General features: G+C 57.3%; 56 protein-coding genes (2 of these 56 only partly in view). 29 read left to right on the top strand and 27 right to left on the bottom strand.

Translation table 11 applies throughout. The features are described from left to right. The 4 genes from SB13_RS09815 to SB13_RS09800 all read left to right on the top strand — a co-directional run. Positions 1-729: the 3' portion of an ABC transporter permease gene (locus SB13_RS09815; protein WP_026740184.1), read on the top strand. 141 nt of this gene lie to the left of the window's left edge; 729 of the gene's 870 nt are visible here — the last part of the coding sequence; the start codon falls outside the window, past its left edge; it ends in the stop codon at positions 727-729. After that, the gene (locus SB13_RS09810) at positions 716-1,561 is read left to right on the top strand and encodes an ABC transporter ATP-binding protein (RefSeq protein ID WP_026740183.1); all 846 of its coding nucleotides are present in this window, start codon (positions 716-718) and stop codon (positions 1,559-1,561) included. Before SB13_RS09815 ends, SB13_RS09810 begins: the two co-directional genes overlap by 14 nt. Beyond that, positions 1,558-2,238, top strand: a complete 681-nt coding sequence (locus SB13_RS09805) for an ABC transporter ATP-binding protein (RefSeq protein ID WP_026740182.1) — start codon at positions 1,558-1,560, stop codon at positions 2,236-2,238. The genes SB13_RS09810 and SB13_RS09805 overlap by 4 nt, the downstream gene beginning before the upstream one ends. Before the next feature lie 106 nt (positions 2,239-2,344). Beyond that, positions 2,345-3,919 (top strand): ABC transporter substrate-binding protein, encoded by a 1,575-nt coding sequence (locus SB13_RS09800; RefSeq protein ID WP_026740181.1) that lies wholly within the window; start codon positions 2,345-2,347, stop codon positions 3,917-3,919. A gap of 152 nt (positions 3,920-4,071) precedes the next feature. On the opposite strand, the gene SB13_RS09795 is transcribed toward SB13_RS09800, so the two are convergent. Both SB13_RS09795 and SB13_RS09790 read right to left on the bottom strand, forming a co-directional pair. Then, a complete protein-coding gene (locus SB13_RS09795; protein WP_026740180.1) occupies positions 4,072-5,133 on the bottom strand; it encodes a DUF481 domain-containing protein in 1,062 nt (353 codons plus the stop codon). 221 nt (positions 5,134-5,354) lie between these two features. Next, complete coding sequence (locus SB13_RS09790) at positions 5,355-6,626, bottom strand: acyltransferase family protein (RefSeq protein WP_026740179.1); 1,272 nt, start codon at positions 6,624-6,626, stop codon at positions 5,355-5,357. 451 nt (positions 6,627-7,077) lie between these two features. Here SB13_RS09790 and SB13_RS09785 point away from each other — a divergent pair, with 451 nt between their 5' ends. Then, positions 7,078-7,326, top strand: a complete 249-nt coding sequence (locus tag SB13_RS09785) for a GlsB/YeaQ/YmgE family stress response membrane protein (RefSeq protein WP_026740178.1) — start codon at positions 7,078-7,080, stop codon at positions 7,324-7,326. A gap of 418 nt (positions 7,327-7,744) precedes the next feature. Further along, positions 7,745-8,893: an L-threonine dehydrogenase gene (gene yiaY / locus SB13_RS09780; protein WP_026740177.1), complete on the top strand. Its 1,149-nt coding sequence runs from the start codon at positions 7,745-7,747 to the stop codon at positions 8,891-8,893. A gap of 223 nt (positions 8,894-9,116) precedes the next feature. On the opposite strand, the gene SB13_RS09775 is transcribed toward yiaY, so the two are convergent. Beyond that, positions 9,117-10,211, bottom strand: coding sequence for an ABC transporter ATP-binding protein (locus SB13_RS09775; RefSeq protein ID WP_026740176.1), 1,095 nt, complete (start codon positions 10,209-10,211; stop codon positions 9,117-9,119). Positions 10,212-10,519: 308 nt separating this feature from the next. Further along, on the bottom strand, positions 10,520-12,013 hold the full coding sequence (pdxR, locus tag SB13_RS09770; RefSeq protein ID WP_026740175.1) for a MocR-like pyridoxine biosynthesis transcription factor PdxR: 1,494 nt from the start codon (positions 12,011-12,013) through the stop codon (positions 10,520-10,522). Between the two features lie 126 nt (positions 12,014-12,139). Here pdxR and SB13_RS09765 point away from each other — a divergent pair, with 126 nt between their 5' ends. From SB13_RS09765 to SB13_RS09745, 5 genes are all read left to right on the top strand, one after another. Next, complete coding sequence (locus tag SB13_RS09765) at positions 12,140-13,405, top strand: 4-aminobutyrate--2-oxoglutarate transaminase (protein ID WP_026740174.1); 1,266 nt, start codon at positions 12,140-12,142, stop codon at positions 13,403-13,405. Between the two features lie 10 nt (positions 13,406-13,415). Next, on the top strand, positions 13,416-14,876 hold the full coding sequence (locus tag SB13_RS09760) for an NAD-dependent succinate-semialdehyde dehydrogenase (RefSeq protein ID WP_026740173.1): 1,461 nt from the start codon (positions 13,416-13,418) through the stop codon (positions 14,874-14,876). A 311-nt stretch (positions 14,877-15,187) separates the two neighbouring features. Next, positions 15,188-16,219 carry an ABC transporter substrate-binding protein gene (locus SB13_RS09755; protein ID WP_026740172.1) on the top strand — a complete coding sequence of 344 codons (1,032 nt, stop codon included), beginning with the start codon at positions 15,188-15,190 and terminating at the stop codon, positions 16,217-16,219. A gap of 35 nt (positions 16,220-16,254) precedes the next feature. Then, positions 16,255-17,523 carry an ABC transporter permease gene (locus SB13_RS09750; RefSeq protein WP_026740171.1) on the top strand — a complete coding sequence of 423 codons (1,269 nt, stop codon included), beginning with the start codon at positions 16,255-16,257 and terminating at the stop codon, positions 17,521-17,523. Positions 17,524-17,538: 15 nt separating this feature from the next. Further along, positions 17,539-18,360, top strand: coding sequence for an ABC transporter permease (locus SB13_RS09745; protein WP_026740170.1), 822 nt, complete (start codon positions 17,539-17,541; stop codon positions 18,358-18,360). 65 nt (positions 18,361-18,425) lie between these two features. Here the strand turns inward: SB13_RS09745 and yidD are convergent, their stop codons facing one another. The 14 genes from yidD to sctW form a co-directional block, all read right to left on the bottom strand. Continuing rightward, complete coding sequence (yidD, locus tag SB13_RS18170; RefSeq protein ID WP_072000235.1) at positions 18,426-18,656, bottom strand: membrane protein insertion efficiency factor YidD; 231 nt, start codon at positions 18,654-18,656, stop codon at positions 18,426-18,428. Continuing rightward, positions 18,653-18,889, bottom strand: a complete 237-nt coding sequence (locus SB13_RS09740) for a hypothetical protein (protein ID WP_026740169.1) — start codon at positions 18,887-18,889, stop codon at positions 18,653-18,655. Before SB13_RS09740 ends, yidD begins: the two co-directional genes overlap by 4 nt. Before the next feature lie 223 nt (positions 18,890-19,112). Then, entirely contained in the window at positions 19,113-20,345 is a 1,233-nt protein-coding gene (gene sbmA, locus SB13_RS09735) for a peptide antibiotic transporter SbmA (RefSeq protein ID WP_026740168.1), read from the bottom strand. Between the two features lie 244 nt (positions 20,346-20,589). Further along, a complete protein-coding gene (gene sctU / locus SB13_RS09730; protein ID WP_026740167.1) occupies positions 20,590-21,687 on the bottom strand; it encodes a type III secretion system export apparatus subunit SctU in 1,098 nt (365 codons plus the stop codon). Positions 21,688-21,708: 21 nt separating this feature from the next. Further along, a complete protein-coding gene (sctT, locus tag SB13_RS09725; protein WP_026740166.1) occupies positions 21,709-22,512 on the bottom strand; it encodes a type III secretion system export apparatus subunit SctT in 804 nt (267 codons plus the stop codon). 7 nt (positions 22,513-22,519) lie between these two features. Beyond that, positions 22,520-22,780, bottom strand: a complete 261-nt coding sequence (gene sctS / locus SB13_RS09720; protein ID WP_026740165.1) for a type III secretion system export apparatus subunit SctS — start codon at positions 22,778-22,780, stop codon at positions 22,520-22,522. 7 nt (positions 22,781-22,787) lie between these two features. After that, on the bottom strand, positions 22,788-23,441 hold the full coding sequence (gene sctR, locus SB13_RS09715) for a type III secretion system export apparatus subunit SctR (RefSeq protein ID WP_026740164.1): 654 nt from the start codon (positions 23,439-23,441) through the stop codon (positions 22,788-22,790). Beyond that, positions 23,438-24,511 carry a FliM/FliN family flagellar motor switch protein gene (locus SB13_RS09710; RefSeq protein ID WP_036150280.1) on the bottom strand — a complete coding sequence of 358 codons (1,074 nt, stop codon included), beginning with the start codon at positions 24,509-24,511 and terminating at the stop codon, positions 23,438-23,440. The genes sctR and SB13_RS09710 overlap by 4 nt, the downstream gene beginning before the upstream one ends. Next, positions 24,508-25,035, bottom strand: a complete 528-nt coding sequence (locus tag SB13_RS17035) for a type III secretion system HrpP C-terminal domain-containing protein (RefSeq protein WP_051616452.1) — start codon at positions 25,033-25,035, stop codon at positions 24,508-24,510. The genes SB13_RS09710 and SB13_RS17035 overlap by 4 nt, the downstream gene beginning before the upstream one ends. Next, the gene (locus SB13_RS09700) at positions 25,035-25,448 is read right to left on the bottom strand and encodes a hypothetical protein (RefSeq protein ID WP_036150278.1); all 414 of its coding nucleotides are present in this window, start codon (positions 25,446-25,448) and stop codon (positions 25,035-25,037) included. The genes SB13_RS17035 and SB13_RS09700 overlap by 1 nt, the downstream gene beginning before the upstream one ends. A gap of 30 nt (positions 25,449-25,478) precedes the next feature. Then, the gene (gene sctN / locus SB13_RS09695; protein ID WP_036151639.1) at positions 25,479-26,855 is read right to left on the bottom strand and encodes a type III secretion system ATPase SctN; all 1,377 of its coding nucleotides are present in this window, start codon (positions 26,853-26,855) and stop codon (positions 25,479-25,481) included. 5 nt (positions 26,856-26,860) lie between these two features. Next, positions 26,861-27,787 carry an FHA domain-containing protein gene (locus tag SB13_RS09690; RefSeq protein WP_026740161.1) on the bottom strand — a complete coding sequence of 309 codons (927 nt, stop codon included), beginning with the start codon at positions 27,785-27,787 and terminating at the stop codon, positions 26,861-26,863. A 15-nt stretch (positions 27,788-27,802) separates the two neighbouring features. Continuing rightward, the gene (gene sctV, locus SB13_RS09685; protein ID WP_026740160.1) at positions 27,803-29,905 is read right to left on the bottom strand and encodes a type III secretion system export apparatus subunit SctV; all 2,103 of its coding nucleotides are present in this window, start codon (positions 29,903-29,905) and stop codon (positions 27,803-27,805) included. Between the two features lie 3 nt (positions 29,906-29,908). Next, positions 29,909-31,057, bottom strand: a complete 1,149-nt coding sequence (sctW, locus tag SB13_RS09680) for a type III secretion system gatekeeper subunit SctW (RefSeq protein ID WP_051616451.1) — start codon at positions 31,055-31,057, stop codon at positions 29,909-29,911. A gap of 304 nt (positions 31,058-31,361) precedes the next feature. Between sctW and SB13_RS09675 the strand changes: the two genes are divergently transcribed. The 15 genes from SB13_RS09675 (at position 31,362) to SB13_RS09605 (ending at position 42,961) form a co-directional block, all read left to right on the top strand. After that, positions 31,362-31,907, top strand: a complete 546-nt coding sequence (locus tag SB13_RS09675) for an RNA polymerase sigma factor (protein ID WP_026740159.1) — start codon at positions 31,362-31,364, stop codon at positions 31,905-31,907. Positions 31,908-32,060: 153 nt separating this feature from the next. Further along, positions 32,061-33,524 carry a PAS domain-containing sensor histidine kinase gene (locus tag SB13_RS09670; protein WP_026740158.1) on the top strand — a complete coding sequence of 488 codons (1,464 nt, stop codon included), beginning with the start codon at positions 32,061-32,063 and terminating at the stop codon, positions 33,522-33,524. Between the two features lie 56 nt (positions 33,525-33,580). Further along, the gene (locus tag SB13_RS09665; protein ID WP_026740157.1) at positions 33,581-34,219 is read left to right on the top strand and encodes a response regulator; all 639 of its coding nucleotides are present in this window, start codon (positions 33,581-33,583) and stop codon (positions 34,217-34,219) included. Positions 34,220-34,503: 284 nt separating this feature from the next. After that, positions 34,504-35,466 carry a sigma 54-interacting transcriptional regulator gene (locus tag SB13_RS09660; RefSeq protein ID WP_026740156.1) on the top strand — a complete coding sequence of 321 codons (963 nt, stop codon included), beginning with the start codon at positions 34,504-34,506 and terminating at the stop codon, positions 35,464-35,466. Positions 35,467-35,540: 74 nt separating this feature from the next. Then, positions 35,541-35,819: a type III secretion system major pilin HrpA gene (locus SB13_RS09655; protein WP_463605554.1), complete on the top strand. Its 279-nt coding sequence runs from the start codon at positions 35,541-35,543 to the stop codon at positions 35,817-35,819. 83 nt (positions 35,820-35,902) lie between these two features. Beyond that, the gene (locus SB13_RS09650) at positions 35,903-36,271 is read left to right on the top strand and encodes an EscI/YscI/HrpB family type III secretion system inner rod protein (RefSeq protein WP_026740154.1); all 369 of its coding nucleotides are present in this window, start codon (positions 35,903-35,905) and stop codon (positions 36,269-36,271) included. A gap of 10 nt (positions 36,272-36,281) precedes the next feature. Beyond that, positions 36,282-37,058 carry a type III secretion system inner membrane ring lipoprotein SctJ gene (sctJ, locus tag SB13_RS09645; RefSeq protein ID WP_026740153.1) on the top strand — a complete coding sequence of 259 codons (777 nt, stop codon included), beginning with the start codon at positions 36,282-36,284 and terminating at the stop codon, positions 37,056-37,058. A 3-nt stretch (positions 37,059-37,061) separates the two neighbouring features. Continuing rightward, complete coding sequence (locus SB13_RS09640) at positions 37,062-37,694, top strand: hypothetical protein (protein ID WP_051616449.1); 633 nt, start codon at positions 37,062-37,064, stop codon at positions 37,692-37,694. 25 nt (positions 37,695-37,719) lie between these two features. Next, positions 37,720-38,316 (top strand): type III secretion system stator protein SctL, encoded by a 597-nt coding sequence (sctL, locus tag SB13_RS09635; RefSeq protein ID WP_026740152.1) that lies wholly within the window; start codon positions 37,720-37,722, stop codon positions 38,314-38,316. Between the two features lie 242 nt (positions 38,317-38,558). Continuing rightward, positions 38,559-38,786, top strand: coding sequence for a type III secretion protein HrpF (locus tag SB13_RS09630; protein WP_026740151.1), 228 nt, complete (start codon positions 38,559-38,561; stop codon positions 38,784-38,786). Beyond that, positions 38,773-39,207 carry a type III secretion system chaperone gene (locus tag SB13_RS09625; RefSeq protein ID WP_026740150.1) on the top strand — a complete coding sequence of 145 codons (435 nt, stop codon included), beginning with the start codon at positions 38,773-38,775 and terminating at the stop codon, positions 39,205-39,207. The genes SB13_RS09630 and SB13_RS09625 overlap by 14 nt, the downstream gene beginning before the upstream one ends. After that, the gene (sctC, locus tag SB13_RS09620; protein ID WP_036150275.1) at positions 39,200-41,251 is read left to right on the top strand and encodes a type III secretion system outer membrane ring subunit SctC; all 2,052 of its coding nucleotides are present in this window, start codon (positions 39,200-39,202) and stop codon (positions 41,249-41,251) included. The genes SB13_RS09625 and sctC overlap by 8 nt, the downstream gene beginning before the upstream one ends. Positions 41,252-41,269: 18 nt before the next feature. Next, a complete protein-coding gene (gene hrpT / locus SB13_RS09615) occupies positions 41,270-41,455 on the top strand; it encodes an HrpT family type III secretion system protein (protein ID WP_026740148.1) in 186 nt (61 codons plus the stop codon). Next, a complete protein-coding gene (locus SB13_RS09610) occupies positions 41,452-41,823 on the top strand; it encodes a hypothetical protein (RefSeq protein WP_051616447.1) in 372 nt (123 codons plus the stop codon). The genes hrpT and SB13_RS09610 overlap by 4 nt, the downstream gene beginning before the upstream one ends. A gap of 160 nt (positions 41,824-41,983) precedes the next feature. After that, positions 41,984-42,961: a type III secretion protein HrpN gene (locus SB13_RS09605; protein ID WP_081821847.1), complete on the top strand. Its 978-nt coding sequence runs from the start codon at positions 41,984-41,986 to the stop codon at positions 42,959-42,961. 396 nt (positions 42,962-43,357) lie between these two features. Here SB13_RS09605 and SB13_RS09600 read toward each other — a convergent pair whose 3' ends face one another. Further along, positions 43,358-43,537, bottom strand: a complete 180-nt coding sequence (locus SB13_RS09600) for a hypothetical protein (protein WP_026740146.1) — start codon at positions 43,535-43,537, stop codon at positions 43,358-43,360. A 437-nt stretch (positions 43,538-43,974) separates the two neighbouring features. Here SB13_RS09600 and cysB point away from each other — a divergent pair, with 437 nt between their 5' ends. Next, positions 43,975-44,949 (top strand): HTH-type transcriptional regulator CysB, encoded by a 975-nt coding sequence (cysB, locus tag SB13_RS09595; RefSeq protein ID WP_026740145.1) that lies wholly within the window; start codon positions 43,975-43,977, stop codon positions 44,947-44,949. Between the two features lie 55 nt (positions 44,950-45,004). Here cysB and nth read toward each other — a convergent pair whose 3' ends face one another. From nth to SB13_RS09570, 5 genes are all read right to left on the bottom strand, one after another. Then, entirely contained in the window at positions 45,005-45,640 is a 636-nt protein-coding gene (nth, locus tag SB13_RS09590; RefSeq protein ID WP_026740144.1) for an endonuclease III, read from the bottom strand. 122 nt (positions 45,641-45,762) lie between these two features. Next, positions 45,763-46,776 carry an RnfABCDGE type electron transport complex subunit D gene (locus tag SB13_RS09585; RefSeq protein ID WP_026740143.1) on the bottom strand — a complete coding sequence of 338 codons (1,014 nt, stop codon included), beginning with the start codon at positions 46,774-46,776 and terminating at the stop codon, positions 45,763-45,765. Next, complete coding sequence (gene rsxC / locus SB13_RS09580) at positions 46,777-48,675, bottom strand: electron transport complex subunit RsxC (protein ID WP_463605555.1); 1,899 nt, start codon at positions 48,673-48,675, stop codon at positions 46,777-46,779. A 37-nt stretch (positions 48,676-48,712) separates the two neighbouring features. Beyond that, positions 48,713-49,294: an electron transport complex subunit RsxB gene (gene rsxB, locus SB13_RS09575; protein ID WP_026740141.1), complete on the bottom strand. Its 582-nt coding sequence runs from the start codon at positions 49,292-49,294 to the stop codon at positions 48,713-48,715. 353 nt (positions 49,295-49,647) lie between these two features. Continuing rightward, a complete protein-coding gene (locus SB13_RS09570; protein WP_026740140.1) occupies positions 49,648-51,060 on the bottom strand; it encodes a GH1 family beta-glucosidase in 1,413 nt (470 codons plus the stop codon). 309 nt (positions 51,061-51,369) lie between these two features. Here SB13_RS09570 and SB13_RS09565 point away from each other — a divergent pair, with 309 nt between their 5' ends. Then, positions 51,370-52,419: an oxidoreductase gene (locus tag SB13_RS09565; protein ID WP_026740139.1), complete on the top strand. Its 1,050-nt coding sequence runs from the start codon at positions 51,370-51,372 to the stop codon at positions 52,417-52,419. Positions 52,420-52,511: 92 nt separating this feature from the next. After that, positions 52,512-53,501, top strand: coding sequence for a bile acid:sodium symporter family protein (locus tag SB13_RS09560; protein WP_026740138.1), 990 nt, complete (start codon positions 52,512-52,514; stop codon positions 53,499-53,501). 69 nt (positions 53,502-53,570) lie between these two features. Here the strand turns inward: SB13_RS09560 and SB13_RS17030 are convergent, their stop codons facing one another. From SB13_RS17030 to SB13_RS09545, 3 genes are all read right to left on the bottom strand, one after another. Next, positions 53,571-55,091: an ElaD/SseL family deubiquitinase gene (locus SB13_RS17030; RefSeq protein WP_051616445.1), complete on the bottom strand. Its 1,521-nt coding sequence runs from the start codon at positions 55,089-55,091 to the stop codon at positions 53,571-53,573. Between the two features lie 360 nt (positions 55,092-55,451). After that, on the bottom strand, positions 55,452-56,465 hold the full coding sequence (add, locus tag SB13_RS09550; RefSeq protein ID WP_026740137.1) for an adenosine deaminase: 1,014 nt from the start codon (positions 56,463-56,465) through the stop codon (positions 55,452-55,454). 223 nt (positions 56,466-56,688) lie between these two features. After that, positions 56,689-56,920, bottom strand: partial view of a YdgA family protein gene (locus SB13_RS09545; protein WP_026740136.1) — the end only. 1,304 nt of this gene lie beyond the right edge of the window; the window shows 232 of its 1,536 coding nt (coding positions 1,305-1,536); the start codon falls outside the window, past its right edge — the gene reads right to left on this strand; the stop codon is at positions 56,689-56,691.

Genomic DNA, 56,920 nt, shown 5'->3' with positions numbered 1-56,920 from the left:
CCGTTTGACCCTAATGCGCAGTCCATCACTCAGCGCCTGCTGCCGCCTTCGCCCGAACACTGGCTGGGCACGGATGGTTTTGGCCGGGATCTGCTATCACGGGTGCTGTATGGCGCACGGCCGACGTTACTGCTGGTCTCGCTGATCCTGGTTCTGACCGTGCCGGTCGGGCTGCTGGTGGGGATCGGCGCGGGCTATCTCGGCGGCTGGATCGAGAAAGTGCTAATGCGGCTGACCGATATCGTCCTGTCTCTGCCGGGGTTGGTGATCGCGCTGGCGATGGTGGCGGTGCTTGGACCGGGACTGATTAATGGGGCGCTGGCGTTGGCGCTGACCAGCTGGCCGCAGTTTGCCCGTCAGGCCCGCGCTGAGACGCTGGCGCTTCGGCGCAGCGACTATTTGGCCGCCGCACGCATGCAGGGCATAACCGGCCTGAGGCTGATGAGCGGGCATATCTTGCCGCTCTGCTTGCCGGGCGCGGTGGTGCGCGCCGCGCTGAGCCTGGGCGGAATTATCCTTGCCGCCGCCGGACTGGGCTTCCTGGGGATGGGCGTTCAGCCGCCGACCGCCGAATGGGGCTCCATGGTCGCGGAAGGCAGCAAGGTCATTTTTGACCAATGGTGGGTGGCGGCTGCGCCGGGCGGCGCAATTTTGTTCGCCAGCCTGACATTTAATCTGCTGGGCGACGGCCTGCGCGATAAATTGGACCCGCGACATGAAAAACAGTAATCCTCCGTTGCTGGACGTCAACCAGCTGTCCATTGGATTGGCGGACGACCCGGATACGCTGCTGGTGCATCCCTTATCGTTTCGTCTGGGCCGGGAGCGCGTCGCGCTGGTCGGCGAATCTGGCTCGGGCAAATCCCTCACGGCCAAAGCGCTGATGGGGTTGCTGCCGTCCGCATGCCGAATTCGCAGCGGCGATGTCGTGATGAACGGCCAGTCGCTGGCTTCGTTAAGCGAAAGCCAATGGCGTCAATGGCGCGGCGACCGGGTGTCCATGGTATTGCAAGATCCGAAACATGCGCTGAATCCGATGCGTCAGGTCGGCTGGCAGGTGGAAGAGCCGCTGAAACTGCATACCTCGCTCCCAGCGCGCGAACGACGCGAAAAGGTGTTGGATATGCTCGACGCCGTCGGTTTGGCGGAACCGAAACGGTTGTATAAACAGTACCCACATCAGCTTTCCGGCGGAATGGGGCAGCGCGTCATGCTGGCTATTGCGCTGATCACTGAACCAGAGCTACTGATCGCCGATGAGCCGACGTCCGCCCTCGACCACGAGCGACGCGATCAGGTGCTGTCGCTGATCGACCGACTGGTTGACGAACGCAATATGGGACTGTTGTTGATCAGCCATGATTTACCTCAGGTGGCGCGTCACTGCGAACGCGTGCTGGTGATGTACAAAGGGCGATTGATGGATGCCTTGCAGGCGGAGGATTTACCGCAGGCCACCCACCCGTATACCCGAACATTGTGGAACTGTCAGCCGGGTAAACACACTCGGGGGCAGGTGCTGCCCGTCTTGGATCGCGCGTTGCTGGAGTCGTTGTCATGAGTCGTGATGCTGTGGTTCTGCGTCATTTAAGCGTGTCTCACCCGCAAGGGGGACTCGTTAATCAGGTCGTTCACGAGGTCGATCTGACCATTTCGCGCGGCGAATGTTTTGGGCTGGTCGGCCCGTCCGGTTGCGGCAAATCGTCGTTGCTGTGGGCGCTGGCGGGCTTGAATCTGCACTGGCAGGGCGAGATGACATTGCTGGGTCAGCCCGTGAAACCGCATCATGCTTTTACGGGAGAACTGCGCCGTCGGGTACAGATGGTCTTTCAGGATCCGTTTGCTTCTCTGCATCCGCGCCATCGCCTGAGGCGTACGCTGTCGGAGCCGTTAAAACTGCTCAGCGAAACGGATATCGACGGGCGGATTGAACGCGCTTTTCAGCGCGTCGATTTGCCGCTGACGCTGCTGGAACGCTATCCGCATCAGCTTTCCGGCGGCCAGCGTCAGCGGGTGGCGATCATCCGGGCATTGCTGCTTGAGCCGGAGCTGTTGCTGTTGGATGAGCCCACGTCAGCGCTGGATATGTCGGTGCAGGCCGAAATTCTCAACCTGCTGAACGAACTGAAATCGGCAGGCGATCTGACCCTGGTACTGGTCAGCCACGACGGCAACGTGATTGACCATCTGTGCGACCGGGCGGCGGCCATGTCGCAAGGGCGTCTGCTGAAGGTCTGACGTGATTATCGTGAACGGTTATATCAAAGCAGTTTATGCCATTAGCGCTATAACCGGTCTTTTCTCTAGACTCTATCCAACATCGAACTCGTGTCATGGAGACAATATGAAAAAGTGGCTTCCCGTTATCCTGGCGACGGTTTTGCTAGCCAGTCCGTCGCTGCGAGCGGCGACACCGCCGAATACGCTCGTGGTGGCGATTTCCCTCAACGGAATTATCAGCCTGGATCCTGCGGAGAGTTTTGAAACGGTCAGCACCAGTTCGCTGGATGCGCTGTATCAGGCGCTGGTGAAAAGCGATCGCGTTAACCCGACTCAGCTCAACCCCGACTTAGCAACATCATGGCAGGTCGGCGCGGACGGACGCAGTCTGATCTTCACGCTGGATCCGAAAGCCACCTTTGCCTCCGGCAACCCGGTATTGGCAGACGACGTGATTTACTCGTTCACTCGGGCGGTGAAGATGAACAAAACGCCGGCGTTTATTTTAAACGAGCTGGGCTGGCAGCCGGAAAACGTGGATGCGCAGTTCAAAAAGCTGGATGACCATCAGTTGGAGGTCCGCTGGCCAGCGGATATCGGCAGCGATCTGGCGCTCCGGCTGCTGTCTTCCGGGGTGGCGTCTGTCGTCGACAGCAAAGTGGTGTCCAGCCATAGCGTCAACGATGATTTTGGCAGCGGCTGGTTGAAAAATCACTCCGCAGGGAGCGGCGCCTATCAGCTCCGCAACTATATTCCGCAGCAGGCGCTGGTGCTGACAGCCAACACGCACGGGGTGAAACAGCCGAAGCTCAATCAGGTCATTTTGAAGGATGTGGCCGATCCGGGCGCGCGTCGGCTGCTGTTGATTCAGGGCGATGCCGATGTGGCGTATGATCTGGGCGCGGATCAGTTCAGCGCACTGGCGAATCAGCCGGGCGTCAGGATCAGCACTTCGCCGGGCGGCAAAATCTACTATCTCGGCTTCAACACGCAGGATAAACAGGCGCCGACGCTGGGTAACCCTGCTTTTTGGCAGGCGGCACGCTGGTTGGTAGATTATGAAGGGATCTCGAAAAATCTGCTTAATGGCCAGTTTATCGTGCATCAAAACTTCCTGCCGGAAGGGTTTGATGGCGCGGCGAAAGAGCAACCCTTCAAGCTGGACGTCGATAAAGCGAAGAAAATTCTCAGCGATGCCGGTATCAAACCGGGCACTCGCTTTGCGCTCACCGTGATCAATCAGCCGCCGTACACGGACATTGCACAGGCGCTGCAGGCCAGTTTTGCTAAAGCCGACATCCATATCGACGTGCAGCCGGTGGTGGAAAGCGAACTGTGGACGAAAATGCGTTCGCGTCACTTCCAGTCGATATTTGTTTACTGGGGCCCGGACTACATTGACCCGAATACGAATGCCAGCACCTTTGCCTATAACGTGCCAAACGGCCCGAAAACGCTGGCCTGGCGCGNGGGTTGGGATATTCCGGAGCTCAGCCGGCAGACGCAGGCGGCCGCCGCCGAGCGCGATCGTGAGAAACGGCAAGCGTTGTACCAAACGTTACAACAGGAGATTCGTGAGCGTTCTCCGTTCGTCGTGACGCTTCAGGGCTTGCGTCTCGTGGCGGTGCGCGACAATCTGAAGGACGTCAAACAAAGTCTGGCCAACTCCATGTTGTATTACGACGATATCTCCAAGTAGAGCGGCCACGCTTCCCGGCGTCTCGTTTCGCCGGGACAGTGTGGTTACTGCGGTGAGCGAGCCGCAAAACAAAAAACCACCGACCGCGAGGCCGATGGTTTTTTTATGCCCGTATCAGAAGGGCATCTACCGATGAAGTCGTGCGCAAGGCATTACCAGCCGACGCCCAGTCCCAGCGAGTACAGGGTGTCGTTGACATTGCCCTGAACGCTTTGCGTACGGTTGCGCGCCACCTGCATGCTGACGGAAGACCAGTTGGTGAGCTTATAGCGCAGGCCCGCGCCGGCTTTGAAATACAGTCTGGTCGTTTCGTCGAAGGAACGTCCGACTTCGCCTGTGGTGAAGAGCTGCGTTTTCTTACCGGAGAAGTAACGGCTGTAGTCCCATTTCAGAGCACCAGCAAAGAAGTCGTCCTGACCGCCTTCCTGATAGACGAACTGCTGGCTGCTCACCAGCGCGGTCACGGAGAAGGCGCCTAAATCGTTATCCCAGAACTGATAACCCGGACCGGTACCGATCGCGCGGCTGATTTTGATTTCTTCCACCCAGTCGCGTTTGTATTGGTAGCGGCCCTGCCAGAACCAGTTTTCGTCGATGAATTTATCCAGCGCATATTCACCCCCGACGTTCTTGGTGCTGTCTACGTCGTCTTCCTCGGCCATATGGTAGCCGGCGTCCAGATTATGACGCCATGTGCCGTGCAGAAGTTTGGTGCTCAACACCACATCGTGATTGTTGGTGGTTGTCGAGCTCTTCTTGTGGGACAGGCTGGCGTCGATGTTGCCCTTCCAGGAGAGATCCTGCACCAGCGGCTTAGGGACGACCATAGAGTTGATGTCGCTCAGCGCCAGCGTGCCTTCGTTCGAGGTCCCAGCCTGATCGCCGCCGTCGCTCAGCGGCTTCTGTACCACAATCCCGCGGGTTTCCGCCGGTTTGATGGCTGGGTAGAGCACACCCTCTTCATACCGGTGGCCCTGGATGACCATCGCATGGTCGGTCTGGAAGGTTTTAACCTTATCCCAGGAAACGGACAGCGTATCGGCATAGTCCGTTTTGATGAACAGCTTGCCGCTGTCCAGCAGGGTAATTTGTCCAGTGACTTTGTCACCATTGGTGAGCCAAAGGGTATCGGCGGCGTAGCTGGTGGAAACACCCGCGACACTCAGGCCGACGTACAGGCCGAGAGTGGATAGTGCAAATTTGGAATGTGTCATGTTGTGAGATAAACAAATGGTGACTGATGTTGAAAGACGTCCTTGAGACGTTCGGCCGTTAGAACACCGGTTGATGCCGGCGCCGCAAACATTAACAGGAAACGAGTCGTGTCTCTAGGCATAAGTGAGTATCAATTAGAATGTAAATCGTTATAACCGAGGTCATTAATGATTTACCGGTATAACCCTGTGGGAAGCCCAAGCTTCCCACGGCGAAACGATTAAGCTGCGCTGCTCGACTCCGTGAGTCGGCGGTTCAGAAAGCGGTCTGTCAGTGCGTTACGTATCCGCACCACAACCTGTTCCTGAAATATGACGCACAGCGCCACCGTCGTTAATAGGAAAATGCCGTAACCGGTCATTGAAAGCTGTACTTGACCCGCCGTAATAACGCACTGAGACCAGTTGCTGAAGCAGGTTATGGGATTGGCCCGGACCAGCTGTTCAAGCGTGCGGTAAAGATTAAATAATGGCACATGCAGCGCAAAGATGGACAACGACGCGGCGCCCAGTCGCGGGGACCATTTTCTGATTAACTCGCTGCTGGGATCGCGGGCTTGCGCCGACAAACAGACTAGCAGGACCTGCGAAGGCAGTAAAAGTCCGTTGTGCAGCAGGAAGTACCAGTGCGCTCTGCCGCGGGTAAACAGAACGGTGGCGATGATGAAACAGACCACAATAAATGCCACCAGCCCTCTGCGCTGACGCGCTGTTAACGCGGGGACGACGCCGTCTTTGTACTGTCGAAAAATCGCATAACCCAGAATCCCCGCCAGAAACTCGGGCAGCCGGAATAGGGGGCCGCGTTGCAGCAGACCGGTATACGGCATGCCGTACAGTTTGTGCCAGACCACCCATACCGCGGGCAACAGATAGAGTACGAAGATGAACGCCAGCCAACGGCGCGGATAGCGGCTATTCATCAGCCGGGGCGCCAGCAGCGGAAACAGCAGATAGAAGAAGAATAGGGTGGATAGCGACCACAACGGCGCGTTAAAGGTCAGAAAATAAGGGTTCCACGCCTGTAGCAATAACAGCTGTAACAGGCTGTTGAACGTGAGCTGCACGTTATCCATATAGTGACGCAGCGTGGCCGGATCGACTCCGGGCTGATTACTGTCGTATATCACGAACCGCGCGCTGGCTACCTGACCTTCCGGTGGAATTGCCAGCCACTGCATTAACATGACCACCAGGATTGAGCTGACAAGGCCGATGATGTGAATGGGGTAGAGATTGAACAGACGCTTGGCCATAAATCGTCGGGCCGGTTCACGTAGCTGACCGTCCCGGATATACACGTGGGCGAGTAAGAAGCCGGACAACACGAAGAAAGTGCTGGTCGCAAAGAACCCCATACTGGTCAATTCATCCAGAAACGGGATGTTGAATCGCTGAGGATAGACGTGCAGCGTGTGGTAAATCATAACGTAACATCCCAGCAGAAAACGGAGCCATTCAAGTCCGATAAACCGCTCTTTACTGACTTTCATCTCTATCCTCCGTATGCCTGGCTGCCAGGGTTTAAACAGTACAATTGACTCAGTTTAGGAAAAGAATGCGGAAATATATCTAGGAATCGGGCGATAAATGCTTTGGATACAACGCTAAGCATCCCTCACACAGTCGTTGAGACGGTACAGCTAAAGGGGCTTTCGCAGGTGAATGGCACCTGACTGCGAGGCGCTATTAACTAATAAAAAGGCATTCCGGTCTAGTCGTTTTTTTTGTGATGAAATGTGACTTTTCCGCCTGTTACGGCGACGTGAAGTCCTTTAAAAACAGAGGGCGGTCAACAAACCAGCAGTCAGATGTATTGGGCGGTACAACGTGAAATTTTGACTATACTTAACCTCGGTTTCGAATTGCGATGGTTAATTAACCATTAAGCTGCGATCCATTTTAATGGGCAAACAGGTCAGTCACTAACTAGATGAGGTAGGTATGGGCATTCTTTCATGGATTATCTTCGGTTTGATCGCGGGTATCCTCGCCAAGTGGATCATGCCGGGGAATGATGGCGGCGGTTTCTTCATGACGGTACTGCTGGGCGTTATTGGTGCGGTTGTCGGCGGGTATATCAGTACCTTCTTCGGCTATGGCCGCGTAGACGGTTTCAACTTTGGCAGCTTCATCGTAGCCGTTATCGGTTCTCTGGTGGTGCTTTGGATCTATCGTAAAATCCGCAGTTAGCCTGTAGCGATCGTTGTCCGCATCTGATGGGGTGCGGACATGAATAAAGCCCCTGTCCGTCTTTTCCCCTCCTTTTATTTCTTCTTGTTATCGCTGTCGTCATCCTCATTTACTTTTGTTACTTAAATTTATTATTTATTTTTATTAGAATAATCGTTTCAGCCGATCGGTCCTGACTCTCCCGCGCCGGCCAACGGATCTGGGCGGCATTCTTCCTTTTTTGATATCCTTCGGGACTCGAAAATATTTAGCATTTGCTTAACAAAGGCACTTCGATAATTGATGCTTGTCATAATATCCCTGTCAATCGCGATAGAACCAGTCAGATTAAGTTGCTTTAAATCAATTTAACCCGCATGCCTCGGTGATAGGATTGCCGCCAGTTAACATTTAAAATCAATGGATATGGTGAAAAAAGATGAGTAGCGCATTTTATATTCCGGCAGTAAACCTGATGGGTGAAGGCTCTTTACAGGAAGCGGCTAAGCAGATTCAGGCACAGGGCTTCAAACGCGCGCTGATTGTGACCGATAGCGTACTGAACAAAATCGGCGTGGTCGCCACGGTGCAGGCTTTGTTAAATGAACATCAGGTTTTCAGTGCTGTATATGATGGCGTGCAGCCTAACCCCACGGTCAAAAACGTGGATGAAGGACTGAGCTTGCTGAAGTCCAACGACTGCGACTGCATCGTTTCTCTGGGCGGTGGTTCTTCACATGACTGTGCGAAGGGGATTGCGTTGCTGGCAACCAACGGCGGCCAGATTGCTGATTACGAAGGGGTAGATAAATCACATCGCCCGCAGCTGGCGCTGTTCGGCATCAACACCACGGCGGGTACCGCTTCCGAAATGACGCGCTTCTGCATCATCACTGATGAAGTGCGCCACGTGAAAATGGCTATCGTCGATCAAAACGTCACTCCGCTCATGTCCATCAACGACCCTGCATTGATGGTCGGTATGCCGGCGTCTCTGACGGCGGCAACCGGTATGGATGCGTTAACGCATGCGATCGAAGCCTACGTTTCAACCGCCGCAGATCCGATCACGGATGCCGTTGCGATCAAAGCCATTGAGCTGATTCGCGACCATTTGAGCAATGCGGTACACGACGGCAAAAATATGGAAGCGCGTGAGCAAATGGCGTATGCGCAGTTCATGGCGGGAATGGCCTTTAACAACGCCTCTTTGGGTTATGTGCATGCAATGGCTCACCAACTGGGCGGCTTCTATAACCTGCCGCACGGGGTCTGCAACGCCGTACTGCTGCCGCACGTCGTGCGTTATAACGCCGCTGTTGCCGCCGCTCGCCTGAAAGACGTAGCGAAAGCGCTGGGCGTTGACGTCACTCCCCTGAGCGACGCCGATGCCGCCGAAGCGGCGATTGCGGCTATCGTCAAACTCTCCAGCGACATCGGTATTCCGACCGGCCTGAAAGCGTTGGGCGTTAAAGAAGAAGACTTCAATACGCTGGCGGACAACGCCCTGAAAGATGCCTGCAGCCTGACCAACCCAAGACAGGGTACGCATGCTGACATCGTTTCCGTCTTTGCGGCCGCGATGTAATTCAGGTGTCATGTATTTATGAGGGCGGCGTAAGCTGCCCTTTTTTACGCCCGGAGAATGAAGGCGATAAGGCGGCGGGTTGTTCACCCAGCCCAGGGAATTGCATGAGAAGCATGACTGACGGCGACACGCTAACGAATGTCGCCTATGACTGGCGCGAAAAGACTCGCGTCAGTCTGACCGCCTTCACTTAAGGCGGTTTTCGAGGTGTGGAGAGGGGAAATTAATGTGTGGTGATCACATCTAACGCCCGCAGATTTTCCGGCATCCAGGAGAGTTTCACCCCGGTGCCGACCTTCCAGGACGGATCCACATCGCTTGCCGGTAGTTTGACCATAAACTGAGATTGCCCCGCAACGTCGGTCATCATCCGTACGTGATCGCCCAGATAGATAAACTGACTGATACGCGCATGCACCTGCTGCGCGCCGGGCTGTAGATGTTCGGCGTTGATTTTGACCCTTTCCGGACGGATACACACTGAAATCGTTTTGCCGGGGGAGCTAGGGCGGACCTTCAGCGCTTTCAACACGGTGCCATCTCCCAGCGTCACGTTGTAATAGTCGCCGTCGCTGCCTGACTGCGTGCCGATCAACGTGTTGTTCTCGCCGATAAACTGCGCCACAAACGCATTTTGCGGGCGTTCGTAGATATCGTTGGGGCTGTCCATCTGCTGGATGATGCCGTCATTAAATACCGCCACCCGGTCGGACATCGTCATCGCTTCGCTCTGATCGTGAGTCACATAAACCACCGTCAGCTCCAATGCGCGATGCAGCTCTTTGATCTCCAATTGCATATGTTCACGCAGCTGTTTATCGAGCGCCCCTAGCGGTTCATCCATCAGCACCAAACGCGGCTCGAACACCAACGCGCGCGCCAGCGCCACGCGCTGCTGTTGTCCGCCGGACATCTGCGCCGGATAGCGGTCGGCCAGACTGGTCAGTTTTACGCGATCCAGCACGCGGTCGACTTTCTCTTTGATGTCGCTGCGATTCAGGCGGCGGATGGAGAGCGGAAAGGCCAGGTTTTCCGCCACGGTCATATGCGGAAACAGGGCGTAATTTTGAAATACCATGCCGATGCCGCGTTGATGCGCGGGCTGATTATGCAGCGGGGTATCGCGTAACAATATCTCTCCCTGCGTCGGGGTTTCGAACCCGGCCAGCATCATCAAACTGGTGGTCTTACCCGAGCCGGACGGGCCGAGCATCGTCAGAAATTCGCCTTCCTGAATGTCCAGATTCAGGTTCTTGACGACCAGACGATCGCCATCATAGGTCTTTTGAATATTTTTGAAGCTGACAAAGTTTTTCATTAAGGCACTCTCTCACTGTGTCTGTATTCAACGATTGATGCATAAATCATGCCTGCTTGAAAAATTGAGGGGGACGACGCGGAAGTGTCGCTGGGATGACCCGTGCGTTAGACCATGGTCAGGACGGATATCTCAAGGTCGTCACGAGGGAAAGGACGTTCGTGGCTTGCCGTTATTAACGAAAGAATGACTGGGCAGGTTGAACAGTTTTTCGACACGGTCAGCGCGATGGTAAAAGAGGTGATGCCTCATAATGGTGAATGCATTGAGGGAGTAAGGCACCAAAATAGTGCCTTCGACGTACGCTATTAAGCCTGCTTGGCACGGGTCCGCATCTCCTTCAAACAGCTCACGATCACGGAGAACGCCCGCGCCATATCTTCCTCTTTAACGCAGGCGTATCCCAGCAGCAGACCGCGCTGGGGGCGAGGGTGGAGATAGTAGCTGGAGAGGGGTTTCACCATGACGCCGCGCTGGATGATGCGGCTGCTGAGCAGTACGTCGTCGGTCGCCTCGGGCAGCCGTAGAATCAGGTGCAGGCCCGCGTTGCTGTTATAGCCCAGGTAGTCTTCGCCCAGATGTTCTACGATCAGCTCGCTAAGCAATGCCCGGCGGCGGCCGTACAGCAGGCGCATCCGGCGAATATGCGCGGCATAGTGGCCCTCGCGCAGAAACTGGCTCAGGGTCAGCTGCGTCAGCATGTGACCGCCGCGGTAGAGCTCGTCGTGACCGGTTTTAAGCTCTCGCGCCAGATGCATCGGCAGCACCATGTAACTCACCCGCAGACCCGGATAGAGCGTCTTGCTGAACGTGCCGATATAAATCACCGGTGGTTGATTCTTCAAGCCACGCAGCGCCGGGATCGGGCTGCCGGAAAAGCGAAATTCGCTGTCGTAGTCGTCCTCGATAACCCAGCTGCCGTGCTCCTGCGCCAAGGCGAGCAACCGCTGGCGACGCGCCAGGCTCATTACCGCGCCCAGCGGATACTGATGCGATGGCGTGACGCAGATGAGGCGCGGTATCGACTGAGGCGAAATCGTTTCAGGCGGCACCATACCTTGCTCGTCCACATCGACAGGCGCAATGCGCAGCCCGTTGATGGTCAGCACATTGCGCATCCCCCAGTAGCACGGCTCTTCCAGCCAGGCCAGATCCCCCGGGTTGCAGAGCATTTTCGCCAGCAGATCCATCGCCTGATGCGTGCCCTCGGTGATGAGAATCTGCTCAGGTCGGCACTCCACCGAACGTGCGACGCGCAGATAGTCGACTAACGCTTCTTGAAGTTCAGGGCTGCCGCCTTTCGGCGAATAGGAAAGCTGTTCCGGTTTCATGCGACGGGTGATGCGCGTTTGCAACCTGCGCCATAAATCGTGCGGAAAGCAGGTGATATCCGGGATCCCCGGCATGAACGCCCCCCACTGACGCGCCGACGCACCGGTATAACCGAGCAGGTTCATTCCGCGACGCGAAAGCTCTTGCACCGCGGGCCGAACGGCGCCTTCGCTGTTGTCCCGCAGCGGGGGAACGGTGACGGACGGCAGTTGCTCGGTGACATACGTTCCGCTGCCGGTGCGCGTTTCGATATAGCCCTCCGCCAACAGCTGTTCGTAGGCGGCGATCACCGTATTGCGCGACAGCGACAGCTGCTGCGCCAAGTCCCGTGATGAGGGCAGACGACAGCCGGGAGCGATAGCGCCTTCCAGGATGGCTAGCCGAATCGCGTCATTCAACCGTTTATTCAATGTCCCATCCTGCTGGTTTTCCAACCCCTGCAACAGCAGGTCTGTGAGTAGCGAGCGCAAATTGGATCCCTCAAATTTTATAAACTGGCACTGGATTATAGAACCATGCAGGAGGTAAATAGCAACAACAGACGTCAATCGTCAGCCGCAAGCAATGCGTCAGTCCATCGAATCGGAGTCAACAAAATGAAAAATAGCGAACTCAATCAACGTCGTTTGGCGGCCACACCGCGTGGTGTCGGCGTCATGTGTGATTTTTTTGCGGCCAAGGCGGAAAATGCGACGTTATGGGATGTGGAAGGTAATGAATATATTGACTTTTCTGCGGGTATCGCCGTACTGAACACCGGCCACCGCCATCCCAAACTGCTGGCAGCGGTGCGCGAACAGCTGGAATGCTTTACGCATACCGCTTATCAAATTGTGCCATACGGCAGCTATGTCACCCTCGCGGAGCGCATCAACGAACTGGCGCCTATCGACGGCCCGGCTAAAACCACCTTTTTCACTACCGGCGCAGAAGCCGTTGAAAATGCAGTTAAAATCGCGCGGGCGCACACCAAGCGTCCGGGGGTTATCGCCTTCGGCGCCGCTTTCCATGGCCGTACGCTTCTGACGATGACCCTGACCGGCAAAGTGGCCCCTTATTCAACGGGTTTCGGGCCGTTCCCCGGATCCATTTTCCATGCGCTCTATCCCAATGAGCATCAGGGCATCAGCGTTGAACAGGCGATGGAAAGCATCGATCGCCTGCTGCACACGGACATTGCCGCCGATCAGGTTGCGGCCATTATTCTTGAGCCGATTCAAGGCGAAGGCGGCTTCAATGTGGCGCCGCCGGAATTTATCAGCGCGCTGCGCAAGTTGTGTGACCAGCACGGCATGTTGCTGATTGCCGACGAAGTTCAGAGCGGCTTCGCGCGTACCGGCAAAGTGTTCGCCATGGAGTATTACCAGGACAAGGCGGATCTGATCACGATGGCGAAAAGCCTCGGCGGCGGTTTCCCGATCTCCGGCGTCGTGGGCCGTGCCGACGTGATGGATGCGCCGGGGCCTGGCGGACTGGGCGGCACCTACGCCGGTAACCCGCTGGCGGTCGCTTCCGCGCTGGCCGTGCTGGATGTGATCGAACAAGAGCAACTGTGCCAGCGAGCGCAGAAGCTGGGCGCTACACTGGTAGAGACGCTGGAACAGGCGAAAGCGCACTGTCCGGCAATCGCGGATATTCGTGCTCGCGGTTCGATGGTCGCGGTGGAATTCAACGACCCGCAGACGGGCAAACCGAGCGCGGAAATCACCAAAAAATATCAGAAGGCGGCGCTGGACCAGGGGCTGCTGCTGCTGACCTGCGGCGTGCACGGCAACGTCATCCGGTTCCTGTATCCGCTGACGATTCCCGATGCCCAGTTCAGCCAGGCCCTGGCGCTCCTGTCCCGCGTTCTGTCTCAGTAAAGGTGGCTTCATGCAATTGAAAAATAAAACGTTATTTCGTCAGTCATGTCTTATTGACGGCCAATGGCAGGATAGCCTGAGCGGCGAAAAGCTCAGCGTCAACAACCCGGCCACCGGGGAGACGCTGGGGACTATCCCGTTGGTGACGGCGGAACAGACTCAACTAGCGATCGACGCGGCGGAAAAAGCGCTGTCGTCCTGGCGTCAGCGCACGGGCAAAGAGCGCGCCGCCGTACTGCTCGAATGGGCGCGTCTGATCCGCGAAAATCAGGCCGATCTGGCGGCGTTGCTGACGGCCGAGCAGGGTAAATCTCTGGCGGAAGCGTCCGGCGAAATCGGCTATGCCAATGCGTTTATCGAGTGGTTTGCGGAAGAGGCCAAACGCGTTGAGGGGAGCGTGCTCCAGTCTCCGCAGGCTAATCAGCGACTGCTGGTGCTGAAACAGCCTATCGGCGTAACGGCGGCCATCACCCCGTGGAACTTCCCGGCGGCGATGATTACCCGTAAGGCCGCGCCAGCGCTGGCGGCAGGCTGCACCATGATCGTCAAACCCGCCGAACAGACGCCGTATACCGCCTTGGCGCTGGGTGAATTGGCTGTTCAGGCCGGCATTCCCGCCGGCGTTCTGCAGGTCATCACCGGCGAAGCGCCGGCGGTGGGCAAAGTGCTGTGCGATAGCCCGGTCGTTCGCAAATTAAGCTTCACCGGCTCGACAGAAGTCGGCCGTATTTTGATGGCCCAAAGTGCGCCGACGGTGAAAAAACTGTCTCTGGAACTGGGCGGCAACGCGCCGGTGATCGTGTTTGATGACGCCGACCTTGAACTGGCGGTGAAAGGCATCATGGCCTCCAAGTTTCGCAACAGCGGGCAGACCTGTGTCTGCGCGAATCGGATCTACGTACAGCGCGGGATTTATCCGGCGCTGGCGGCCCGGTTGGTCGAAGAAGTCAAAAAACTCAAGGTCGGCGACGGCACTGAGCCGGGCGTGACGCAGGGTCCGCTGATTGATGAACAGGCCGTCGACAAAGTCCGTCAGCACATCGACGACGCGTTGACGAAAGGCGCCACGCTGCTGCTGGGCGGCAAGTCCCATGCGCTGGGCGGCACGTTCTTCACCCCGACGGTGATTGGCGACGTCACGCGCGATATGCGGTTTGCGCGCGAAGAGACCTTTGGTCCGGTCGCTCCGCTGTTTCCGTTTACGGATGAAGCCGAAGCCGTTGCAATGGCGAACGACACCGAGTTTGGACTGGCGGCCTATGTTTTCACGCGTGATGCCGTTCGTCAGTGGCGCGTGCCGGAAGCGATTGAGTACGGCATGGTCGGCATCAACACCGGGCTGATTTCCAACGAAGTCGCGCCGTTCGGCGGCGTCAAACAGTCCGGGCTCGGTCGAGAAGGATCGCGCTTCGGCATCGAAGAGTATTTGGAGATGAAATATCTTTGCGTGGATCTCACGCCAACAGCCTGATGCCGCACTGACGCGGAAGACCATGCCGTGTCATCTCTCCGTTACATCGTGGTGCATTCGAACTCACTGAATGCACCACGCTAAAGCAAATTTTCCCCAGAACGCTCCCCCTATAAAATCGTGCGCACTGCACATGTTCAGGCGATGTCCTTATCCCGCCCAACGCCGCCTGAATTCCCCCTTTTTTGCCCAAAGTGGCACGAAATATGCTTTTACAAAGAGGGGATTCATCACCACAGCAATGACTGTTCACACAACTCTAAAGTGCCGCCGTTTGGCATTGCGTTCACACTTTTACCAGGAGCCAGATTATGTTGAAAAAATTTGCTTTATCCGCGCTGATTGTCGCAATGAGCTCTCAGGCCTGGGCCGAAAACCTGACCGTAATTTCCTTTGGCGGCACCAACAAGGATGCGCAGGACAAAGCGTTCTACAAGCCGTTTATGGCGGCGGGCAAGGGCACGATCGAATCCGGGGAATATAACGGCGAAATGGCGCGCTTGCGCGCTATGGTTGAAACCGGCCAGATTAGCTGGGACATCGTTGAAGTCGAAGGGCCGGAGCTGCTCCGCGGCTGTAACGAAGGACTGCTGGAACCGCTGGACTGGAAAAAACTGGGAGACCCGTCCCAGTTTGTGAAAGGTTCTGTTTCCGAATGTGGCGCCGGGATCTTCGTCTGGTCGACGGTGCTGACCTACAACGCCAACAAATTGAAACAGGCGCCGACCAGCTGGGTCGATTTCTGGGATGTGCAGAAGTTCCCCGGCAAACGCGCCTTACGTAAAAGCGCCAAGTTCACGCTGGAAATCGCCCTGCTGGCCGACGGCGTGAAGCGTGAAGATCTGTATAAAGTGCTGGCAACGCCCGCCGGCGTGGATCGCGCGTTCAAGAAACTCGATCAAATCAAGGCCAATATCCAGTGGTGGGAGTCCGGCGCACAGCCGCTGCAGTGGCTGGTTTCCGGCGATGTCGTGATGACCTCCGCCTACAACGGCCGCGTGGCCGTAGCGCAGAAGGAAAAGCCGGGCATCAATATCGTCTGGAAAGACAGCATTTACGATCTGGATAGCTGGGCCATCGTAAAAGGCTCGAAACACAAAGCGCTGGCGGAACAATTTATCGCCTTTGCCAATAAGCCGGAAAATCAGAAGGTCTTTGCGGAAAACATCGCCTACGGCCCTACCAATATCAAAACCAACGAACTGCTGCCTGCCGCCATTCGCTCCAACCTGCCGACAGCGCCGGAAAACCTGGAACAGTCTCTGGCAGTGGATACCGAATTTTGGATCGATCACGGGGAAGAGTTGGAACAGCGCTTTAATTCCTGGGCTGCTCAGCAGTAATCCCGCGACGGTCTGAAAGAGTAAGGAGAAAATTGATGACCCAGAACGAAAGGGTGGCCGCCGCGCCACCGGCCGAGCCACTGGAAAACACCAGCCTGAAACAGCAGCTGCGTCATGCCCAGTCGCGTTATAAAAAACGTTCGCTGCTGCTGATCGCGCCGCTGTTCCTGTTTATCCTGGCCAGCTTTCTGTTTCCCATTTTTTCGATTCTGGGCAAGAGCGTATCCAACCCTGAACTACGTACCCATATGCCCGCCACTATCGCCGCGTTAAAAGCGTGGCCGGGCAATGAGGTTCCCGATGAGGACGTGTTCAAGGCGTTGATTGCCGATCTCCGTCAGGCCCGCAGCGGCGGGCAGGTGGCAGCGATCACCAAACGGTTGGGGTATGAAGATGGTCAGTACCGTACGCTGGTGAACCGGACGCTGCGCAAAATGCCGCCTGCCGACACTCCCTCGGTGCGTGAACAGCTTATCGCCGATCAGCCCTTGTGGGGGGAGGTAAGCACCTGGAAAACCTTCCAACGCGCCTCCCGTCCGTTCACTAGCTATTACCTGCTTGCCGTGTTCGACCACCGGGTCGATCCGCAGACAGGAGAGATTACGGCGCAGCCGCCGGAACAATCTCTGTATATCGACGTACTGTTGCGTACGCTGAAAATGGCCGGTGTCGTGACGTTGCTGTGCGTGGGGCTGGGCTACCCGCTGTCGTACTGGCTGGCTAAACAGCCATCTAATCGCGCCAATTTGCTGATGATTTTGGTATTGCTGCCGTTCTGGACCTCGCTAATCGTGCGCACGGCGAGCTGGATTGTGCTGTTGCAGTCCGGCGGTCTCATCAACCGTTCGTTGCTGGCGCTGAATATCATCGACCATCCTCTGGTGTTGGTGTTCAACCGCGTCGGGGTTTATATCTCGATGACGCACATCCTGATGCCGTTTTTCGTCCTGCCGCTCTATGCGGTGATGAAGGGGATTTCGCCCAACTATGTTCGCGCCGCCATCTCGCTGGGCGCGCATCCGTTTATCGCCTTCTGGCGCGTGTATGTGCCGCAGACCTATGCCGGAGTCACGGCAGGCGCGTTGCTGGTGTTCATGATGGCCATCGGCTACTACATCACGCCCGCGTTGCTGGGCGGGCCGGCCGATCAGATGCTGAGCTACTTCGTAGCATTCTTCACCAATACCACCATGAACTGGGGGATGGCGGCGGCGCTGGGAACGCAGCTGTTGGTGATCGTCACCTTGCTGTATGTGGTCTACATCCGTGTGACTCGCACCAACGCTGAAATTGCCGCGCAATAACTGGAGGACAGGGAAATGAGACAACAAGGCGCGCTGGTTATCCGTTTGTGGAATGCGTTCTTTAATTTATACGGCGCGGCGATGCTGCTGTTCCTGATTGTACCCGTGCTGGTGATCGTGCCGCTGTCGTTCAATGCGGGATCGTTCCTGAGCTATCCGCTGGCCGGTTTTTCACTGCGCTGGTATCGCGAGTTTTTCCACTCCAGCGAGTGGCTGAGCTCTCTCGGCAACAGTCTGCTGATTGCGCCGCTGGCGACGTTGTTGGCGACCGTGCTGGGCGTTCTTGCCGCGGTCGGACTGGTGCGTGGCGAATTCCGTGGTAAATCGCTGGTCATGGCGGTGCTGATTTCGCCGATGATCGCGCCTGTCGTGATCGTCGCCGTCGGCATGTTTTTCTTCTTCGCCAAACTCTCGCTGCTGAACAGCTATCTGGGTTTGGTGCTGGCGCATGCGATGCTGGGAGTACCGTTCGTGGTCATTACCGTCACGGCCGTACTGAAAAACTACGATCAGAACCTCACCCGCGCCGCCGCCAGCCTGGGGGCGCCGCCGCTGCTGGCCTTCCGTAAGGTCACGTTGCCGTTGATCGCGCCCGGCGTGTTTTCCGGCGCGCTATTCGCGTTCGCGACATCCTTCGATGAAGTGATTGTGACGCTGTTTCTGGCCAGTCCGCGACAGCGCACGTTGCCGCTGCAGATGTTTGCCGGGATCCGTGAAAACCTGGACCCGACGATCGCGGCGGCCGCGTCGATGATGGTGGGGGCCGCGCTGCTATTGCTGATCGTGATGGAAGTGCTGCGACGTCGCGGTGAAAAGCTGCGCGGCGCGCAGCACTAAAACCGACGAGGTCATGTATACGGTAAAGCCCCGGGCACGTCGCTCGGGGCTTTGTTATAGGTGGGTTATTCCGGCCGCGACGCGCGGGGCGGGTAATCCACCCCGCCGTTGGGCGGCCGGCAGCGCCTCAGGCGCGCTATCGCCAATTTCCAACCTGACAGCGCGCCGAAGCGGCGGATAGACACCAGCGCGTAGGTCGAGCAAGAAGGGTGAAAACGACAGCGGCCGCGGATCCTGTCGGGCGCATACCTGCGATACAGCATGATTAGCCGCAGACTCAACCCACGCAATATCATTCGCGTTTTTTTCGAAACGTGATGACGTAGTAGTTCACGACGCCCGTCTTGTTGGTGCTAAAACAGCCGGGCTGTTCTTCGATGCCGATGGTATCGACGCGCTGAAACTCCCATCCGTCTAGCGCATAGTCGTTGACGACATTTTCGAGATATTGGGCCGCTATTCCTTGTTTGTTGTCCCGCGCTTTCACCGAAATATTGGGGGGGATCTGCACCATCTTGTATTGATACATCACTATCATCCTTAATGTTAATTTTTTTAATGTTATCACCAGGGGTGGATAAGTGAAAGCGGTGCTCGTTGCTGTAAATGGTGCAAAAACAGGGTGATATATTTTAATGACGTATGGTAAAGGTAATAAACATTATAAATATTAATGTTTTGGTGGCGCGCCCCGATCGCAATACTGGGGCCACGGTGCGGCGGCAGGCGAGTGCCTGCCGCGGGCGGAGCAATCAGGCATCCGGCGAGGAGATGTAATCGGTATTGGGCGCGTCGTCGTCCTGAATAATGGACTCGAAGCTGCGCAGACGTTTATAGATCGACAGCAGCTCTACTATCGTGGTCCAGGAGTTGATCAAGTACTGGAACGAACTGCGGACCTGGTCGAAGACATTGTTGATCTGCGACATCAGGCCCAGCGTGAGCGCCCCAGCCACAATGGAGGGCAGCAACACGACAATCCCGAAGACGTTGTCCACCTGCAGATACAGCACGCGCGCAATGTTGAAGTAGGTGTAGTGGAAGTACAGCCGGAAGTAGTTTTTTCGCACGTTGGTAAACAGCTCGCGCACGGTCGGCGGCGTAGCGCGATCGGCATGATCTTCCCCGTAGACCAATTCCTTACGGTAAGCCGCTTCTACGCGCTGGTTATTGAACTCCAGTCCCGGCAGTTTGATTCCGATAAAGGCCAGCAGCCCGGTGCCCGCCAGCGACCAGATCAGCGCGGCGATAAGGAGCGCATAGGGGATTTGGCCGAGGATCGGCACTTCTTTGACGTGGACGGAAAGCGTGATCAGCACCGGCAGGAAGGCGATCAGCGTCATGACCGACTGAATCAGATTGACGCCGAGACTCTCGACCGTAGATGCGAAGCGCATGCTGTCTTCCTGGATACGCTGGGCGGCCCCTTCGACATGGCGTAGCCGAGGCCAGTGCGTCATGTAGTAGTCGTTCATCGCCATTCGCCAGCGAAAGACGTAGTGGCTGACGAAAAACATATTCAGCACGCCCACCACCACCGCACACAGCGCGATCCCCAGAAAGACCGCCAGTTCGTGATAGAACGCGCCGATGGTGACGGCGTGCGGGGTGCCGAGCGCTTTCTGGATCAGATCGTAGAAGGGCACGTACCAGGCGTTAACCGCGACGCCGACTTCCACGGAGAAGTAGGTGACGAAGATAATCAGAGCCGAACCGAGAATGGACCAGCGCTGCCAGCGGTGCGGGCTGAATATAAACCAGCAGGCCGAAAACAGACCGACGGCGATCGCATAGTAGCCGTAAAACCACAGGAAGGCCGGGCTCCAGAAACGGGCGGCGCTGGTGGGCAGCGGCTGATCGGTCAGATTCAGCAGATTGGCCCCCAGAGGGCGGGCGAAAGCGTACCAGATGGCGATGCAGATCAGCGTCCAGATCGCGGCGGAAGAGAAGAACAGTTTGGGATGAGGAAAAAACGATTTGAACATAGAGTTTGTCTTACCTGTTAAACGCCGATGCACAGAGTCGGCTGCCTGCCGATCGGATCGCGGCGGTCGTTGCCGGGCAGGCGATTCTGCGCTGAGTTCAATGGATTACCATGCTTTGAGTAATACCAGATAGTGAACGGATGTGCAGGATTATATTGAAACTATTTCTAAATTTTTACCCGATGGCATGCTGTTTTCCACTCGCGTGACGGGCGACTTTCTCCGTCTTGTTAGCAAGCGATCGTCACCTGACCGGCTCGTTATCCATATCGGTTACCTCCGCCATGCGCGAGGTGTCCTGCTCCAACTGTCGCAGCACCCGATAGACCTGAGCGACGGCCTGTAGCGTGTCTCTCGGAATGTAACGGCCTTCCGGCTGACGGTAGAGCGTGCGGGCAAGCCAGACGAAGCGAATCACCGGGATGTTGGCCTGATGCGCGCGCTCGATGAGCTGGCGCGCCTCCGCATCTTCGCCTTTGCACAGGATGCGCGGCAGCGGGGTTTGTCCCGGCCGGTAAAACAGCGCCACCGCGTAGTGGGTAGGGTTGACCAGCAGTAAGTCGGCATTTTCCACGTTGCCTGCCGGACGCGGCTTGGCTGGCGCGTTAAGGATGTCGCGCGCCAGCGACTTACGCTGGCCTTTCATATGCGGATCGCCCTCGGAATCCTTGTGTTCGTTGCGAAGATCTTCATGACTCATCCGCTGCTGTTTCAGGAAGTAGTATTTCTGTAGTCCGAAGTCGAGTACGGCCAGGGCGAGCAGCGCCGCCAGCGTCGTGCGCTCCACGCGCTGGAGTACCACCGCGACGCCGTGCCAGAAGCCATCCAGGTCGCCGTAAGCCAGTTCGACCAACCACTCCAACTGCGGGATAACCACGTGATAAAAGATAATGCCGATGGTGACGGTCTTCAGGATGTTGGTCAGCATCTCCGTCAGCTTGCGCATAGAAAACATCTGCTTGATCTGATTGACGGGATTGAGCCGGTTAAAATCGACTTTAAGCGCCTCGGGGGCGAACAAAGGGCCGTATTGGATCCAGGCGCCGACAATTCGCATCAATATCGCAATCGCGACGGTCAGCAAACATAACGTTGCCAACAGGCTGAGCGCCTCGCCGACGATCTCGTTGACCGCGTGTCCGAAGGGATCGGTCAGACGTTTCAGCGGCAGTTGCATCAGCATTTCCAACTTTTCCATGCCGTGATTGACCAGCGCCAGGATCATTTCCAGCAGCGCGGCGCTAATCAACAGCTTGGGAATGTCCTGACTTTGGCCGACTTCGCCTTTGCGACGCGCATCACGTAGCTTCTTCGGGGTCGGCTTTTCGGTTTTTTCGCTCATGCGTCAGCCTCTGCGAGCCCCTCAGGGGAGCGCGGGGAAAAACTGCGGCAGTACGTGTTTCAGGTCCGGCAGCGCCAGAATCCGCCCCTCGGCAAGATATTGCAGCACCGGCAGGTACACGATGAAGAACGCCATCCCGGCGAGACATTTGGCGGGCACGGACAATACATAGACTTGTAACTGCGGGCTATACAGACTGAGTATGGCGATGCTGAACTCAAGCAGTAGCAGCAGCGCCACCAGCGGCCCGGCGAAGATGACCAGATGCGTAAAAGTGTCGGCCAGCAGGTCCAGATAGGCATGGAAGCCGGTTTCGCCGAGCGGCGGCAGCCACATCAGCGCAGGCCACAGGCGATAGCTGTCCCAGAGCAGCTGCGTCAGCCCGGAGAGTCCCAGCGTCAGCAACAGCATCAGTCCCAACAGTTGCTTCATCATATGGCCGAGGGGCGTTGCGTCGCTGCCGAGCGCGGGGTTGAGTTGTCCGCCGATCAACGCGCCGCGCTGGTTATCGAATAGCGCCCCCACGGACTCGAACAGCCAGAAAGGCATCGCCAGAATGCAACCCAACAGGAGCCCGACCACCAGCTCCTTGAGCAACAGGCCCGGCAATAGCGGCCAACTCAGCGTCGTGTCCTGCATTTGCTGCTGGATGGCGGCGGCCGGCACCAGCGCCAGCGCCAGTACGATGGCATTTCTGAGCAAGCCTTTCACCAGCGTGAACGAAAACAGTGGCACCAGAAACAGGCAGGGATAGAGTCTGGCCATGCCGAGCGTCAGGGCAAAGATAAAGTCATAAAGACGTTCGAGAGTGGCGAGGGTCAGCATCGTGGCCTCATGCGCGGGTTTGTTCGATCATATTGAAAGCCAGCAGGGTCAGCTGGATCAGTTCGACGCCAATCCAGCGACCGGTCATGGCCAGCACCAGACCGACCGCCACCAGCTTGATGGCGAAAGGGAGCGTCTGGTCCTGTAGCTGCATGACGGCTTGCAGCAGCGAAATCAGGACGCCCACGATCACGGCGACGACCAGCGGCGGCGCGGACAGCATCACAACCAGCACCATGGCCTGTCGAAACAGATTCAAAATTTCCACATTCGCCTCACAGGTAGCTATAAAACAGGCCGTCGAGCAGCCGGGTCCAGCCGCTGACCAGCACGAACAGCAGCAGCTTGAGCGGCAGCGAGAGCGTCGTCGGCGCGACCATCTGCATCCCCAGCGCCAGCAGCACGTTAGAGACGATCAGGTCGATGACGATGAACGGTATGTAAATCAAGAAACCAATTTTGAATCCCGCTTGCAGTTCGGAGAGCACAAAGGCCGGGATCACCAGCAAGATATTGTCTGTGGTCGCTTTTTCGGACATGGCGGCGGGCCACATGCGGATGCTGTTCTCATGCAGATGGGTGAGAATATAGGGGTCGGTATTGCGAGACATAAACTTCTGCAACGGTTCGATGCCGTGCGTCGCGGTGGTTTCCAGCGTGCCGAGATCACTCATATCCAGCGGCGTATCCTGAAAGCGTTGTTTGATATCGCCGAAGACCGGCGCCATCACGAATAAAGTGGCGGCGAGCGCGATGCCGTACAGCGCCATATTCGGCGGCACCTGCTGTACCCCAATGGCGTTCCGGGTGATCAACAGTACGGTGGCGATTTTCAAAAAACAGGTACAGACCACCATCATGAGCGGGATCAGCGACAAGGCCCCCAACATCAGGGCGAACATCACCGGATCGAACGCGCCCGCCGTCATGACATGGGCTCCCGATCCGGCTGCAATGCGCCAAGCCGTTGGGTGATTTGCAGGCCCAGCCGTCCAGCAACCTCCACCAGTTCGCCCCGGGCCAGCGGCACCTCGCCGTGATAAAGCATCGCTTCGCCCGGCAGCGCCTGCTGGACCGGAACCACGCTGCCGCACGACAACTGCTGCAACGCCTGAAGCGTCAGAGAAAGGTGCCCGCAGCGGACCGTCAGCGTCAGAGGCAGCGCGGGCAGCGGCGTGTCATCAGCCGTTGCGGTTGTCGCCATCTCGTCGGCAAACGGCATGTCATGTGGGGATGAGGATTCGAAAGCGTCATTCACCGGACACTCCTCCTGTTCAGCAATAAGAAAGTGGGTGGGCGTCAGGCCGCTCCATTGGAGCTGGCCCTGAAACCGTCGCCCGCCGAGCGAAATAAGGCCATCGCCGTGCGGGGTAAAACTGCAAGTAGGTGGGTAAATCAGGTCGCCCGGTTCCAACGCGTGAATGTGTTTGGGTGACAATGTCACTTCCGCCAGCGCCAGGGGCACGGAGATCGGCAGCGTCGGCGGCAAAGGGGACGCAGAAGAAAACCAGCCCGGCTGACGCAGTAACGACAGCAGCTCGCTAGCGGCCATGCAAAGCAGACTGCGGGCGCGCCGGGTCGCGACCTGAACGTCCAGCCACAGCGGGATCGCATCGGCAGCGATATCGCCGTTAACCGGCGCCAGCGGTCCCAGCAGCGCGTAAAGCGGCGGGCTGAAAGCATGGTTAAACAGCGCCCAAAACCACTCGGCCGCCGTCGGATCTTCTTCCAGCGTCGGCAGCAACGCCGGGCAGTCGGACATCAGCGACAGCGCTGGCGCTGGATCGCTGAGCGAGAAGCAACCCGCCGCGCTTTGCCAGACGCGTGCGGGAGCCTTGGCTTCCCGAAGCGACGCCAGCGACAAACGCAGCTCGCCCTGACGCCCGTCGTCAAAGCTGAATGCGAAGCGGCAGCCCTCCGCCAACTGCTGGGATATCCGCGCCTGCAACGGCGTGAGCGCGCGTAGCCTGAGGGGGGATGGCGATAACGAGGTGTTCATGACGCCTCCTGAACTTCAAATCCCAGCCGGATTGGGCAGTCGAGCGCCGCAGACAGCGCCCGTCGGCAGCTTTCTCGCTGCCGACGGACCTCTTGATAGGCAGAACGCTGGAATCGCAACATCACCTCCCAGCCGGTGGGGGGCAGCGTGCTCATCCGTACATCGACGTCGCCCAGCTGCGGCAGTTGCAGGCTGAACGAGAACGGGCTGTGGGAGGCGAGATCGCGTCGAGCAGTCAGCTCGGCGTGTAGCGCTTCAGTGAGTGACGTTGTCACTTCATCGGCGGCGGCGTCACGCGTCAAACCCGACGACAGGGTGCCGGTATCCTCAGACGCCAACCCGGGCGTACAGAAGTTGAAAGGCGGTGCAGATAGCAGAAGTTCGAAGTCCGAGGGAGGCGCCGTCGCTTCATCGCCGGAATGGGCGGCACCTCCGCGCGGGCGCGGCAACGGTTTCTCCGCCGAAGGCGACGGAACCGTGCGCGACGGGGATGAGGGGGCGGCTGGCGGAAGATAAGCACTCATCATGGCTCCTGATTCAGGGTCAGTAAAAATTCCAGTTTTTCGACGGCCTTTTGGCGCTGGCGCAGCAGCGCGCGCTTGTCGGCGACCCGCCGTCGGTGCTGTTGGCAGCGCGCCTCTCCGTCTTCGTATTGCTGCTGCTGTTGTCGCAGGCGGCCGATCTGTCTTTGCGTCCGCTCACGCTGCTGTTGCAGACTGTCCAGCGACTGCGCCTGTTCCTGCTGGTGCTGACGGAACTCTTCTTGCTGTTGCCGGTAATGTTCCTGCTGCGCCTCTCGTTCCTGCCACAGCACGTCGAGCGCGGTTTCCTGCTGCGCCAGCGTCTCCGTTTCTTCCCGCAATTGCGATTCGGCGCGGCGCAGGCGCTGACGACGGATAGGCAGCAGCAGTTGGAGGGTGGCGTTCAGCGAGGACATGGCGCGCCCCCGGTCCAGAGCGTCAGCGCATTAGGCGTCGGCATGGCGGCTGACCTCGCTGAGTCGGGCGGTAATCTCCGCAAAGGTAAGGGGTTCGCGCATCGGCTGTTGCAGGAAGGCGTTGATTTCCCCATGAGCGGTGACCGCGGCGTCCGTCAGGGCATCGTGTCCCCGCTGATACTCGCCGAGTCGGATCAGCATCTCGACCTGCTGATAGGCGGCCATCAGTTGTCGCAGCGCTCCCGCATCCCTGAGGTGCGCTGCGCTAGCCACGCTGCTCATGGTGCGGCTCAGGCTCATCAGGATATCGATCGCCGGATAGTGATTGCGCTCCGCCAGCCGCCGCGAAAGCACGATGTGGCCGTCGATGAGCGACCTCACTTCGTCCGCGACCGGATCGTTCATGGAGTCCTGTTCGATCAGCACCGAGTAGAGCGCGGTGATCGCGCCCTCGCGGGTTTGTCCGGCCCGCTCCACCAGCCGCGGCAACAGGGTATACACCGACGGCGGCAGGCCGCCGCGTCCTTGAGGTTCGCCGAGGGCCAGACCGATTTCACGCTGCGCGCGGGCGAAACGGGTCAGCGAGTCGACGATCAGCAGCACCTGTTTGCCCTCGGCTCGAAAGGCTTCCGCGATGGCGGTGGCCGTGAAGGCGGCGCGAGCGCGCTCCATGCTGCTGCGATCGGATGTTGAACATACCAGCACGGTGCGTCGGCGCAGCGCGTCGTCCAGTTCGTGGTCGAGAAATTCACGCAGTTCGCGGCCGCGCTCGCCGATCAGTCCGAAGACGATAGCGTCGCAGGGCGTGTTGCGGGCCAGTTCCGCTAATAGCGTGGTTTTACCGCAGCCCGCGCCGGCAAAAATCCCCACCCGTTGGCCGCGGCCCACGGTCAGCAGGCCGTCGATCGCACGCAGTCCGGTCGGCAGCGGCTCGCTGATGCGCGGGCGTTCGGTGGGCGGCGGCGCGTCGCCGATGACGGGAATGGGGTTGGGGCAGTCCGTACCGGGTTCGACGAAAGCGGACTGGCTCTCCGCCGTCAGCGGCCTGCCGAAACCGTCCAGCACGCTGCCCAACAGATTGTCGGAAACGTGGACGCAGTGCGGCTGATAGAGCGGCGTGACCACCGCGCCTTGCGCGATGCCGTCCAGCGCCCCCAGCGCAGACAGAAAGACGTGCTGCGGACTGAAGCCGACGACTTCGGCCAGCACCTGCGTCTGATCGTGGCGTTCAATTCGGCACAGATCGCCAATCCGGGCCTGCGGCAGGCAGGACTCTAGCAGGATGCCGCTGATACCCGTAATTCGGCCCCGTAGCTGAACCGGCGCATAGTCGGCCAGACGCCGTCGCTGCGTGGTCAGCCAGCGTTCGAGCAGCGGATAGCGGCCCGGTTCGTCGGTCGATAGCATAGCCATTACCAGTTCACCTTAATCTGCTGTTTGCCATTGAACTCGATCTGGTTGTTATCAATGCCGACCAGCCGAAGTCCATCCACCTCGTCGCCCACGAACAGACGTTGACCGTTGGACGTCACCACGTTGGCCTGCGCGCCGCTGGTCACTTGTACGATGCGAAACGGCAGCGTATCGCCTTTCACCCGGGTGTGATTTTCAATCGGCTGCGTGACACGGTAACGCTGTTGAAACCGCACCAGCATGCGATTGATCATCGGCATTTGGTCTGCGGCGAGCGCGCCGCTGAGGATGATGCGATCCGTCTGTTGGACGACCTGCACGTTGCTTAACTCGCGCTCGTTCAGCATGGCTTGCAGCGTGGCGGCGGATTGAGCCTGCGAGATCATCGGGATACGCGTATCGGTCGGCGGCGCGGACGGCATGGCGACGCTATCCTGCATCAGCCAACTGCCGGTCAGCAGCACCAGCGTCCCGATGAGCAGCAGGTAGCTGCATTTCGCCCACAGCGGCAGGCGGGCTTTGGGTTCAGCGCTGGGCGTTTCGGCGGGGACGTCGCCGGGCGGCGTCGACGGCGGCTCCGCCATCGGTTCGAGCGTGTGATCGGGCTGGTCCGCTTCCGCTTCTTCCTGCCACGGCGTCTCCGCGCTGACGATACATAGCCAGATGGCGCCCGCAGCGAACGGCGTGCCCGGCGGGAGCGGGATCGACGCGTCCACCGGATGTCCCTCGCTGTCGTTCACCACGCCCTCCAGCGCGGAGAGTACCCATGCCTCTCCCTGTTTTTCCAACAGGCAGTGACAGTCGCGAATACCGGGGTCGTACAGCACCATATCCGCATCGTCGGCGGCGCCGATACGGCACGATTGTCCATTCAATGGCAGGGCGGCTCCCCGATGCAGCCCGGTCAGTACGCGCAGTTCAAACATGATTCTGCCTTCTTCTTAGTTGTGAGCGGTAATGTCATGCAGGTCGATGCGGCCTACTACGTTGATGGACAGGTACGACTCCAGCTCGGTGAATGACAGCACCGGCAAAGCGTGAAATTCGTCCTGCACCAGCGCCCGAAGGGGACTGCGCAAATCCTGCGCGACCAGCAGCAGGGACGACAGCGGCGCGGTAGGCGGAAAGCTGTCTCGTAGTTGCGTCAGCAGCGCGGCCGCATCGTGTTGCGCCAACGCGAAGAAGGTGTCGTTTTGCGTTTGGCGCAGGGCGTCGCGCAGCAGCTCTTCCGTTTCCGGCGTCAATAGCCAGACGGACAGGCTGTCGTCCCGGCTGTATTGGTGACAGATCTGCGCTTTCAATTGCAGACGGACGTAATCCGTCAGCGCGTTAACGTCGCGCTCATGCTGGCCGACCTCGATTAGCGCTTCCGCTATCGGGCGCACGGCGCGCAACGGAATGCGTTCGCCCGCCAGCTTTTGCAGCACGCTGGCGAAGCGGGAGAGCGGCATAATGCGCTGCAGCTCCTGCGCCAGCTCCGGCTGTTCGCTTTCGAGCCAGGCGAGAATGGACTTGGTCTCCTGCAGGCCGATGAACTGGGCCGCGCTCCGATGAATGGCGTTTTCCATCCGCAACAGAATCAGCGTTTCTTCCGTCTGACGCGCCAACGCCGATTGTTGCAATAGCGCATGATCGGCGGGTAGCCATAGCCAGTGCGCTTCGTCGCGGGCGGGATGGCCTGCGCTCAGGGTTTCCTCTTCGGTGGCTTCCGGCGGCACGTCTTGGCGGGCGACCGCCAGGCGCGCGGTACCGAAGGTGGCGCGCAGCAGAGGGATCTCATAGACGCAGAATTGAAACTCGTCCGGCGCAATTTCAGGGGTGAATTCGATGTCGAACGAGGGCAGCGTAAAGCCGAACTGGTAGACCAGCCGGTTGCGCAAACGCCGGATATTCTGCACCAGCAGTGCGGCGTACGGCGCGTTGCGGCAGTCGGTGTGGAAGCGCAGCAGGTAGGCGCGCGTGGGGTTGAACCGACGAAGATCCTGATAACCGTTTTGCTCGGCGGGCATGTTGTCCGCCGCCAGCGCGTTGAACTCAGCCAGACCGAGCTGCTTGGCCCGCCACAGCTGAAAAAGCCCGCTGGACAGAGAGAGCAGGCTGATAAGCAGGAAAACCATCGTCGGCATGCCCGGCAGCAGCGCGAAGCCGAACATGCCGATGGCGGAGATAATCCACGCCTTCGGCTGGCTGGTCAGCTGCTCGGCGATCTCGCGGCCGATGTTGTTATCCACCTTTTGTCCGTCGGCGGAGACGCGCGTGATGATCATCCCGGCGGTCAGGGAGATCAGCAGTGCCGGGATCTGCGCGATCAGGCCGTCACCGATGGTCAATACCGAGTAGACGTGCATGGCGTCGCCGGCCGCCATCTGGTGTTGCATGACCCCGATGGCGAAGCCGCCGATCATATTGATGAAAACGATCACCAGGCTGGCGATCGCGTCGCCTTTGACGAACTTCATCGCGCCGTCCATCGCGCCGAACAGCTGGCTCTCTTTCGTGAGATTTTCGCGTCGCTGTCGGGCCTGCTGGGCGTCGATCAGGCCAGCGCGCAGATCGCTGTCGATGGACATCTGTTTGCCCGGCATGGCATCCAGCGTAAAACGCGCCGCCACTTCCGCCACACGTTCGGACCCTTTGGTGATCACCAGAAAGTTCACCACCGTCAGGATCAGGAAGATCACCAGTCCCACCGCCAGATTGCCGCCCACGACGAAGTTGCCGAAGGCCTCCACCACGTGGCCCGCGTCCTGTTGCAGCAGAATCTGACGGGTCGTCGAGATAGATAACGCCAGTCGAAACATCGTGGTCAACAACAGCACGGCGGGAAAAGTCGAAAAGGCCAGCGGCTTGGGCAGATACATCGCCAGCACGATCAGGAGCGAAGAGATGCAGATGTTGAAGGCGATCAACACGTCAATCAGCCCCGTCGGCAGCGGGATGATCATCATGAAGACAATGGCCATCACAATCACCGCGCCCACGATTTCTGAACGCTGCATGGCGCTGATGGCGATGCGGTTGAGCCAGGAGATCAGTAGGGTCATCTGCTACTCCTTGCCCGGCGTGGCGGCCCTTCCGTCCGTCTCGTGGCGGGATAGATCGCCGATCAGACCGCGGATAAGGTGCATCGCGGTGTGGCGATGTTTGCTATCTCGCCACAGCGTCTGCGGCAGACCGCCCACGAGCCGCAGCAGGGCGTTGAAAAACAGTAATTGCCGCTCGGCATGTTGCCCGGCGACTTCGCGCCCCAGATTGTGCAAGTCGCGAACGTAGGCGCCATTGGCGCTCAGGCCGATTAGCCGTCGCGTCAGTTCTACCGCGCTGAGCGTAGCCGCCGGGAAGCGGTGGGCGTCGTGCTCCAGCAGCTGTTGGCTGGACGACAGCGTGTGGCTCAGCTGACGAGCATCGTTGAGATGTTTCAGCATCTGGCTCAGCGCGGTTTTTGAAATGGATGACGCCAGCGAGGCGATATCGGCGGCGAGCGCCCGTTGCAGGGTACGCAGGCCAGCCGCGAAGTGCTGGGCGTCAAAGCGTTCCAACAGGGCGTCCAGCAGCGAGCTCGGTGATTGCTGATGAACGATACGTTCGTAATAAAGCTCGCGCAGGATCTGTTTCTGCTGCGGGTCGGTGCTGAACAGGGAGATGGCGGCGGCGGTGTTCAGCCCGGCTCGGACCTCGGGGCCTTTATCCTGTTGAAGCCGTTCCAGACTTGACTGGGCCGCGTGTTGCAGCGACGCGTCACCCTGTTGTTGGGCCTGCGCCAGTACATGACGCAGAACGATATCGCCGCGCGCCGCATCGCCGCCCGCCGCCTGTACCAGCGCATCGACTGAGGCCGGGGGCGTTTGCAGCATCAGCTGCCGCATACTCCGGACCTGCTGGTCCAGCGTCGGCTGACGGGGGTTTTCCAACAGGTGAAACAGCTCGGTCAGCTTTTCGATACGCTCGATATTCGCTTCCATCCGGTTTTGCGTCTGGCTGATCTGCCTGCGGTTCAGCGACTTGCTTTTGCGCTCCATCTGTTCGCCGAAGGCGGCCGATACCTCTTCCATCCCATCATGGATGGCTTTGTCGTGAGACGCCTTCGGCGACGAAGGCTGAGCGGGGGCGGCGGTCGGTGTCTCCGCGTCCACGGCGGCGCTAAAGGGCGTCGCCGGATTGGCTATCGCCGGAGAGAGAGGGGGAATGGCAACCATAGTCAGTCCTGCCTGAATCCATCTTTTGATTAAAGGTATGCGGTTATGTGGCGTTAAGAGAAATCTGGTTCCCGCATTGGTCCCTATCGTTTTTATTGTCACTAAATGCGCGGACCAGGGATGACAGTGTGATTGCAATCGTTTGCATTTTGGTCAATGCGCCCCGGCAAAATGTGGCGCGAATGGGCTGTGTTTCATAATAAAAAATCAAGCAAAAACAACCTGTTGATAATGTTTTTCTCGCTGGCATACGCCTTGCTATCTCCTGTGCGCCACTCACGGCGCAACCATGGAGAACCAGCAAATGGAAACACTTGTTTTGTCACCGGAAAAGGTCTGCACGATTGAATCTCATCCTGAGGCTGTAGACTGGGAACAGGTCTTTCGGCAGCATGGCAAACGCCTGCAAAATTTCCTTCGTAAACGCGTGGCTAACAAAGAGGATGTGGAAGACTTGCAGCAGATGACCTACCTGGAGGTGCTCAGAAATCGCGAAAAATTCGCCGGCGCATCGCGTCCGGAAACGTGGGTGTTCGGCATTGCGCTGAACCTTGTCCGCAACCACTACAAACAGGCGAAAGCGCACCTACACGAAGCCGCCGAGGACGAACTGGAAAAGCTCTCCTGCGACAGCGATCCCAGCCGCATCATCGAGTGGGGCCATACCCTGCATCGTGTGCTGACGGCGAGTACGCATTTACCGGAGGAGACCCGACACATGCTCGTGATGCTGGTCGACTCCGATGCCAGCTATCAGGATATTGCCGCACGGCTAGACATGCCGATCGGTACGGTGCGGTCTCGCCTTTCCCGTGCCAGGGGCTTCCTGCGTCAGGCCGTAGACGCCTGAGCTTTTCTCTGACCTCGCGGCAAAAGAGAACCACTTGTCATTCAGTTTGATTACCCGGTTACAGACCCTGTCATCCGGAGATGACTGTAACCCCGTACTGCCCGTGGCGCCGAGTCGGCGTCCGGGTAGATCTGCGACAGCATGGAGATGGCTATGTTATACCCCCCAACGTCCCCTGAATCCCCTCATTCCGAGGAGGTTCCACCGATGGAACTTGTCGCGTTCGCATTCAGCCGGATCAAAGACGCGATCTACATCGTCAATGAGCATAACCAGTTTTGTTACGTCAATGCCGAAGCCTGTCGGACGCTGCACTACAGCCAGCAGGAGTTTCAGGAAATGTACCTCTGGGATATCGATCCTTGCCGGAGCGCGGAGTTGATTCAGCACAGCTGGCGCGACTGGAAGCGCGGGCTGACGTTTGAAACCCAGCATATCAGCCGATTCGGCGCGGTGATTCCGGTCGAGGTCAGCGTCAACCATTTCATCCATAAGGGACGGAAATACAGTATGTGCGTCGTGCGAGATATCCGGGAGCGCAAACACATCGAGAATATCGCCTATGCGCGAGAACAAGAGTTCCGGGCGCTGGTGGAAAATACGCCCGATCTGGTCGTCCGATTTGGTCCGCAAATGACCTGCCAGTATGCGAATCCGGCCACGCTGACCCATCTGGGATTCACCGCCGATCAGCTGCTCGGCCATCGGCTGACCGATCTGATGCCCGACGCCTGCTGCGCCCAGCATATTCAGCAGCTGGTGCAGTTGGTCGTAGACACGCAGAGCAGCGTGGAGGGGGAGCTGGAGGAGGGTACGCAGGAGCTCGGTGATAAACCGCGCGCCGTTCACCATATTCGCTGCGTCCCCGAGTTCGGCCAGAACGGCCAGCTGTCCTCTATTCTCACCGTCGGACGCGATATTTCCGCGATTCGATATGCGGAGAAACGGCTTGAGGAATCCCACAGTCAGCTGCGGCTACTCACGCGCCAGCGTGAGATTTCCCGGGAGGAGGAGCGGAAGCACATTGCCCGGGAAATTCATGACGAACTGGGGCAGCACCTGACGTCTATGCGTATCGGCTTGTCGCTGCTGCGTATGCAATTCGCGAAAGAAAATCCTTCATTGTTGACGCCGTTACAGAATCTGATGGCGCTATCCGATAAGACTATCCAGGTTGTGCGGAATGTGGCGACACGATTGCGTCCGAACGTGCTGGACATGGGGCTGACGCCGGCGCTGGAGTGGCTACGGGATGACTTTGTCCGTCAATACGGCGTCCAGTGCCAGCTGCATGCGCCGGAACCCGAGGTGTTGATGAATGACGAGTGCGCGACCGCCGCGTTTCGTGTGGTGCAGGAGTCGCTGACCAATATCGCTCGCCATGCCGCCGCCAGCGAGGTGGTCATTGCGCTCGAAAACCGGGAGGGGCTGATTGTGCTAAGCGTGCAGGATAACGGCAAGGGCTTCGACGCCCGAGAGCAAAAGCCCAACACGTTTGGCCTGATGGGCATGAAAGAGCGCGGAAGAATGTTGGGCGGCGAGGTGACGATCACCAGCCAGCCCGGCAGCGGTACGTTGATCCGCATGATGTTCCCGCAGCGTGCCGTCGCACGCTAACACCGCACGACAAGATAGCAGGGAAAACACGGTCAACATCTTAGGAGATTTACTGAATGAAACTCATCCGATTAATGATCGCCGACGATCACGTCATCATGCGGGAGGGACTAAAACAGATATTTGCATTGGACGAAACGCTGCAAGTGGTGGCGGAGGCGGGAAATGGGGCGCAGGTGCTGACCACGTTACGAGAGGTTGAAATCGATCTGCTGTTACTGGACATGAGCATGCCGGGCATCTGCGGAGAAGAGCTGATTATTCGGGTATTGGCGCAGTATCCGCGCTTGCCCATTTTGGTCCTGAGCATGTATAGCGAGCCGCAGATTGCGCGACGCGTGCTCAAAAGCGGCGCGCTGGGCTACATCACTAAAGACAAAGATCCGGAGGCGCTGCTGATCGCGATCCGTCGAGTGGCGCAGGGGGCGCGCTATATCGACCAAACCATCGCCGAGCAAATCGTTTTTGCGGATTATCTGACGGACGATCGCCCCAGCCACAGTGTGCTGACGGCGCGCGAACATCAGGTGATGATCATGCTGGCGCAGGGAATGGGCGTCAATGCGATCGCGGAGGCGCTTGCCATCAGCAACAAAACGGTTAGCACCCACAAGTCGCGTTTGATGGAAAAAATGCAGTTCACTTCCAACGTCGATATCGTCAAATACGCATTAAGCCAACGACTGATCCCGTAGTACGGCGCTGAAGTCCCAGCCTGAAAAATAACCACTCAAAACTTCTGGGTAAGGATTTTCCTACTTTTCCACCATTTATTCCTACAGCAACTTCAGCAGTTGACTGATGGTTTAAAACAGCGATGACAGTAATGCTTTAGCGGCTTCGTCAAGTAACCGTAAGGTGTTACTTTTTTTTGTGCGTGAATCGTTAAGAAATCGTAAGCATAATAATGAAGTCGCAGGCTAGGCCATTGACTGTGGCCGCCTAGATAAGGATAGCCCCCAAGGGTACAGGAGTTGTCATGAGCATCAGAAACCGTCATGTATCGAGTCGACATCTTCCCTATATTGATTGCGGAACCTTTTTTGAGAGCCAGGAAGAAGATATTCATGCCGAGTTAGGCGCCTTAATCAACGATATCGCTCCGCTGGACGTCGATATCATTCTTGAAGGAGAGACGGGGACCGGAAAAGATACGCTGGCACGTCGAATCCATCGGCTCTCCGGCTGTTCAGGACAGCTGGTGGCGGTCAACTGCGCCGCGGTCCCGGAAAATCTCGCGGAAAGTGAACTGTTCGGCGTGGTGTCCGGCGCCTATACCGGCGCCAACCGCTCGCGCGCCGGCTACCTGGAGACCGCGGATAAAGGCATTTTGTTTCTCGACGAGATCGACAGCATGCCGCTGACGTTACAGGCCAAGATGCTGCGCGTGCTGGAGAATCGCGGCATCGAGCGGCTGGGCAGTACGCAGTTCAAACCCGTGGATATGCGGGTGATCGTCGCGACGCAGACGCCGCTTATCAAACTGGTGGAGGAGGGGCGCTTTCGTCGTGACCTCTATTTTCGTCTTGATACGGTCAAAATCCAACTGCCCACGCTGCGCTCCCGCAGTGACATCATCTTACCCATGTTTCAGCGCTTTACGCGCGCCGCCGCCGAAAGGCTGCAGCGCCCGGTGCCCGCCCTGTGCGCGGAAGTACACGAACGGCTACTGACCCATAGCTGGCCGGGCAACCTGCGTGAGCTTAAGGCTGCGGCCGAACGCTGGGTGCTCGGGCTATCCCCGCTGGCATCCCGATCTGAGGCCGGGACGGCGCCGACGCAGCTCAAGCACCGACTGCGGCGCATTGAAAAATTTCTGATTCAGGATGCCTTGCGGCGTAACGGCCACTGCATCGACGACGTAGTGACAGAGCTGGGGATCCCAAAACGTACGCTCTATCACCGTCTGAAGCTGTTGAAGGTCCCCTCGCGTGATTTCTGACGGGCTGCGGGTAGGCTGGCTGCGAAAAAGTTGTGTTCATCCGGAACCGTTGACCGCTATCTCCTACTTAATAGATGAACACGATGACAGGGTCGTCGTCATCCGGTTCATCACACTCTCAACGACCTTATTTCACTGGAGATAACAACATGTTTGGACTTTCAAGTGCCGCATCCCTGGCCTCAATGCAGACTCTGGATAAAACCATGGCGGAAACCACCGCTATGACCACGGCGGCTCAGAGCCAGAAAATGAAAACAGATGCGATGAACTCCATCGCCGATATGCAGATGGACTCGGCATCAAAAGCGATGAACGCCAGCACCAAAACCGCGAAGTCGATCCAGTTCTGATCGCCGTTATCGCTAATCGAATGGCCGGGGGATTCCCCCGGTTTTTTATAGGTGAAATTTCATCGGTAAGAGGCAGAAACAGGATGAAAATTTCTCAGATTTCAGGTGCGAGCCACGCCTTTTCGGGCATGGGCGGACAAGACGTGACGACGGCGCCCGCGGCGGAAGACGTATCGTGGTTTAGCGCGGCGATCTCGCCCGGCGCGACGGCGAATGAGCCGGAAAAGGGCAATGCCGTCTGGATTGATGCGCTGGCTGGCCGTTCCAGCCATCTCGACGGGCTTCGGCAGAAAGCCGAACGACAGGTCGGTAAAAGCATCAATAGCAATAATCCCAAGGATGTGATGGACGCCACGCGGACATTGTCTTCGTTTTATCTCGAAAGTTTGCTCAACGCGAAAGTCGTGGCCAAAAGCGTACAAAGCCTTGAAAAACTGACTAATTTACAGTGAGGTTGAAGCCATGCGTCACTGTGCGCTCAAACGCGGGTTGCTCCTGCTGCTCGTCTGGATTCTGACGGGATGTGGCGACCGAGTGGAACTGTATCGCAACCTGTCGGAAAACGACGCCAACGAGGTGATTGCTGAGCTTGGCAGCTATCACATTGATGCTGAGAAAAGCATCGATAAAACCGGCATTACGTTGCTGATCGACGCCTACGATATCGAGCGAGCGGTGAATATTTTGAATGCCGCCGGGCTGCCGAGGCAGAACCGAACCAATCTGGGCGAGGTCTTTCAGAAAACCGGGGTGATCTCAACGCCGCTGGAAGAGCGGGCCCGCTATATCTATGCGTTGTCGCAAGAAGTGGAGTCCACGCTTAGCCAGATCGACGGCATTGTGGTCGCTCGCGTTCATGTGGTCCTGCCGGAGCGTATTGCCCCCGGCGAGCCGATTCAACCCGCCTCGGCGGCTGTCTTCATCAAGCATCGCGCTGATCTGGATCCGGATAGCATCAGGCCGCGCATTCGGCGCATGGTCGCCAGCAGCATTCCGGGGCTGAGCGGAAAAAGCGACAAAGATTTGTCTATCGTTTTCTCCCTGGCTAAGCCCTATCAGGACCGCGTGCAAACGGTCTCGCTGGGACCGCTGACGCTGACGCCGCAAGGGCTCAATCACCTGCTGTGGGCCGGTTTTTTTCTGGCGCTGGTGATAGCGGGAGGCGTGGGTGGATTTATGGCGAAGCCCTGGTGGCGGCAACAGAAAGCGCGTAAAAATCCGCCGACGCAGGAGTCCTGACCGATGACGCTCCTCGAGGGAATGAGCCGGGAGGCGCAGTTGAGATGGGTCCGCTGGTGGGCCTACGGCTGCATCCTGGAGGCGGACGGCAGCTGGCAGGTCGATGCCGGTCTGGCGGGAGGGCGAACGGCGATGGAGAGTCTGGCCCCGCATCAGCATGCGTGTTTGCGCGCGCGTTGGAGCCTGCCGGAAAGCCTGCCGGAGCCGCCCTCGGAGGCGTTGTGGGCACTGATCGCCCTGACGCCGGACCAGCGCGTCTGGGCGCTTGAGCTGATCGCGTCCGTCTGCCGTGCGCCGGAGCACCCCCTGCCGCCGGCGCCGTCGCAATGGTGCCGACGACTGGCGAAAGCATTGCGTCCGGGGCTCTGGCTGCCCGAAAACCTGAGTTTTACCGCACGGCGGCAGAGCGATGCGCTTTGCCTGCTGCGGCATTGTTTATCTGCAGCCGCCTGGCCGCGTGTTCGACTGCTATTTCCCCGCTCATGGAGCGTCGGTGTTGAGGAGACGCCCGCAGCGGCGTTGCCCGAAAGTCGAGTGAACGCGCTGTGCGACGCTGCGATATGGAAAGCGCGCCTTAGCGCTGCGCCGGACGGTGACGACGTCGGCGTGTTTGTTCGTCATAGAAGAGAGGCTTGAGTGAAATGGAAAAAAGGGAATCTGTATGCTGACACGAAAACAATTGAGGCTGGTGACGGGTAGGGATACCGAGGAAGAGACGGTCATCAAAGCGGATCGACTACAGCAACATCAGCGTGGGCTCCAGGTGATTGAGACCGCCGAACGGCAAGCGAAGGCGTTGCTGGCGGATGCTGAGAGCCGGGCGGAGGCCGAGACGGGGCGGACGATTCGGCAGGCCGAGGCGCGTTTTATGCAACAGGCGGACGACATCCTGCGCGGATGGCAACAGGAAAGGGCGCAGATGGAGGCCTTTATGGCCGAACAGGCGGGTCAGGTGCTAAATGACGCGATGCGCCAGCTGGTGCAAGATGTACCGGACGAGCAGCGCACCTCCGCGTTACTGCGTCAGCTGTTACGCCATCAGAGCGGCGAAGGGCGCGGCGTGCTGTATTGTCATCCCGAGCAGCAGACGCAGGTGGCGAACTGGCTGGAAAACCACACGCATCTGGGGTGGCAACTCGCCATCGACGACGTATTGAATAAAGATGAACTGCAGCTCATGACGCCTCAGGGCGTAATGAACCTGAGCTGGCGCCGCGCGGTGGAACAGCTGATCCCTGCCCCTGCTTCTACGCCTTAGCCTACACGGCCGTCGCGTGGCGTCGGACTTCCCGACGCCTCACCGGCTCATCGCCCGTCGGCCCCCGCATGCTGATGGGATGCCGATCCTTTGAGCATGATGTTGAAGGATCGGCGTGGCGAGTGTTATGCCCCGATCCTTTTACTATGTGCCTCCTCGTTCGAACTTTTTCCCTCCTCTGGAACCACCGCCGATGGCTGACCACCTAATGGCAGGTTCAACAACTCACAGGAGTACGCATCATGTCTTCATCGGTGGGATTACAGCGTCGGCTGGATACCGCGTTTGTGGATGCGCAGTCGCAGCTGGATGCGATGGCGCTGAATGTGGCGGAAGGGGGCGCAAACATGGCGGACAGTCATGCCTTTTTTGAAGCCAGCATGGACTACGCCAACGCCAACTGGGCGACCGGACAGCTACTGAGCGTGAAACACGGTTTGGCCAAGGCCATCATCAATGACTTCAACTGAGCTCATCCACCTCATCGAGCACTGGCTGAACAGCGTGGACGGCCCGCTCTCGCTTGATATTGACAGCGGGCCGGTTTTGCTGACCCGCTATCCGCGCGGCATCGGCTGTTCGGCGCGGTTGACGTCGGGGAACGAGGTGGACGATGCCTTACTGCAGCGGGCGCTGGTGTTTTCAACCGCCTCGCTGCGGCGCTTTGGCTGGCAGGCGGCGGCGCTGGCCTACGCCGAAGGGGACAAACAGCTCTGGCTACTGATGCGTCACGAGCCGGATGAGCCTCAAGTGCTTTGCCGCGCGCTGGAAACCTTGGTGAACCAGCGGGATGCCTGGCAGGGACTGTTGCTTCCGGAACGCCGCAAAGCCGCCCTCCCGGTCACTAACCTACACACGCTGGCCTGGTCGCAAGGAGATTGGCATGCGTAACCTGATCTGTTCATTTCTATTCACTCTTTATCGCCTGTTGTGCTGGTCGCTGGTGTTGATCGGGATGGTGCCGTTAGCGCATGCCGCCACGCCGTCGTCGTGGAATAAGGGCGCTTACGCCTATTCGGCGGAAAAGGCGCCTTTATCGCAGGTGTTACAGGATTTTGCCGACAGTCACGGTGTTGAACTGAGGCTTGGTGAGCTCCCTGATAGCGAGGTCAACGGTAAAATTCGGGCCGACAGTCCGGTGGCCTTTATCGACCGGCTGGCGTTGGAGCACCATTTTCAATGGTTTGTGTACAGCAACACGCTGTATGTCAGTCCACAGGACGAACAAACATCGGTGAGTCTGGAGATTTCGCCGGAGGCAGCGCCCGATCTGAAGCAGGCGCTGACCGGTATCGGGCTGCTCGACCCGCACTTTGGCTGGGGAGAGCTGCCGGAGGAGGGCGTGGTGCTGGTCACCGGGCCTCAGGAGTACGTCAATCTGGTCAGCACCTTCGCCCGTAAACGTGAAAGTCGGGAAGAGCGCCACAAGGTGATGAATTTTCCGCTGCGCTTCGCTTCGGTGTCCGACCGCACTATCCACTATCGCGATCAGACGCTGGTGATCCCAGGCGTCGCCACCATTTTGAGCGAGTTAATGGATGGCAATCGGACTCCGCCCGTCGGGGCAACGGCCGCCGACAGCGGGGCTAATGCGGCGGCTGGGGGCGAACCGGCAACCGGCTACTCCAACAAAGCGATGGAGAGCGAGTCGCGCAACGTGCTGACGCGCTGGGCCACGCGCACGCCACCCCGCAGCCGTGCTGGCAAACCGGCGCTTGATGGCAAGGTCTCTGCCGACGTGCGCAATAACGCGCTGTTGATTCGGGATGACGAGAAACGGCGCCCGGAATATCAGCAGCTCATCGACAGCATCGATATTCCGCAAAATCTGGTCAATATCGATGCGGTAATCCTCGACGTCGACCGCACGGCGCTTTCGAGGCTGGAAGCGAACTGGCAGGGCAAGCTGGGATCGGTCACCGGCGGCGCCAGTCTGATGTCCGGCTCCAGCACGCTCTTCGTCAGCGATTTCAAACGTTTCTTCGCCGATATTCAGGCGCTGGAAGGCGAAGGCACCGCCTCAATTGTGGGAAACCCCTCGGTGCTGACGCTGGAAAATCAGCCTGCGGTGGTGGACTTCAGCCGCACCGCCTTTATTACCGCGACCGGCGAACGGGTGGCCGACATTCAGCCGGTCACGGCGGGTACCAGCCTGCAGGTGACGCCGAGGGTGATCGGAAAAGGCGACCAGAGCAGCATCCAGCTGGTGATCGACATCGAGGACGGACAGCTGGAGACGAACGCGGAGGGCAATGCCGCCGGGGTGAAACGCGGGACGGTCAGCACCCAGGCGCTGATTGGCGAAAATCGCGCGTTGGTGCTGGGCGGTTTTCACGTCGAGGAGAGCGGCGATCGGGACCGAAGGGTGCCGTTACTGGGCGATATCCCGTGGATTGGCAAACTGTTCACCTCCCGGCGGCATGAGGTCTCCCGACGCGAGCGGCTGTTTATCCTCACGCCGCATCTCATTGGCGATCAGAACGATCCGACTCGCTTTGTTTCTCAGGATAATCGCCGGCAGCTACAGGCAGTGATGGGGCGAGTCACGCAGCGCAACAGCAAAACCGATCTCTACGGCATGGTGGAGAATGCGCTGCGCGATCTGGCTAGCGGTCAGACGCCCGCCGGATTTCACGCCGATAGCGCGGGTAGTCGCCTGAACGAGGTCTGCCGAAGCGCGCGCGGTTTGGTCTACGAAAGCGACCGTCACCAGTGGTACAGCAATGATGCCGTCACGCTGGCGGTTGGCGTGGTGAAAAACCGCGGGTTGCAGCCACTGCGTTTTGATGAGGCAACCTGCCAAGGACGTCGCACGCTGGCGGTCGCGGCCTGGCCAAGAACGACATTGGCGCCGGGACAGTCGACCGAAGTCTACCTTGCGCTGCTGCCGGCCCGTCTGGCTGCGCCGACGCGTCCTTCCCTGATCCAACCCTGATGCCTCAAGGAGAAAAGCATGTATCCCAAGTTGTTCTCGTGCTGTTTTGCGCTGTTGCTGAGCGCCTGTGCGGCTAAAACGCCGACGGCCCAGTGTGCGGACGTTTCCTGTCGTCCCCAGCCGGAAAACCATCAACTGGTGATCTGGTGGCAGCCGGACCTGCGCACCGGCGTGGCTGACTTTACCCAGGTTGCGTTGCCATGACGGAGAGTACCTTAACCGATGTTGAGAGCGGCGCGGCGTTTATCGCCGCCATGAACCGTCAGCAGCCGACCCGTTGGCTGCCGCAGTCCGGCATTGAACTGCGGTTCCAATTCGGGGAGATCGACGGCTGGGCGCTGGAGCTGTCGATTGATCCGGGCAGGCAATATCCCGGACTGCTGCGACAGATTTTGAGTCGTCGCTACGACCGTGACGCCGAGACCGAAGGCGCCCACATCTTCCTGCGGGAAACCAACGTGCTGACGATTGGATGGCTGCTTCGGCAACCGGCCGTGGAATATCCGCAGGTGGTGCGTGAGCTGTTTCAGCTGGCGGGCGTGGAGTTTGAAGAGCTGGAAAGAACGGATTGATCGCGAGGAAATCATCACAAAGAGGAACTGTTTTGTGCCTTGGGTCACTCATTTAGCAGTACCACGCAGGCGTTTGCCGCAGGTACTGGCGTTATGACGCGGTGTTGCGCACGTCATAGCAGGACATTGCCACGACTCATCAAATGGATAAGGAAATAGCATGATTCAAATATCAATCAAGACCACGCCTGGCGCGGATTTCGGATCTCAAACCTCGGGGATTGATAGTTACCGATCTCTGTCCGGCGGGACGGGAACACAGGGCGGCAGCGCCGATCAACTGAGCAGCACCATCGATAAGCTGGCCGACCTGCTGACGGCCCTGATGTTTGCCAGCAAAGGCCAGTCAGACAATACGCAAAATGGTTTACAGAACGGCGGCACCGGAACGAAAAGCGGACTGTCTCCCATCGACACCCAGGATACGGAAGCCGTCGATAAACTGTTTGCCAAGGCGCTGGAGAATCTGCTCGGCAGCGATAAGGTCAATTCGCTGAGTCAGAGCGGCAATAGCGGTGCGCTGCTGAGCGACAGTCAGGCGACCCCGGCTAACAAAGAAGCCTATAGCCAAGGGGTGAAAGATGCGCTGACGCTACTGCTGGGGAATAACGCAGGCGGCAGCGCCGGTACGTCGTCCTCGCTATCGCTCGGCGGCAACGGTCTTCAGGGACTGAGCACGACCTCTGACTTCACCCAGTTGGGGAACGCGGTCGGTTCCGGCGTCGGCAAAAATGCCGGTTTGCAAGCGTTGAATAATATCGACACCCATCGTGACGGCGTGGATCGCAACTTCGTCAACAAAGAGGATCGCGGCACGGCCAAGGTTATCGGTCAGCTCATGGACCAGTATCCTGAAATTTTTGGCAAACCCGAGTACCAGAAAGATAACGCCTCGTCGCCGGTCCAGGACGACAAAAGCTGGGCGCAGGCGCTAAGCAAGCCGGATGACGACGGAATGACCAGTGAAAGTATGGATAAGTTTAAACAGGCCGTCGGCATGGTGAAAAGCGCGCTGGGAGGCGATAACGGCAACACCAATCTGAATCTGCGCGGCGCGGGCGGTTCCCTGCTGGGCATTGATGCGGCGGTCGCCGGAGAGAAGATCACCAACCTGTCGCTGTCAAAGCTGGCGGCCTAATCGCTGGCTGGCGCGGATGACTGTCGGAAGCCTTGTTCTCCGAAAGACGTCCTTTTGCGCTTGCCGAATAGAGGTAATAGCGCAGCGGTGCAGTCTGAGGGCGACGCGACGGCGGGGACATTTTCTGGCATACAGTTCAGTTCTTCACCCCGGCTCAGCCGGGGTTTTTCGTGCGGCGCGAGCGATGTGCGCGTGTCATCGATGCACATCGTGCTCGGAGACGGGGTTGTCAGGAAACGGGCGTCATTCCTGTGAAAATCGGCTTTTGGATACGGCTGATCGGCGCTTGAGCCGACCGTGTTGAGAGCGAGAAGCCGCCGCGGTGGTCAGGATACCGTCGTTGCTTCTCCTCATTCGCTGTTATTTCAGCCCTGAGCAGGGCTGTGCGAGGGGGATCTAAATTTCAAACCCCGGCGCGACTTCTTTGATGGGTTTTTTGCACTCTTCCAACTGAGACGCCTGTGGATTTTTGGCAGAACAGTCGGGTTTGAAGGGATTAAGGGTGTCGCGATAAAGATAGATGAGCAACAGCAGCAAAATGAGGGCGATTCGGCGGAATCGTTTGTTTTTTTTCATGACGTGATCGTTGATTTGTTTTACGAGATGTTAACATTTTACAAAAGCTGAAAGAGATTGTCTCCTCGCTTGAGGCGCTTTCTTCTCTTCATCACCTTCCTCTCTCTGCGGCCGGATGTGAAACTCGGCCCGGACGTCTATTTCGATAAATTCAAAAACTGTGCAAGGTCAAAAAAACAGCGTTTTTTTGGGTTTTGACGAAAAGTCGCGCCATCTACCTGAAGCCGGGAAACTTGGCATGGGGTAACATGGCGTTGATAAGTCGAATTTTTCCGAACAAAGTAAAAAATAAGTTATATAAAAAATGTGCTTATGATTAAATTGCATTTATATGGCAGAGATTTATGCCGTTGTAGTTGATGTAGTAGTCTGTCATTGCAATAAACGTCCAAACATAAGATGTCGTGCGCACTATTCAATTTGGAATGGGATAAATTATGAAATTGCAACAGCTTCGTTATATTGTTGAAGTTGTTAATCACAACCTGAACGTATCCTCTACAGCGGAAGGCCTTTACACCTCCCAGCCGGGCATCAGTAAACAAGTCCGGATGCTGGAAGATGAGTTGGGGATTCAGATTTTTGCACGCAGCGGGAAGCATTTAACACAGGTGACGCCTGCCGGGCAGGAGATTATCCGTATTGCCCGCGAGGTGCTGTCCAAGGTCGAAGCCATTAAAGCGGTCGCTGGTGAGCATACCTATCCCGATAAGGGATCGCTGTATATCGCCACCACGCATACGCAGGCGCGTTACGCATTGCCAGACGTGATCAAAGGCTTTATCGATCGCTATCCACGCGTGTCTTTACATATGCATCAAGGCTCGCCTACTCAAATCGCGGAAGCGGTGGCAAAAGGCTCGGCCGACTTCGCCATCGCCACCGAAGCGTTGCATCTGTACGAAGATCTGATCATGTTGCCTTGCTATCACTGGAATCGCGCCGTGGTGGTCAAGCCCGATCATCCGCTGGCGTCCAAAACCAATATTACTATTGAAGAGCTGGCGGCTTATCCGATTGTGACGTACACCTTTGGATTCACGGGACGTTCCGAGTTGGATACGGCGTTTAACCGCGCGGGACTGACGCCGCGGATCGTTTTCACCGCAACGGATGCCGACGTCATCAAAACCTATGTACGTCTGGGACTTGGCGTGGGGGTTATCGCGAATATGGCGGTCGATACGCAGACGGATCCCGACCTGATCAAACTGAATGCCGACGATATCTTCAGTTACAGCACCACGAAAATCGGTTTTCGGCGCAGCACTTTCCTGCGTAGCTACATGTACGACTTTATCCAGCGTTTTGCCCCTCATTTGACGCGTGATGTGGTGGATACCGCCATCGCGCTGCGCTCGAATGAAGAGATCGAAGCGATGTTTAAAGACGTGGTGTTGCCCGTCAAATAAATGCGCAGTGTCTCTCACGGCCAAAGGATTCACTCTTGGCCGTGAAAACTCCTCCTCAGACGTCGACCTTCTCTTTGTATTCGCAGAGATCTTCTATCAAGCAGGAACCGCAGCGCGGTTTGCGGGCGATGCAGGTATAGCGCCCGTGCAGGATAAGCCAGTGATGGCAGTCCACCTTGAATGCCGCTGGCACGACCTTCAGCAGTTTCTCCTCAACGAGCTCCACCGTCTTACCGGGCGCAAAACCGGTACGGTTGCACACGCGGAAAATGTGGGTGTCGACGGCGATAGTCGGCCAGCCAAACGCGGTATTCAGCACCACATTCGCCGTCTTTCTGCCGACGCCGGGGAGGGCTTCTAGTGCAGCCCGATTTTCAGGCACCTGCCCCTGATGGTGTTCAATCAGCATTCGGCAGGTTTTGATCACGTTTTCTGCCTTGCTATTAAACAACCCAATCGTCTTGATATAACTTTTCACGCCATCCACACCCAGCGCCAGCATGGCTTCGGGCGTATTGGCGACCGGATATAGCTTGGCGGTCGCTTTATTCACGCTGACATCCGTGGCCTGCGCTGAGAGCAGCACGGCGATCAACAGTTCGAAGGGCGAGGTGTAATGAAGCTCGGTCCTCGGTTCAGGATTGTTTTCCCTTAATCGCGACAGTATGGCGAGTCGTTTTTCTTTATTCATAGTGATGCAGTAAAGCCTTCTTCAAAGACCGCAATGGCGTGTGTGCTGGGGATCGCTGCATTCACGACGACATTCCAGAACGGCGAGATTGTCGCTCAGCACCAGCATTATAGCGTTCAACGTTAATGAGACGATATCCGGGGTTGCGTGAGACGATCAATCACGGGAACGGCAAGATTTCCCAATAACACCGCGAAAGCCACCCCTTCAGGATAACCGCCGTAGGTTCGGATAACCCAAACCAACGCGCCGGTCAGTGCGCCGAACAGGAGACGCCCTTTACCTGTCGTCGGCGAAGTGACGGGATCGGTGACGATGAAAAAAGCCGCCAGTAACGTAAAGCCAGAAAAGAGATGCAGCGACAGCGGGGCGCAGGCTTCCGGTTGAAGCTGTCGACCTGCGAGCGCGCAAAGCGACAGCGCCAGCAAAAAGCTCACGGGGATCTGCCAGCGAACGATGCCCCGGGCCAGTAGTAACAGGCCGCCGACCAGGAAAGCCAGATTGATCCACACCCAACGCAATGAGGCGGAAAACCCGTTGAACGTGCTGTTGTCCAACAGCGTGGCAAGCGGTTCTCCCGCAGGGAGTGTGGCGACACCGGTATTGAACGCAAGAGACGGGACCCCGAAGAGTTCGAACGGTGGAAGCGCGCGTTGACGGGAGAACAGGGTTTGTAGCGTGCTAATCACATCTTGGGGTTCGCCCAGCGAGAAACCGTGGAGTATTGAGGTGGGGAATGCCAGCACCAGTAGGACATAGCCCGCCATAGCAGGGTTAAGACGATTGTGTCCTAACCCCCCGGAGAGCTGTTTCACGCTGACGGCCACCGCCGTGGCAAGAACGGCCCACCACCAGGGCGCCAGCGGCGGCAGAATAATACCCAGCAGTACCGCGGTCAAAAGTCCTGAGTTGTCTTTGGGCGTGGCCGCTACGGGCTGCCTTCTAAGTGACAACGTCATGGGCTCGACGACAAGCGCCGTCACCATGGCCAGCATTATCTGAATGATCGTGCCGCAGCCAAAAAAATAACTCTGTACGGCGATACCCGGCACGCAGGCCAGGATCACCCATCGCATCATGCCGGAGGTCGTCTGCCGTTGATGCAATAACGGCGCGCTCGCAATTCTGAAAGCCATTTATTCCTCTTGAGACTTGGGTTCCGTTTGAGATCTCTGCAATGCCTGCGCGGCCTTGCGGGCCTTAACACGGGCGATAGCGGCGGCCACGGCGGCTTTGCGGGGATCGTTTTCCGCTCCGGTATCCACCGCTGCTGGGGTGTTCATCTCCACGGTTGAGACCGATGGGGCGTCAGGCGAAGCCGCCTGCTGCTGTGCGGCTTTACGGGCCTTAACGCGGGCGATAGCGGCCGCCACGGCGGCTTTACGGGGATCGTTTTCCATTCCGTTTTCCGACGGGCGGGNCGGCAGAGCATCGGCAGTCGGCGCGGGCTGATGGGGCGTGGCTGCTGGCGGTTGCGTCACCTTAACTTCAGCCTGAAGAGCTTTAGCGCGTTCAATGGCAGCCATGACGGCGGCACCGGGTTTGCCGGAGGTGATGCTGGTCGTCCCCGTAGCAGGCTTAACGTCCCCCGATGGGGCGGAGTGCGTCTTCGGTGCAGGCGCGACACGTGTTGCAGCTCGTTGATGGCGCTGTTCCCGCGCCTGTTTTTCACGCTCCAACCGGGCTTTTTTCGCGACAAAACGCGCTTTAGCGGCGGCGGCGCGCTGGGCTTCCTGTTCCCACGACTGAATCTCGGCTTTCGACTGACGAAAGTATTGCACCAGCGGAATATGGCTGGGGCAAACATAGGCGCACGCGCCGCATTCTATGCAGGCGGACAAGCGATGCTGGCGCGCCTGTTCATGGTCGTCGTCGCGGATCAGTTTGAACAGCTGTTGCGGCTGAAGGCCCGTAGGACAGGCGTCGGCACATTCGCCGCAGCGGATGCAGGACTGCTCCTCCGTCTCGGGCTGAATTTCATCTTGTGACGGCGCCAGTATCGCGCTGCTGGTCGGGAGGATCGGGACATCCAGCTCCGGCAGCGTGAATCCCGTCATCGGACCGCCCACGATCACCGTAGGTTGTCCGCGGGTCACCCGATAGCCGGCCTGACGAAGAACAAAGCGAACCGGCGTACCGAGTCGCGCCCAGACATTGCCTGGCTGTTGAAGCGCCTGACCCGCCACCGTCACGACTCGCTCGGTCAGCGGTTCGCCGTCAATCACCGCGCGTTTCACGGCGTAAAGGGTGCTGATGTTCTGCACCGAGACGCCTACATGGGTGGAAGGCTGACCGTCGTGGAGGGTTTTGCCGGTGAGTACTCGCGTCAGCACGGCGGCATCGCTGGAGGGATAGCGGGTAGGGATGACCCGGATTTGCACGCGTGGCGAAGCGTGCAGCGCCTGTTTAAGCGCGGCGATAGCCTGCGGCTTATTATCTTCAATACCCAGCAGGATACGCTGAGGCGCGAAGAGGCGGTCAAGGATATCGATACCGACGGCGAGCTCCTCAGCACACTCTTGCATCAGTCGGTCATCGGCGCTGAGGTAAGGCTCCGATTCGGCGGCGTTGATGATGAGCGTGTCGATGTCGCACGTTTGGTCCTTCCAGGGTGAAGCCGTGGCGAGCCCGACGCTGCCTAGCCCGCCGATCCCCGCCTGATGCAGATATCCGCGCAGCGTTTGCGGCGCGATCTGTCGAAAGTCTTGCAAGGGGCGACGTTCTACCCAACGATCGTCGCCGTCGGGTATCAGGATCAGGCTCAGCGCCGGCAGCCCGGACGGATGCGTGGCGGTGTGATAGCGGACGGCCTGTACCGTGCCGGATGTGGGGGCATGTACCGGCACCGTTGCGCCGAGACTTCGCGTTAGCGGCTGGCCGCGCAATACCTGTTCTCCAACCTGTACGCACAGTTCGCTATCCGGTCCCAGATGGGCTTGGAGTGGAACAATCAGTCGGTCAGGCAATGGCAGTCGACGCAACGGTATCTGATCCGACGGCGATTTCATTTGCGGCGGGCGAACGCCGCCCTTCATGGGCCAAATGCGATTTTTCCCGAAGGCAGTCAGTAAATTAAACATGATGTCCCCCCTGTAAAACGCGCACCGGGATCGTGTTCAGGTCCCAGTTCCAACTGTCGGGGGTCGGTTTGACCGGGTCCAGCGCAATGCAGTCGGTCGGGCAGGGGGAAACACACAGATTGCAGCCGGTACAGAGTTCGCTGACCACGGTATGCATAGCACGTGCGGCGCCGACAATGGCGTCCACCGGGCAGGCCTGAATACATTTGGTACAGCCGATGCAACGGCTTTCGTCAATGCGTGCGACCTGGCGTTCTGGTTTGCCCGGCATCGCATCATCCGGCAAGGGCTGCGGCTCAACGTTCATCTGCTCAGCCAGTTTATGCATCAGAGGCTCGCCCCCCGGCACGCATTTATTTATCTGTTCGCCGTCTTGGATCATGGCTTCCGCATAGGGACGGCAGCCCGCGTAACCACATTGGCGGCACTGGGTCTGCGGGAGCAGGTCTTCCAGCTGTTCAACGGAGGGAGGGGTGTGCCGCAGAGAACGTCGGCGTGAGGCGTAGCCGAGCATCAGACTCGCCGTCAGCGCGAGTGCGCCGAGTGCGGCTATCATCATCCAAAAATTCATCATCACCATTTCACCAGTCGGGTAAAGCCCGTAAGAGCCGACACGTTCGCCAAAAAGGCGCCAACCGGTAGCCGCGGGTATTCGCTCATTACAGTACTTACAAAATAAAATCGCCGTATTATCCGGTATTGTCCCAGGTTCGACAACCTGAACGCCCGTCATCGACGGCTGCCGAAGACTGAACGTCTAACTTGTGGTCGCAGGCCAGTCTGGGGAGACGATCGAACGATGAAGAATCGAAGAGGAAATAGATGTGTGTGACGGGGAGTGCATGCCCCTGCGTGACAGGATAGGCGAGGATCAGGCGCCCCGTTATGAGACGAAACGCCTGAGGTTGATACGTCTTTACTGGCGCATTAGCGAGACTCGCCGTTGCTGCGAATGAGCTGTTGATACCAGAAAAAGCTCTTCTTACGTTTACGGGCCAGTTGATGCTGATGGTCGACATACACGAATCCGTACTGCTTCTGGAAGCCGTTTAACCAGCTCAGCAGGTCGATGAATGACCAAGGGTAGTAGCCCCGAACGTCGGCGCCTTGCGCAATCGCCTCCCCGACGGCATCGATGTGCTGACGGAGATAGTCGATACGGTCGTCGTCCACGATGTCGCCATTCACGATGGGGTCTTTGGCGCCCAAACCGTTCTCGGTGATGTATATCGGGATATCACCGTAGCGCTCCTTGATATTCATGATGCCCTCGGTCAGTCCCTGGGGATAAATTTCCCAGTCCCAGTCGGTGTAGACCCCGTTAGGATTACGCACGAATTTGAACAGATCTTTAAACCCAAACTCGTTTCCGGCCTGATGCGCACTGCCTTTCTGACCCGTGGTGTTGATTTGCAGGCGCGATTCCCCGTGATTCGCCGCCACCGTTTCCCGTTTGTAATAATTCAGACCGATAAAGTCGCAGACGTTGTCGCGCAGCAGCGCTTCGTCGCCCGGTTCGAACACTGGCGCGCCGAGGCTCGACTGCGCCAGATGCAGTAACTCTATCGGATATTCGCCCCGTAAAACCGGGTCATATAACCAGTGGGTAAAAATCCCGTCCGCCAGCTGACACGCGGCGACGTTCTCCGGGGTGTCGTCGAGGGGGGTATTCGTTTGCAGTACGTTGACGAAACCGATTTTCCCGATGATGCCGGACTGGCGGAAAGCGGCGACGGCGCGCGCATGGGCGATAAACACATGGTGGCAGGCTTGCAGAGCGCGAGACGGGTTGCGAATACCGGGGGGATGCGCGCCGGTAATGTACCCGAAGCCGATAAAGCAGATGGTTTCATTGAACGTCGACCACAGCTTGACGCGGTCGCCGTAGCGCTGGTAGCAGAGGCGGGCATACTCCTCGAATGCATCGATAGTCTGACGGGATTCCCAGCCGCCTTGATCTTGCAGCGCCTGCGGCAAATCCCAGTGATAAAGCGTGATCATGGGCTCGATGCCGTGCTCCAGCAGCGCATCGATCAATGCACTATAAAACGCGACGCCCGCTTCATTGATCCTGCCGCGCCCTTCGGGAAGCAGTCGTGGCCAGGAGAGGGAGAAGCGATAGCTTTTCAAGCCCAGCTCCGCCATCAGAGCGACATCTTCACGGAAGCGGTGATAGTGATCGACGGCGATGTCGCCGTTGGTCCCTTCAAAGGTGGTGCCGGGCAGATGAGAGAACGTATCCCAAATCGATGGGCCTTTACCCTCGGCGTCGTGTGCGCCTTCGACCTGATAGGCTGCGGTGGCGGCGCCCCACAGGAAATCTTTCGGAAATGTGGCCATAAAAAACCTCGCACTTGGATGGTTTTAACTCACTGATGGGGAGTGTAGGCGGGTTGAATTCTATGTTGCAACCGGTTTCTGAAACCGGTTTCTCTTTGAGATTGAAAGTGTGATCGCACTCACACCACTTGATCACGCAATCGCCCAGATGGTCGTGTGTAAGGCCAGACCCGCCTGAACAGAAAGAACAGGTAAGAGAGGGGCGGCGCTTTGATGGCGTTATCCGATAAATCTGTAAAGCTCGCGGTGGTATACTGGCCGTTCGATCATAACGGTAAAAGCCTGTCGCTCAGGCTGGGGGAATGATTTATGGCAGATACCATTCGTGTCGGATTGTTGGGATATGGCTATGCGAGCAAGACGTTTCACGCGCCGCTCATTGCCGCGACGCCTGGGATGACGTTGGTGGCGGTATCAAGTCGGCATCCGGAAAAGGTGCATGAAGATTGGCCGTCAGTGCGGGTAGCCGAGAAACCTGAAGCATTATTCGACGACCCGGAAATCGATCTCATCGTGATACCCACGCCGAACGATACGCACTTTCCCCTGGCAAAACGCGCACTGGAGGCGGGCAAGCATGTGGTGGTGGATAAACCGTTTACCGTCACGCTGTCTCAGGCTTACGAGCTGCATCAGGTTGCCGTCCACATGGGAAAAGTGCTGTCCGTCTTCCACAATCGCCGCTGGGACAGCGATTTTCTGACCCTCAAACATCTGGTGCAAAGCGGTGTATTGGGCGACGTGGTGTATATGGAATCCCACATCGATCGCTACCGTCCGGAAATTCGCCAGCGCTGGCGCGAAGACGGCAGTGAGGGCAGCGGCATCTGGTACGACCTGGGACCTCATCTTATCGATCAGGCACTGCAGCTGTTTGGCGCGCCGGTCGCCATCCATGCGGATCTCGCCCAGCTGCGTCCTGGTGGGAAATCCGCCGACTACTTCCATGCGACATTGATCTACCCGCAGCGCCGTGTCGTGTTGCACAGTACGTTGCTGGCCGTTGCGGAAACAGCGCGCTACATCGTCCACGGTTGCCACGGCAGTTATGTGAAATATGGCATCGATCCCCAAGAGGCGAAATTGAAGGCGGGGCGCATGCCTGATGACGATACGCTATGGGGACACGATGAACGCGATGGCGTGCTGACGCTGAACCGAGAAGGCTCGGCGGTAGAAGAAGCGGTGACGACCATTCCAGGCGATTACACGGCCTATTACGCCGCTGTTCGTGACGCGCTGAATGGTCAGGGTGAAAACCCGGTCCCGGTCACGCAGGCGATCAAAGTGATGGAATTGATCGAACTTGGGCTGATTTCTAATCAGAAAAAATGCGCGGTGACGCTAAAAAATAGCTAGCGTTGTGGGTATTTATTCCACATATTATCTCTCTATCTCACAGGCGATCTTAGGATCGCCTGTATTGTTTATTGAGAGGATATCGTTTCGTTATGGGATGGTTGCAACGTTTAAAGATCGATAAATTCCTGTTAGTTCTGGTCCTGGTGGTCATCACCGCTTCGTTTTTTCCCTGTGAGGGTGAAGTGAAGGTGTTCTTTGAATACCTGACGACCGCTGCCATCGCACTGCTGTTCTTCATGCACGGTGCGAAATTATCTCGGGAAGCGATTGGCGCCGGCATTAGCCATTGGCGTCTGCATTTGGTGGTCTTCGCCAGCACATTTGTTCTGTTCCCGTTGCTAGGTTTGGCCATGTCGTTTCTGGTTCCAGAAATACTCACGCCGACCGTCTATCTTGGATTTCTCTATCTCTGCGCGTTGCCCGCAACCGTTCAGTCCGCCATTGCTTTTACTTCTATGGCGCGCGGCAATGTGGCCGCGGCGATTTGCAGCGCGTCGGCATCCAGTATTCTTGGGGTCTTTCTGTCACCGGTCTTGGTCGGATTGCTAATGCATACACAAGGCGGACAGACGGATACGCTGCATGCGATCGGGTCAATCATCCTGCAATTGATGGTGCCGTTCGTTCTCGGTCATCTGTCGCGTCCGTTGATCGCTAATTGGGTACAGCGCCATCGCAAGCTGGTCAATATCACTGACCGTTCATCGATACTGCTGGTGGTTTACGTCGCGTTTAGCGAGGCGGTTGTTCAGGGTATTTGGCATCAAATCAACGGCTGGTCTTTGCTGTCTATCGTGGTGTGTTCGTTCGTCTTGCTGGGGATTGTGCTGGTGTGCACCACCATGGCCGCGCGCAAGCTGGGCTTCTCGAAGGCAGATGAGGTCACTATCGTGTTCTGCGGCTCGAAGAAAAGTCTCGCTAACGGCATCCCCATGGCTAACGTGTTGTTTCCCGCTGCGGCCGTCGGCGCCATGGTGCTTCCGCTGATGATCTTCCACCAGATACAGTTGATGGTGTGCGCCACGCTGGCCCAGCGTTATGCTAAGCGGCCGGTAGAAGCAGACAGCACCGAAGAGTAGTTGCGAGTTCAGAGAGTGAAAGGTACGCCATGAGTGAGAGAACTCATGGCGTTTTTTTAACCAGATAATTTACGAGGAGCGGTTTTCGCTTTGAGCGCTAAAGTTGTCCAGCGCCATCCATAGAGCCTGAGATAAATAGATAAGGGGGCGTATGTTATCGCGTAAAAGATTTTTTTGCTCCTGTGTGTGGTTTCGATCAGAGATATAAATTTCATTTAAATCGTCAAATACACTTTGGATGTGGTTATCAAAATAATAGTATTTATTATCACTCTGTTTTAATGGAGTGCCGCTCTCAATAAAGTTTTTGAGTTCATCCGCAAGCGGTAGCATTTTTTTTGCGGTTTTTAGCAATTGCTCATGATAGGGCTTAAGATCATCCTGTTGTATTAAATCATTTTCTTCATCGATATAGTCATATATTTCCATCAATATTTGGCTTAAGGGTGAGTCTTTTTGCTTTTTAAGACTCGGGTGCTCTGACATGGGGGTTGCTTGGTAAGATAATATTTGCAACGCTGATTCCGTGAAATATTCAACAGGCTGCTCCGTTTTATTCCAACGAACAGGCAGGAAGTGCGCGTACATCTGACGTCGAGATTCAATATTAAATATGGTTTGATCATGAGCAGGCCAGCTAGTGAATTCTTTCACGAAAGTATTCAGCACGTCTAAAGGATCAAACTGGCGATGGGTAGACAGGCAACCGGCTGTGACAGCAACAAAAACGCCGCATCCATTTGGGACATTCTCCTGCATGTTGCCGTTGATAAACGTCAGATTTTTTTCTGAGTAGACTCCGGCGAGATCAGCCGCACTATGAAATTTCTCTTTTACGTCCTCTTTTAATTCTGTTGTTGAATTGAAAACAAAGCTTTTGATGTTTCCATCGCATTTGTTTTTATATAAACCAAACAATACCCAGTGATCACCGGTATTGACAGGAAACAGCTCTGTTTTATCGAGAAAATGAAGGGATGTCATACTTTCAGCAATTTGTTCGGATAATAAATTCATGTCGACTGCGGCATGGCTCAATGAAATAGGAAAGTTCATTGAGACGTCATCGTTGCTCTTGTTTTTGATGGCGGCGTATAATTCATCTGTGTTGATCATTCGATTACTACACCACACATCAGACTCGTCAAATTGTTCTTCAGGAGATTGTGAAACGAATCCTCTGGTAAATAAATTTGTTAATTCTTGTCTTTGAATTTTGCTCGTCATGGCGGAACCAGCCATATAAAGCACCCCGGATGGAGAGTAGAGTTTCTCCATGTCGATATTGTTCTTTTCTTTTGCTTGGATCGCCGTATGATACAAATTCAAACTGGCCTGTTGAATGTCTTTATCAATACCTTTCTTTCCTTTTGTTTCTCCGCTGAATAAATCAAATAAAATTCTCTCTGATTGATTTCCGATATTATCTGTACGAAGTGCGAGATTGAATAAGATATCAATACTATCAAGATTACCGTCAGTCGCGGATTTACCTAATAACGCTAAAGTCTCTTGGTCGATATTATCTGTAAATAAACCATGAAATTGATTGATATTTAATGGCGAGAGAGAAAATTCGTTAGTGATCATAACAAACCCTGCTTTAATTAATAATAGATAAGATTCTCCTTGCAAAGAATAAAGCTGGTTCACATCAAGTGATATAAGGTCTAACCCTGCTTTCAATATTCAATAATGAAACATAAGGAAGGTTGACTAAATGCCAGGAAAATATTCAACACCGCTGAAAGCGCAGGATCGTTAATGGGGGAGTAGGGTTGTGGTCATGACGTCGCGCGTCATCCATGTAGGATTAAGCCTGACTATGAAGGGCAAAAAGAATGATGTGAAAGCGTGAATATAGGAGTGAAACAGGCGTCAGAGCATCACTGAAGCGCCGCCTCCACCGACCAGCAACAAACTGGAAGGGAGGCGGGAAGAGAGATATCGTTAAGCCGCGCGCTGTTTCGCTTTCTGGCGCAATTGCTCTTTTTCCTGTTCGCCAATAAAGGCGACGGTCAGACCGTTTTTCTGCGCCTGATGGATATTTTCCGGGGTTAGCCCGGCCTGCGGCGCAGCGACGTTGTATTCATGCTCGATTTCGATCCCCTGTACGGCCGGGTCGTCGGTATTAATCGTGGCCAGCAGGCCGTAACGCAGGAAGTGCACCAGCGGGTGAGCGAGTAGAGAGTGAACGGTGCTGGTCTGGATATTAGAGGTCAGGCATGACTCCACGCCAATCTGATGCTCAGCCATATACTCCATCAGCTTGCGATCGACAATCGCTGCAACGCCGTGGCCGATACGCTCCGCACCCAACTGATCAATCGCCTGCCAGATGCTTTCCGCACCTGCGGCTTCACCCGCGTGCACGCTGATATGCCAGCCGGCATCTCGCGCCTGACGGAAGTGGTCGGTAAACAGTTCACCGGGATAACCTAACTCATCGCCTGCCAAATCCAACGCGGTAATACTGTCTTTGTGCGCGAGCAGAGAACTTAGCTCCTGCTGGCAAGCCTGAGTGCCGAAGGTGCGGCTCATAATTCCCATGAGACGGATCATGATCTTGTCATCATTGTCCCGGCAGCCGGCGTGAATGCCGTCGATGACCGCTTCAACCACGCCTTCAAGCGGCAACTGATAGGCTTGCGCCATGTAGTAAGGGGAAAAACGTAGCTCGGCGTAGTCCAACCCGGCGCGGATGGCATCCTCAACGTTTTCGTAGGCGACGCGACGACAGGCGTCCAAAGAGCCCAGCACGTTAACTCCCCAGTCAAGTTTCTTCAGAAAGCTAAGCAGGTCCGGCTCGTTATCGACGATCTGCACATGAGGACGCAGCGACTCCAGATCCTGTCCCGGCAACGCGATATTGAATTGGCGGCCCAACTCAAGAATGGTCTGAGGGCGAATATTACCATCCAGGTGGCGGTGGATATCTGTTAGTGGGATGTGCGGATCAATCATGTTTTACTCTTTATTAATGAAATCAATTAGTCAGTAAATAGCCGTTAGTATAAGAATAAACTCGGTCAAATTACCATTTATTCGCAGAAAAGTTCATGTCTAACGGTTACGAAATGGTGGTAGCGGAAGGCCGTTTAGCGGGGTGTCTGGGCGATAATGGGCGGATTGGGGGACGACGGTGTTTAAGGGCAGGCGCCCGGGGAGGCGCCTGCTTCGTGCTGAGTTACTGTGCCTGCGGGGCAGGCGCAGGGACGGCTTGCGGCGCGTCCTGAGCGGGGACAGAAATGTACGGTGCGATGAATTCCGCCAGCGTCAATTTGCGGCCGTTGAAGGTCACGGTGCCGTCGGCGTATTGCAGCGAGCTGGTGATCGCACGGTCCTTGGTGACCGTCAGCTGGCTCATCTGGCCGACACCGGCAATCAGCTGCGCCTGCTGGCGGGCCATGGCTTCAATC

This window comes from Lonsdalea quercina subsp. quercina, from assembly GCF_000688695.1.
GTDB classification, from domain to species: domain Bacteria; phylum Pseudomonadota; class Gammaproteobacteria; order Enterobacterales; family Enterobacteriaceae; genus Lonsdalea; species Lonsdalea quercina_D.
Note: the sequence above shows the minus strand (reverse complement) of the source record. Positions and strands in the feature narration are given on the sequence as shown.

Bases quoted from the DNA above. Each gene is read 5' to 3' on its own strand.
- SB13_RS09810 (WP_026740183.1), top strand. From the start codon at position 716: ATGAAAAACAGTAATCCTCCGTTGCTGGACGTCAACCAGCTGTCCATT.
- SB13_RS09805 (WP_026740182.1), top strand. From the start codon at position 1,558: ATGAGTCGTGATGCTGTGGTTCTGCGTCATTTAAGCGTGTCTCACCCG.
- SB13_RS09795 (WP_026740180.1), bottom strand. From the start codon at position 5,133: ATGACACATTCCAAATTTGCACTATCCACTCTCGGCCTGTACGTCGGC.
- SB13_RS09790 (WP_026740179.1), bottom strand. From the start codon at position 6,626: ATGAAAGTCAGTAAAGAGCGGTTTATCGGACTTGAATGGCTCCGTTTT.
- SB13_RS09785 (WP_026740178.1), top strand. From the start codon at position 7,078: ATGGGCATTCTTTCATGGATTATCTTCGGTTTGATCGCGGGTATCCTC.
- yiaY (WP_026740177.1), top strand. From the start codon at position 7,745: ATGAGTAGCGCATTTTATATTCCGGCAGTAAACCTGATGGGTGAAGGC.
- SB13_RS09775 (WP_026740176.1), bottom strand. From the start codon at position 10,211: ATGAAAAACTTTGTCAGCTTCAAAAATATTCAAAAGACCTATGATGGC.
- SB13_RS09765 (WP_026740174.1), top strand. From the start codon at position 12,140: ATGAAAAATAGCGAACTCAATCAACGTCGTTTGGCGGCCACACCGCGT.
- SB13_RS09760 (WP_026740173.1), top strand. From the start codon at position 13,416: ATGCAATTGAAAAATAAAACGTTATTTCGTCAGTCATGTCTTATTGAC.
- SB13_RS09755 (WP_026740172.1), top strand. From the start codon at position 15,188: ATGTTGAAAAAATTTGCTTTATCCGCGCTGATTGTCGCAATGAGCTCT.
- SB13_RS09750 (WP_026740171.1), top strand. From the start codon at position 16,255: ATGACCCAGAACGAAAGGGTGGCCGCCGCGCCACCGGCCGAGCCACTG.
- SB13_RS09745 (WP_026740170.1), top strand. From the start codon at position 17,539: ATGAGACAACAAGGCGCGCTGGTTATCCGTTTGTGGAATGCGTTCTTT.
- yidD (WP_072000235.1), bottom strand. From the start codon at position 18,656: ATGATATTGCGTGGGTTGAGTCTGCGGCTAATCATGCTGTATCGCAGG.
- SB13_RS09740 (WP_026740169.1), bottom strand. From the start codon at position 18,889: ATGTATCAATACAAGATGGTGCAGATCCCCCCCAATATTTCGGTGAAA.
- sbmA (WP_026740168.1), bottom strand. From the start codon at position 20,345: ATGTTCAAATCGTTTTTTCCTCATCCCAAACTGTTCTTCTCTTCCGCC.
- sctU (WP_026740167.1), bottom strand. From the start codon at position 21,687: ATGAGCGAAAAAACCGAAAAGCCGACCCCGAAGAAGCTACGTGATGCG.
- sctT (WP_026740166.1), bottom strand. From the start codon at position 22,512: ATGCTGACCCTCGCCACTCTCGAACGTCTTTATGACTTTATCTTTGCC.
- sctR (WP_026740164.1), bottom strand. From the start codon at position 23,441: ATGACGGCGGGCGCGTTCGATCCGGTGATGTTCGCCCTGATGTTGGGG.
- SB13_RS09710 (WP_036150280.1), bottom strand. From the start codon at position 24,511: ATGAACACCTCGTTATCGCCATCCCCCCTCAGGCTACGCGCGCTCACG.
- SB13_RS17035 (WP_051616452.1), bottom strand. From the start codon at position 25,035: ATGAGTGCTTATCTTCCGCCAGCCGCCCCCTCATCCCCGTCGCGCACG.
- SB13_RS09700 (WP_036150278.1), bottom strand. From the start codon at position 25,448: ATGTCCTCGCTGAACGCCACCCTCCAACTGCTGCTGCCTATCCGTCGT.
- sctN (WP_036151639.1), bottom strand. From the start codon at position 26,855: ATGCTATCGACCGACGAACCGGGCCGCTATCCGCTGCTCGAACGCTGG.
- SB13_RS09690 (WP_026740161.1), bottom strand. From the start codon at position 27,787: ATGTTTGAACTGCGCGTACTGACCGGGCTGCATCGGGGAGCCGCCCTG.
- sctV (WP_026740160.1), bottom strand. From the start codon at position 29,905: ATGACCCTACTGATCTCCTGGCTCAACCGCATCGCCATCAGCGCCATG.
- sctW (WP_051616451.1), bottom strand. From the start codon at position 31,057: ATGGTTGCCATTCCCCCTCTCTCTCCGGCGATAGCCAATCCGGCGACG.
- SB13_RS09675 (WP_026740159.1), top strand. From the start codon at position 31,362: ATGGAAACACTTGTTTTGTCACCGGAAAAGGTCTGCACGATTGAATCT.
- SB13_RS09670 (WP_026740158.1), top strand. From the start codon at position 32,061: ATGTTATACCCCCCAACGTCCCCTGAATCCCCTCATTCCGAGGAGGTT.
- SB13_RS09665 (WP_026740157.1), top strand. From the start codon at position 33,581: ATGAAACTCATCCGATTAATGATCGCCGACGATCACGTCATCATGCGG.
- SB13_RS09660 (WP_026740156.1), top strand. From the start codon at position 34,504: ATGAGCATCAGAAACCGTCATGTATCGAGTCGACATCTTCCCTATATT.
- SB13_RS09655 (WP_463605554.1), top strand. From the start codon at position 35,541: ATGAACACGATGACAGGGTCGTCGTCATCCGGTTCATCACACTCTCAA.
- SB13_RS09650 (WP_026740154.1), top strand. From the start codon at position 35,903: ATGAAAATTTCTCAGATTTCAGGTGCGAGCCACGCCTTTTCGGGCATG.
- sctJ (WP_026740153.1), top strand. From the start codon at position 36,282: ATGCGTCACTGTGCGCTCAAACGCGGGTTGCTCCTGCTGCTCGTCTGG.
- SB13_RS09640 (WP_051616449.1), top strand. From the start codon at position 37,062: ATGACGCTCCTCGAGGGAATGAGCCGGGAGGCGCAGTTGAGATGGGTC.
- sctL (WP_026740152.1), top strand. From the start codon at position 37,720: ATGCTGACACGAAAACAATTGAGGCTGGTGACGGGTAGGGATACCGAG.
- SB13_RS09630 (WP_026740151.1), top strand. From the start codon at position 38,559: ATGTCTTCATCGGTGGGATTACAGCGTCGGCTGGATACCGCGTTTGTG.
- SB13_RS09625 (WP_026740150.1), top strand. From the start codon at position 38,773: ATGACTTCAACTGAGCTCATCCACCTCATCGAGCACTGGCTGAACAGC.
- sctC (WP_036150275.1), top strand. From the start codon at position 39,200: ATGCGTAACCTGATCTGTTCATTTCTATTCACTCTTTATCGCCTGTTG.
- hrpT (WP_026740148.1), top strand. From the start codon at position 41,270: ATGTATCCCAAGTTGTTCTCGTGCTGTTTTGCGCTGTTGCTGAGCGCC.
- SB13_RS09610 (WP_051616447.1), top strand. From the start codon at position 41,452: ATGACGGAGAGTACCTTAACCGATGTTGAGAGCGGCGCGGCGTTTATC.
- SB13_RS09605 (WP_081821847.1), top strand. From the start codon at position 41,984: ATGATTCAAATATCAATCAAGACCACGCCTGGCGCGGATTTCGGATCT.
- SB13_RS09600 (WP_026740146.1), bottom strand. From the start codon at position 43,537: ATGAAAAAAAACAAACGATTCCGCCGAATCGCCCTCATTTTGCTGCTG.
- cysB (WP_026740145.1), top strand. From the start codon at position 43,975: ATGAAATTGCAACAGCTTCGTTATATTGTTGAAGTTGTTAATCACAAC.
- nth (WP_026740144.1), bottom strand. From the start codon at position 45,640: ATGAATAAAGAAAAACGACTCGCCATACTGTCGCGATTAAGGGAAAAC.
- SB13_RS09585 (WP_026740143.1), bottom strand. From the start codon at position 46,776: ATGGCTTTCAGAATTGCGAGCGCGCCGTTATTGCATCAACGGCAGACG.
- rsxB (WP_026740141.1), bottom strand. From the start codon at position 49,294: ATGATGAATTTTTGGATGATGATAGCCGCACTCGGCGCACTCGCGCTG.
- SB13_RS09570 (WP_026740140.1), bottom strand. From the start codon at position 51,060: ATGGCCACATTTCCGAAAGATTTCCTGTGGGGCGCCGCCACCGCAGCC.
- SB13_RS09565 (WP_026740139.1), top strand. From the start codon at position 51,370: ATGGCAGATACCATTCGTGTCGGATTGTTGGGATATGGCTATGCGAGC.
- SB13_RS09560 (WP_026740138.1), top strand. From the start codon at position 52,512: ATGGGATGGTTGCAACGTTTAAAGATCGATAAATTCCTGTTAGTTCTG.
- SB13_RS17030 (WP_051616445.1), bottom strand. From the start codon at position 55,091: ATGATCACTAACGAATTTTCTCTCTCGCCATTAAATATCAATCAATTT.
- add (WP_026740137.1), bottom strand. From the start codon at position 56,465: ATGATTGATCCGCACATCCCACTAACAGATATCCACCGCCACCTGGAT.